The following is a 57,671-nucleotide window of genomic DNA, read 5'->3' as shown; positions in this document are numbered from 1 at the left end:
CCGCCCGCCGCTGCAGCCGCCGTGCAGAAGGCCGCCGCGCCCGCGGGGAAAGCCTCGACGTCGGCGAAGAAGGCCGCCGCACCCGTCAAGAGCGCCGCAGCCCCGATCCAGAAGGCCGCCGCGGCGCAGAAGGCCACCGCCCCGGTGCAGAAGGATGCCGCACCGGACAAGAAGGCCGCCCCGGTGCAGAAGGCAGCCGCCAAGGTCGCGAAGGCAGCGCCTGTCAAGAACGCCGCAGCCAAGGTCGACAAGGCAGCGCCCGTCAAGAACGCCGCAGCCGCGGTCGAGAAGGCGGCCGCACCCGACAAGAAGGCCGCGGCGGCTGCGAAGAAGGCCGCCAGCAGCAGCGCGCTCGGTTCCGCCGTGGCCGCCCTGCCCGGCATCCCTCGAGGCGCTGTCGAGGCTGAGAAGAACCGTCACGCGCTCCCCGCGCAGAAGATCGACCGTGCCGCCTCCCTGCAGGCAGCCGCCCCCGGCGAGCGACAGAATCACGCACAAGAAGCAGCGCTCGCCCCGCGCGGTCACGCGACGACCCACGCGGTCAGCGTCAGCACCCACCGCGCCCCGAAGGCCTACAGCGCCTCATCCACGTCGGCTGCTGCCCCGGCAGCCGCGGCGACCGTCGCTCCGGCGATCGCCGCCGAGCCGGCGCCCGTCGACGGCCAGGTGCCCGGCCTGGCATTGAGCGCAGCAGCCTCGAGCGGCTGCGCCGCCGCATCCGGAGCATCCTCGATCCTGTCGCTGGCCGGAGAGGTGACGGGTCTCGCATCCCGCGACGGCCTCATCCGTCTCGCCTCCTTCGCCGATGCGGCAGACCGTCCGCTCGCGGGGCCTGCCGCGACCACCGACTGTCGACCTGACTGATTCTCGAGCCGCATCACCCCCCCCCGCTCGACACTCACTCAGGAGCTCTCATGCGCGCAATCGCGCACCGCGCCCATTCCGGCGCCGGCCGCAGCATCCCGGCCTGACGACTCCCGTCGGCAGAGCGCCCGCCTTCGGGGGAAGGCCTGGCGCCGCCGACGGCGCGGCGTCGAGCTGCGGTGATTCCCCCCAGTCTCACCTGCACTCGGCGCCTCCCGGGCAGTCATGGACCCCCTCTCCATGGCCGCCCACCTGGCGGATCGGCTTTCCTGCCTCCGCCGCGGCGGGTGTCTCGCTCCGACTTCGCGAGGCACCCGCCGCACCTCTTCTGCCCGCCCTCGAAGGGGGGTGGACTCCGTCGGCGACGTGCGGTAACGTCTCGCGCACAAGCCGAAGCATCGGATGTACGGGGATTACAGTCATGGGCGACGAGACGACCGGGCGCCGCATTCCTGCGGTGTACCTCTGGGGTGCTCTCGTCGTGCTCGCCTGGGTCGCGCTGACTGCTCTGGTCGGCGGCGGCGACGCCAAAGCCGATGAGTCGTCCGACGCCCCGCTCTCCGGCCTCACGTCGCTCGTCGGCGACACGGTCGACGACGTCGTCGTTCCCGTCGCCAAGACCGCGACGAAGACCGTCGATCAGGTCGCCGCGCCCGTCACCAAGACCGTCCAGAAGGTCGTCTCGAAGACCACCTCGACGGTGGCCGCCGCTCCGGTGGTCGGCAAGCCCGTCGCCGAGACGGTCACCAAGACCGCCGACACCGTCACCGCGGTCACCAAGACGGTCGAGAAGGTCACGTCGTCGGCGCCGGTCAGCGCCGTCGTGACCCCGGTGACGGATGCCGTGCGCGACGTCCCTGTCGTCGGCGACGTGCTCGAAGAGCTCGGCGCCACTGACCTGGTCGACGAGACCGCGGGCGCCGTCGACGAGGTTCTCGAGGTCGTTCCGCCTGTGGTCGGCAGCACCGTCGACCCCGTCGTCGACGGGCTGCAGCCGGGCATCCCGGATGCTGAGGAACCGCAGCTCCCTGGTGTCGACCAGCCGGGCGTGGATGTGCCCGGCGTGGATGTGCCCGGTGTCGACGAACCGGGCGTCGATGAGCCGACAGTCGCGGTCGACCCGCCCGCTGCTGACTCCTCTGCGCCGTCGTCCGACGCGCGGACGCCGAGCGCCGACCGCGTGCGGTCGAATGCGGCATCCGGCCTCACCGCCCCAGCCGGCGGCGCCTCGACCGCAGATGCGACGCCAAGCGCGCCGATCGATCCGAGCGGTGGCGCGCCCGCTTCTGCTCCTGGCGCAGCGACCTCGACGACGTCCGCCGGCAACGGCGGGCCCGCTCCCGGAGCGAGCTCTGACAGTCCTTCCACCGCGCGTGGCATCGGTGCGATGTCGACGCGTACGGGCATCCCTGCGGATGCCGAGCTGCCGCCGTCTCCGGTGGGCAGCACCGACGTCTCTCCTGACTGACGAGAGGGCGGCCGATCCTCTGATCGGCAAGCCCGGCCGCACGACCGTGCGGTCTCACACTCGTACAGATCAGGAGTTCTCTCATGAACAAGCAAGTCAAGTACGCCCTGTGGGGCGTGCTGCTGGCCGGCGGCGTCTCGCTGCTCGGCGCGTCGGCCGCCAACGCGGCCGAGACCGACGGAGACGATGGTCTCCTCTCGGGCACCCAGATCATCGCTCCGGTCACGGCGCCGGTGAAGGTCGTCGGCAACGCCGTGTCGGTGCTCGGCGAGTCGTCTGCGGAGTCGGGAGCGGATGCTGCGCCTGCGGCACCCGCACCCGCTCCGGCCCCCGCGCCTGCGGCGGAGACCAGTGGGAATGACGGCGTCGCCTCGGGCACGCAGGCCGTGGTCGAGGTCGATGCACCCGTGACGGTGTCGGGCAACGCGGTGAGCGTGCTCGGCGAGTCGTCTGCGGAGTCGGCTCCGGCGCCAGCGCCGGCACCCGCCCCGGCGCCCGCCCCGGCCGCGACCACCTCGGGTTCCGACGGCCTGCTGTCGGGCACGCAGGGTCTCGTGTCGGTGAACGTGCCCATCACGGTCACCGACAACGCGGTCTCGGTGCTCGGCGAGTCGGCTGCATCCGGTGGCACCGGCAGCGCGGCGCCCACGGGGGCGACCGGCGCTGACGCCACCACGGGCGGCAGCGACAGCGCCCTCGGTGGCACCCAGGTGCTCGCACCCATCACCACACCGGTGAACGTCGGCGGCAACGCCATCTCCGTCCTCGGAGAATCCGCTGTCACCGGCGGCACCGGCGGCACCACCACACCCACAGGTGCAACCGGCACTGACGCCACGACGGGCGGCAGCGACAGCACCCTCGGAGGCACCCAGGTGCTCGCACCCATCACCGCACCGGTGAACGTCGGCGGCAACGCGATCTCCGTCCTCGGAGAATCCGCCGTCACCGGTGGCACCGGCGGCACCACCGCACCCACAGGTGCAACCGGCACTGACGCCACCACGGGCGGCAGCGACAGCGCCCTCGGTGGCACCCAGGTGCTCGCACCCATCACCGCACCGGTGAACGTCGGCGGCAACGCGATCTCCGTCCTCGGAGAATCCGCCGTCACCGGCGGCACCGGCGGCACCACCACACCCACAGGTGCAACCGGCACTGACGCCACGACCGGCGGCAGCGACAGCACCCTCGGAGGCACCCAGGTGCTCGCACCCATCACCGCACCGGTGAACGTCGGCGGCAACGCGATCTCCGTCCTCGGAGAATCCGCCGTCACCGGCGGCACCGGCCGCACCACCGGCACCACGACCCAGCCCGGCACGGGCGGGGTCGTGACCGATGGTGGAGGGTCGCTGCTCGGTGGCACGCAGATCCTGCTGCCGATCACCGCACCGATCACCATCGGCGGAAACGCCATCTCGGTGATCGGCGAGAGCACGGTCGACGTGCCTGGCACCACCCCCGGAACGGACCCCGGTACCGACCCGGGCACGGACCCGGGCACCGACCCCGGAACGGACCCGGGCACCGACCCCGGAACCGACCCCGGAACGGACCCCGGCACCGACCCCGGAACGGACCCGGGCACCGACCCCGGAACGGACCCCGGTACCGACCCCGGAACGGACCCCGGCACTGACACCGACGGCATGAACTCGCCGCGTCACTCGGCCGTGGCCTCGTCCATGGCTGGTGCGCCGGCGCTGGCGATGACCGGCGGCGGCGACATGGCTCCGGCGCTGGCTCTGCTGGCCGGGCTCATGCTGCTGATCGGAGGATCGCTGATCCGTCGCGCTCGCGCGGCCTGATGCACGGCCCTTGCGGTGGATGCGGCCGACGACGTCGCATCCGCCGCATCGGCATGCCCGCCCGCAGCCGCTCATGGGCCGTCGAGAAGTCAAGAAGGCACCGGAAACGACATCCTCCGGTGCTTTTGTGACCTCTCAGCGGCGAACGCCGACGGGGGCAGCCCGGTCGGCCGGCGAGGGCGGCGCGGCACGCCGCGGCGGAGCGACCGGACGGCCCCGCCCTAGCCGAGAGGTCGAAAAGGCACCGGATGCAGCATCCGCCCCGGCCGAAAGGTCGAAAACGCACCGGAACCCGCGTCTACCGGTGCCTTATTGACCTCTCGGCCGCGAACGCCGACTGGCGCGCAGCCCGGCACGACGGGCCGACCGGACGGCCCCGCCCCGGCCGAAAGGTCGAGAAGGCACCGGAAGCGGCGTCTACCGGTGCTTTATTGACCTCTCGGCCGCGAACGCCGACGGGCGAGCGGCGCGGCCCGGCGGGCCGACCGGACGGCCCCGCCCCGGCCGAGAGGCCAGAAAGGCACCGGAAACGAGCTCCACCGGTGCTTTATTGACCTCTCGGCAACTGGACGGGCGCGACGGCCCGACCCGACGAAGGGGATGCAGAAGGCCCCCGGCATCCGGAGACGTCGGGGGCCTGCTGGTGAAGCGGGATTACTTCGCTGCGATGACCTGAAGGGTGATCACGGCGGTGACGTCGTCGTGCAGACGAACCGTCGCCTCGTGCTCGCCCGTCGTCTTGATCGGAGCGGTGAAGTGCACCTTGCGCTTGTCGATCGAACCGAGACCCTCGGCGGCGACAGCGTCGGCCACGTCGGCGGTCTTGACCGAGCCGAAGAGACGACCCTCGGCGCCGGCCTTGACGGTCAGGCGCACCTTGGTGCCCTCGAGCTTGTTCTTGAGTGCGGTCGCCTCGTCGAGGTCGTGGATCTGGCGGGCCTTGCGGGCTGCCTGGATCGACTCGACCTGCTTCTGGCCACCACGGGTCCACGCCACTGCGAAGCCCTTGGGAACGAGGTAGTTGCGGGCGTACCCGTTCTTGACCTCGATGACGTCACCGGCGCTACCCAGCCCGGCGACCTCGTTCGTGAGAATCAGCTTTGCCATGTCGGTACCCCTCAGCGGCCAGCGCCAGCGTAGGGCAGGAGAGCCATCTCGCGAGCGTTCTTGATCGCCTTGGCGATCAGACGCTGCTCCTGCACCGAGACACCGGTGATACGACGGGCGCGGATCTTGCCGCGCTCCGAGATGAACTTGCGAAGCGTTGCGACGTCCTTGTAGTCAATGACGCCAACGCGGATGGACTTCGCGGGAGCGGTGGGCTTGCCACCCTTCCGCGGCTTGCGGCGGTCGCCGCTCGACTTTCCAGCCATGTTTCTTCCTTAAGAGATGAGATCGGATGCCGGTGGCATCCGGAATTCAGAACGGGGTGTCGTCGCCGAAGCTGCCCGGAGCACTCCAGGCGTCAGCGCTCGAGGAACCGGGGGTCGACCACGGCTCGTCCGAGACCTGCTGCTGCTGCTGCGGACGTGACTGCCCACCGCCGTTGGATGCGGCCCGCGTGACCTGTGCCGTCGCATAACGCAGCGACGGACCGATCTCGTCAACCTCCAGCTCGATGGCCGTGCGGTTGTTGCCGTCGCGGTCCTGGTAGGAGCGCTGACGCAGACGGCCCTGCGCGATGACGCGCATGCCCTTCGTCAGCGAACCTGCCACGTGCTCGGCGAACTCGCGCCACACCGACGCGCGGAGGAACAGCGCTTCGCCGTCCTTCCACTCGTTGGCCTGACGGTCGAACGTGCGCGGGGTCGAGGCGATGGTGAAGTTCGCCACCGGCAGGCCGTTCTGCGTGTAGCGCAGCTCGGGGTCTGCGGTGAGGTTTCCCACCACGGTGATGACGGTTTCGCCGGCCATGAGCCTTAGGCCTTCGCGACCTTGGGCTTGCGGGCTGCCTTCTCGGCGGCGCGCTTGGCCTCGGCGGCGACCATGGCCTGTGCCTCTTCGGCACGGAGGACCTTGGTGCGGAACACGAGCTCGCTCAGACCGAGCTGACGGTCGAGCTCCTGCGTGGCCTCGCTGGTGGCGGTGAAGTTGACGACGGCGTAGATGCCCTCGTTCTTCTTGTTGATCTCGTAGGCGAAACGTCGCTTGCCCCAGATGTCGACCTTGTCAATCGAGCCACCATCGTTGGTGATGACCTTCAGGAACTTGTCGAGGTTGGGGGCAACCTGGCGCTCGTCCAGCTCGGGGGTCAGAATGACCATGAGCTCGTACTGGTGCGTCACTTACCCACCTCCTTCGGACTAGAACGGCTCCCGGGACTTTCCCGGAAGCAGGAGGGTGTGTAGCACGTCGTCTGCCGCGGCGTCCCGAATGGATTCCGGCGGGCAGACAACCACAACAGTCTACCGGATGGGAGCGGATGCCGCCGACCGGCGTCGAACAGGGTCCGCGAGCGGGCTTGGGGCGAGCGTGTAGTCGGCTGCCAGGGCATCCGGGATCGCGGCCTGCCGGCGGCGGCGCTTCAGCACCGTCAGGGCCGTGATCACCGGCGTCACCAGCACCCCGGCGATCCGCCCCGACAGCGTGCGGTCGGCGTCACCCAGAACCAGGCGTCGGTGCCACGCGGCGTGGAGTGCGCCGCCGCGCGGCGCGGGCACCGTGCGGGCGGGCAGCGCGCCGCGGCGCCGCTGCGCGACCAGCCGGCGCACCTCGTCCCACCATCGCGAGTCCCGCGAGTCGTGGAAGTAGTTGGTCGCCGCCCACCGGGCATCCGGATGCCGGAAGCGCCGCGCCACGACGTCGTCGGCCGACCCCAGCAGCCCGCTGTGCTCGAAGACGTGATTGAGCAGATCGGGCCTGATGCCGAACTCGTCGAGCGCGATGACCGGCACGCCGGCGGCCATGGCCTCGATCGCCGCGGTCGAGCTGACCGTGACGAGCCCCTCGGCGGAGGTCAGCGCCTCGGCCATCGGGGCGAACGAGAAGACGAGGTTGTCCGGCGCGTTCTCGAGCAGGTCGGTGTAGCCGTCGCGCTCCTGGTGCGCCTCGACCTCGCCGGGCCGCGAGCGCAGCTTGACCACCACGCGACGCGTCGGATCGGCCACGGCCGCGAGGCGCAGGATCTCGGCGATGCGCCTGCGCTCGGCACGGTCGGCCGGCACGAGCGCCTGAGCGGCGAAGACGAGGTCGGTGCCGGTGCGGGCGGGGCGTGCCGACGTGGCGAAGGGCAGCGTCGCGAGCGCGACGGGAATCGTCACCCCCAGGGCGCGTGCCAGGCGTGAGTAGGCGGTGACCTCGCGGTGCGAGTGCACGACCATCAGGTCGCAGTGCCGCCGGTACTCGAGTGCACCGCGCAGGGCGGGGATCGACATGCCGGGCACACCGCTGACGACGATCGGCCGGCGGGCGAGCCGGTCGATCTCGCGGCCGAGCAGGCGCACGAACGGCGCGCGTCCGGCGAGCACGACGACGTCGGGGGCGTCCTTCGCGAGCCATCCGGCGATGTCGCCGAACGCGATGCGGGTGACCGACCCGGGATGCTGAGCGAACCGGGTGCCGGCGACCGCGGCGTCCCGCTGGGCGTCGCTCACCACCAGGGGCGTGTGCACCAGCAGCAGGTGCTGGCTGATGTCGTCGACCTGGTCGAGAAGGTGCGCCGCCCATTTGACGAACGAGTCGGCGTCGCCGATCGCGACGACCCTCAGCCGGGGCGACCGGCTGCCGGGAAAGGTCATGCGCCGACGCGGCGCAGCTTGGCCATGGGCGCGAGCTCGCCGGGGTAGACGCGCTTCACGCCGTCGCCGAGCGCCTCTTCGATGACGCGGATGTCGCGCACCAGCCGCTCGAGTCCTGCGGGCTCGAGCGATGCGGCATGGTCGGAGCCCCACATCGCGCGGTCGAGCGTGATGTGGCGTTCGACGGCCACGGCGCCCAGGGCGACCGCGGCGAGCGAGATCTGCAGCCCTCGTTCGTGGCCCGAGTAGCCGACGGGCACGCCGGCGTAGCGGTCACGCAGTGTCGCGATCATCTTCAGGTTCGCCTCGCCCGACTCCATCGGGTACGTCGAGGTGGCGTGCATGAGGATCGTGCGGTCGGTGCCGAGGGTCTCGAGCGCCTGATCGATCTGCTCGATCGTCGACATGCCCGTGGAGAGGATGACCGGCTTGCCGGTCTCTCGCAGCGCCTGCAGCAGCTCGGTGTCGGTGAGGCTGGCGGACGCCACCTTGTGCGCGACCACGCCCAGCTCTTCGAGGAACTCGATGCTCGGCACGTCCCACGGCGAGGCGAACCAGTCGAGCCCTGCCATGGTGGCGTAGTCGCCGATCTCGATGTACTGCTCGCGGTCGAACTCGACGCGGCGCCGGTAGTCGAGGTAGCTCATGGTGCCCCAGGGCGTCTCACGCGGCACGTCGCGCATGTGCTCGGGGGTCGCGATCTCGGGCGTGCGCTTCTGGAACTTCACCGCGTCGGCGCCGGCGGCACGGGCCACGTCGATGAGCTGCTTGGCGATCTCGACGTCGCCGTTGTGGTTCAGGCCGATCTCGGCGATGACGTACGTGGGTCGGCCCCCGCCGATCACGCGGTCTGCGATGCTGACGGTCATGAGGACCTCCGTTTCCGGTCGTGTCCTCTGTGTCTACGGGCGCGAGGTGAACCTGCGGGGTCGCGGTGGTGACCGTCTGCCTACGCCCGTGCGACGAACCGGGGCTCGCCGAGCGCGCGGCTCAGGCACCAGCCGGCTCCCCCGTGTCAGCGCGAGGCGAGCATCCGCTCGACGACCTCGCGCACGGCGCCGTCGCCGCCGCGCCGCGTGAGCACGATGCGCGCGGCGGCCTTCACGGCCGGGTGCGCATCGGCCACCGCGATCGGCCAGCCGACGACGCCGAAGGCCCCGAGGTCGTTCACGTCGTTGCCGACGTAGGCGATGTCGGCGAGCGCGACCCCGTTCTCTGCGGCCCAGGCGGTGAGCGCCGCCGCCTTGTCGTCTATGCCGTGCAGAACCGGCAGCTGCAGCTTCTCGGCCCTGCGCGCGACGACCGGGTTGAGCTCGGTCGAGAGGATGAGCATCGGGATGCCCGCCCGCCGCAGCAGTGAGACGCCCATGCCGTCCTCGCGGCTCACCCGCACGGACTCGCGGCCGTCGGTGTCGACGGTGGCCGTGTCGTCGGTGTGCACCCCGTCGAAGTCGGTCACGAGCACGGATGCCGGGATCGGGGCATCCGCCGGTGCGCCGAGCGCGGCGAGCGCGCCGGCGACGGCGAGCTGGTGCTCGTCGTCGATCTCGATGGCCGACGCCTCCGGCACCTCGACGATGCCGATGCGTCCGAAGAACCGATGGCCGGCCGCGCGGAAGCCGTCGGCGGTGAAGGCGTAGAAGGCTCCGGTCTCGAGGTAGTGCGGCTCACGATCCTGCCGGCGAGGGCGGTGCGAGGAGTCGTGGTTGATGGCGGCGGCGTGCTGATCGGCATCCCGTCGCCAGAGGAAGCCGTAGGTCTCGAAGGCCGAGAAGACGCTGTCGAATCGGTCGGCGGCGATGTGCGCGACGGCCTCGGCGATGCCCTCGCTCGGGATGAACGGCGAGGTGGCCTGCACGAACACCACGGTGCCGACGTCGACTCCGTCTGCGGCGAGAACGTCGAGCGAGTGCAGCAGCGCGCTCTCGGAGGTGGCGGTGTCGCCCGACAGCTCGGCGGGGCGGGCGACGACGCGGGCACCGGCGGCCTCGGCGATGCGGGTGATCTCGGCGTCGTCGGTGCTGACGACCACGAGGTCGACTCCGTCGGCTGCCGCGCAGGCTCGCACGGCCCTCTCCACAAGCGGAATGCCGCCGACGCGGCGCAGGTTCTTGCCCGGCACGCCCTTCGACCCGCCTCGTGCGGGGATGATCGCGACGGTGAGCGCGTTCTCGGTCATCGGCCGGTCGCCGCCTTCCAGACTCTGCGTGCACGGCGCTTCGCGCCGGCTGCGGTGAGCCGCAGCTCTTCCCAGCGTCCCACTCCCCCGGCCGATCCGCCCGCGCGCTGCAGCGGCGTCGGCGCCGGCGCACCCGGCAGGTCCAGTCTCCTCAGCCGCGAGGAGGGCACGAGGCGCTCACGCTCATCGGGGGTCAGGCGTTCGAGCACGGTGACCGCCTCGGCGCGAAGATGCGTGACGATCTCGGGCTGCATCGCGTAGCCGACGGCATCGACCAGCCCCTGCAGATCGGCCGGGTCGACGCCCCTCTCGAGGGCGTCGACGATGACCGCCGGCACCCGGTTGCTGTTCTCGAACGGCGCCAGTCGCGCGAGCACGGTGCCGGTTCCGACGGCGTGCATCGGGATGCCGAACACCTCCCGCACCGTCGGCAGCGCGGTAGAGAAGCCGGCGATCGCGGCCATGGCCCCGAGGCGGTGCGCGACGAACTCGGCCGGCTGGTCGCCGGCGTAGGTGGCGAAGTCGAGACCGCGAGCGGATGCCCGTCCCGCCAGCGCCTCAGACAGCGCGGGCGGTGCGGAGGGGTGCGGTTTGAACACGATGCGCCGCGCGCCGGCATCCGCCGCTCTCTCCACCATCTGCACCTGCAGCGCGCTCTCCTCCTCGGCGCTGACGAGCCCGAGCGCGGAGAGATACTGTCCGAGCACGAGCGCCGTCGGCATTCCGGGGTCGACGAGGGCGTCGAGCAGGGCATCCGGTTGCGCCTCGCCCACTTCGCGCAGCACCCGGCCGAAGTCGGCGACCGCGACCGGCACCCGAGCCGCCCCCGTCTCGGCGAAGACGAGCGGCGCGACGCCGGGCACGACATCGGGGTACACGACTCGCGAGACGCGCTCGGTGAGCTGCCGGGGCAGCTGGTCGCGGATCGGCGAGTACGTCATGAGCCCATCGCCGATCACACCCAGCCCGGCCTGTGAGAACAGCGCCATCAGGGTGCGCGCGGGGGCGACCTGCGGCGACTGCACGAACAGCTCGAGACGCGCGTCGCCGAGGCTCCACGCCCGCCGGAAGAGCCGCTCGAGCATCGGCAGATCCTGATCGTCGGGCTGCCAGGCGGTCGGATGCAGCGGATCGAGCACCGGGTTCAGCGGCTCGATGCGGTCGAACCGCGCCCGCAGCGACGCGAACCGGGGCACCGCCTCGAGATCCTGCGCGGTCTCGGGCACCTTCGCGGTGTTCATGGGAACGAGGATGCGCTCGTGCGCCTCTCCCAGCAGCCCCGCATCGATCGCCGCCGCGGCCGTCATGAGTCCATAGGCGCTGTGCAGGGCCAAGAGCTGGATCGTGCGGGTCATGCGTGAGATGCCTCTCGCAGCACCCGCGCGAGAACCCGGCGGCGCGGGCCGCCGATCCGGTCGATCGCCGCCCGCGCCTGATCGCGCGGCAGGCGCGCCAGCAGGTTCCGGATGCCCGCGCGCATCTCTCTGCGCACCGCAGGCTGCATGCGACGCGAGCGCACGAGGTGGTGCGCGCTCAGCGCCAGCACGCTGAAGACCGCCTTGGGCAGCATCCGCTCGGCCTCGCGATCGGCTTCGACGAGATCGATCACCTCGCCGAGTGCCCGGCAGAAGTGCAGCTGACGCCGGTCGAGGGTCTTCGACAGCGAGTCCGACAGTCCGCGCCGGTACAGCAGGTGCGGGGCGTCGACGACCGCGAACGACCGGGCCTGCAGATGCAGCCGCCAGATCCACGGGCGGTCCTCGGCCGTGAACAGTCCATCGCTGAAACCGGCGAGGCCGCGATCGAGCATCCGGCGATGCAGCAGCCCTGCCCACGCGAACGGATAGTCGACCATGCTGCGGTCGTCGGCGGGCAGGATCGCCTCGCGCGGATCGGCGACGACACCGCGGTGCGTGAAGGGGGCGCGCACGAGCCGTCGCTCGGGGCCCTTCACCGTGACGTGGTCGGTGCGCACGACATCGCAGCCGAGCTCGCGCATCGCCCGCTGCAGCACCGGCAGCCGGCCCGGCTGCATCCAGTCGTCGCCGTCGAGAAAGCAGAAGGCGTCGCCCTCGACGTGTGCGAGGCCCTGGTTGCGCGCCGTCGCGAGTCCCCGCGGCGTCTCGTTGCGGATCACCTCGGCATGCGCGAAGCGCTCGGCATGCCTCCGCATGATCGCGCCCGTCTCGTCGCTCGACCCGTCGTCGATCGCGACGAGCTTCAGCGAGCGGTCGTCGCCGAACTGCCGGCTGAGGGTCTCGAGCGTCGTGCCGATGAACTCGCCGGCGTCCTTCGCGGGAACGATCACGGTCATCGAGGGCGCGGGCACCGGGTCATCGTGCCGGGTGATGCTTACGCGCCCGCGTCCGGCGGGTGAACGAGGGGTGACGTCGTCAGCGCTGGACGGCGGGGATGTCGGCCCAGATCGCCCGCTCGGCAGCCGACGGGGCCGACGGGATGCGACCGGCGCCGTCTGGTTCGGGGATCGCGGCCAGCAGCGCCTGCGTGTACGGGTGCTGCGGGTCGGCCCAGAGCTGGGCGGTCGGCCCCGACTCGAGCACGCGCCCGCCGAACATCACGAACGTGCGGTCGGCGATGCGCTGCACGACGGCGAGGTCGTGCGAGATGAACAGCATCCCGGCACCCGCCTCTTTCACGAGATCGCGCATGAGGGCGGCCACGCTGGTCTGGGTCGACGCGTCGAGTGCCGAGATCGGCTCGTCGGCGACGAGCAGCTGGGGGCGGGCGGCGAGCGCACGAGCGATCGCGATGCGCTGCTTCTGGCCGCCCGAGAACTGGTGCGGGAACTTCGAGACGGATGCCGTGGGCAGGCCGACCTTCTCGAGCCATTCCTCGACCTTCGAGCCCTCGGCCCCGCGGGCGCGGGCGGTGGCGATGCCGTCGGCGATCTGCTCGCCGATGCGGCGGCGCGGGTTGAGCGAGGTCGACGGATCCTGGAAGACCATCTGGATGCCGGTGAGGTGCTTCGGGCGGCGGCGCACGCGCAGCGGGGTCACCTCGCCGTCGAGGAAGCGGGCGGTGCCGCCGGCGAGCTTCTCGATGCCGACCGCGGCACGGGCGAGGCTGGACTTGCCGCTGCCCGATTCGCCGACGAGGGCGACGGTCTCACCGGCGTGGACCTGCAGCGACACGTCGTTCACGGCGACCACGGGCGGGTTGCCCGGGTAGCGGACGACGATGCCCTGAGCGTCGAGGACGGTCTCATGCGTCATGGTCGTCGCCTCCTTCGATGCGCGAGCCCGGCAGGGCGGCGAGCAGCTGCCTCGTGTACTCGTGCTGCGGGTCGCGGAACAGCGTCTCGCGGTCGGCGTGCTCGACGACCCTTCCGTCCTTCATGACGGTGACGACGTCGGCGATCGCGCTCATCACGCCGAGATCGTGCGTCACCAGCAGAACGGCGATCTGACGCTCGTCGGCCAGCTCGCGCAGCAGGGTGAGGATGCCGGCCTGCACGGTCACGTCGAGCGCCGTGGTCGGCTCGTCGGCGAGCAGCACCTCTGGATCGCAGGCGAGGGCGCAGGCGATCGCGATGCGCTGCCGCTGGCCGCCCGAGAACTGGTGCGGGTAGCGGCGCAGCGCCTCTTCGGGATTCGGCACCTGCACGCGCTCGAGCAGCTCGACGGCGCGCCGGCGGGCGGCCGCCCCGCGCAGCCCGAGGTGCACGCGCATGTGGTCGGTGAGCTGGCGCCCGACGGGGATCTGCGGATGCAGCGACGCCGACGGATCCTGGAAGACCATCGCGATGCGCTTGCCGCGGATGCGGTTGAGCGCACGCCTGCCGAGGCCGAGCAGCTCGGTGTCGCCGAGCCGGATCGAACCGCCGGTGCGCGCATGACGCGGCAGCAGGCCGAGGACCGACATGGCGGTCAGGGTCTTGCCGGATCCGGATTCGCCGGCGAGGCCGTGGATGCGCCCGGCGTCGAGCCGCACCGAGAGCCCCTTGACGAGGGGGCGGCCGATGTCGACCGTGAGGTCGCGGATGTCGAGCACGCTCATGCGCCGCCTCCGCTCGATGCGACGAGTTCGGTCTGCTTCTCGTGCGTCACCTCGGCCGTCGGGTCGAGGATGTCGCGCAGCGCGTCGCCGAGGAAGTTGAAGGCGAGCACGACCGTGAGGATCGCCAGACCGGGGAACACGCCGAGCCACCACGCGTCGAAGTTCTGCATCGCCGCGGAGATCATCGAACCCCATTCGGGTGTGGGCGGCTGCGCGCCCAGGCCGAGGAACGACAGGCCGGACAGCAGCAGGATGGCCGCGCCGATGTCGAGCGTCGCGAGAACCAGCAGAGGACCCGCCACGTTGGGGAGGATGTCGACCAGCAGCGTCCGCGCGGGCGAATGACCCAGCAGGCGGCCGGCGATCACGTAGTTCTGGTTGCGCAGCGACAGCACGATGCTGCGGGTGACGCGCGAGTACTGCGGCCACGAGACGACGACGGCCGCGATCACGGCGTTGAACAAGGAGGGGCCGAGCGAGGCGGCGACGACCATCGCGAGGATGACGGTCGGGAACGCCATGAACAGGTCGGTGATGCGCATGAGAGTCTCGTCGACCCAGCCGCCGAAGTAGCCGGCGAGCGCGCCGATCACGGCGCCGATGACGAGGGCGGCGACGACGAGGGTGAGGGCGAGCGGGATCGTGACGGTCGCACCGGTCATGAGGCGCGAGAAGATGTCACGGCCGTTGCCGTCGGTGCCGAGCAGGGTGTCGATCCCCGGCGCCTGAAGGCGCGGCAGCGCCTGGGCGTTCGGCTCGAACGGCACCCACCACTGCGCGGTGAAGGCGACGATGATCCAGGCGGCGGCGATGACGGTGCCGATGATGCCGAGCGGGGTGCGCCAGGCGCGGGGCCAGCGCAGCCTGAGCCGCCCCGGCATGCGGGGTTCGCGAGGGCTCATGCGATCCTCACTCTCGGGTCGAGTACGCCGTACAGCAGGTCGACGACGAAGTTGATGACCAGGTAGATGATGCCGACGATGAGGCCGACGCCCATGATGCCCGGCAGGTCGAGGTTGGCCGCCGAGTTGTAGGCGTATGTGCCGAGGCCGGGCCAGGCGAACACCGACTCGACGAGCACCGTGCCCGAGAGCAGCGAGCCGAAGGCGACGCCGACGACGGTCAGCACCGGCAGCGCGGCTCCGCGGAGCACGTAGTCGAGGATCACCCGCATGGCCGGCAGACCCTTCGCGCGGGCCGCCCGCACGTAGTCGCTGGCGAGCACCTCGAGAACCGAGGTGCGGATGAAGCGGGTCAGCAGGCCGATGGTGACCAGCGACAGCACGATCACCGGCAGCGCCAGGTGCGCCATGGCGTCGGCCCAGCCCACGCCGTCGCCGTTCAGCAGGTAGTCGATCGTGTACAGCCCCGTCACCCGCGGCGGCGGGATGATCGACGGCGAGATGCGGCCGGAGCCAGGAGCGATGCGCAGGTTGAGGAAGAACACGTAGAAGCTCACGAGCGCCAGCCAGAAGGTCGGGACGCTGAGCCCGATCAGGGTGACCACCCGCACGATCTGGTCGGTGACCAGGCCGCGCCGGTAGGCCGCCAGGGTGCCGAGCACCAGGCTGACCGCGAGGCTGAGGATGATCGCGCACAGCGCGATCTCGATGGTGGCCGGCACCGCCGTGGCGAGATCTGCGGTGACCGGCTGCCCGGTCACGAGCGAGGTGCCGAGGTCGCCGCGCAGCAGCTTGCCCATGTAGATGAAGTACTGCACGAAGAGGGGCTGGTCGAGCCCCTGCGCCTTGATGAAGGCCTCGCGCGTCTCGGGGTTCTGCGACGCCCCCTCACCCAGTGCCGCGGAGACGGGGTCTCCGGGCACCAGGTTGGTGAGGAGGAACGTCACGACCGTGACGCCGATCAGCAGCAGCACCGAGGTGCCGGCCCTGCGCAGCAGGTACCCCGCCAGGGGCGACTTCTTGCGCTGCGCCTGTGTCTGCACAGCCACTGTCGTCATCACGGTCGGTCCGTTCAGCCGGCGGGCGTGATCTCGGCGATGTCCATCTCCCAGACGGAGTTGTAGACGGCGCCGTCGACCTTGTCAGACGTGGCGATGTTGCGGCCGGGGACGATCAGCGGCACGAAGGGGCCGCTCTGCTGCATCTCCTCGGCGAACTTCGTGAACGCGGCGGTGCGCTCATCGGGGTCGGTCGCGCTGGCGGCATCCGCGGCGATCTCGGCGATCTCGGGGTTGGCCGACTGCTCCCAGCCCGAGCGGAGGCCGACCTTCAGGCCGGGGCCGAAGGGCAGGAAGTTCGCGGAGTCCGCGTAGTCGGGACCCCAGAACCAGAGGCCGAAGCCCTCGGTGCCGTTCACGTAGGCGTCGAGCTCGGTCGCGAACGGAGCCGGGGCGAGCTCGACGGCGACGCCTGCGTCCTTCAGCTGCGCCTGGATGCGCTCGGCGAGCGGGGTGAACTCCACGCCGCCGACCGGGTAGTCGTTCGGGAACTGCAGCTTGAGGGTCTGACCGGTGTAGCCGGCCTCGTCGAAGGCGGCCTTGGCCTTGTCGAGGTCCTGCGTGACGCCCTTGTCGAGCGCGCCCTCGAAACCGGGCGGGATCACGCCGGTGGCCTGCTCGGCGCCGGCGCCGGCGAGCTCGAGCAGAGCCGGGTAGTCGAGGGCGTACCGGATGCCCTCGGCGAGCTTCACGTTGGCCAGGTCACCGGCGACGCCGGTGGACTGGTTCAGCAGCAGGAAGATGGTCTGGCCGGAGGGGACCGAGTCGACCTCGAGGCCGTCGCCCAGGCCGCTGACCTGGTCGCCGTTGAGGTCCATGGCCACCATCGAGTCGCCGCCCTTGAGGTTGGCGAGCTGGGTCGCGCTCTCGGAGACGTTGCGGATGACGACGCGGTCGTAGGCCGGCTTCTCGTCGCCGTTGTACTCGTCGTTCTTCTTCAGCACGATCTGCGAGCTGAGGTCGAGCGTGTCGAGCACGAAGGGGCCGGATCCGGCGGATGCGCCGTCGAAGTACTTCTGCGCGGAGTCGGCGCCGTCGGTGCTGCCGCCGTTCTTCATCACGACGTCGGCGTTGACGATGCCGAGCGCCGGGTTGGCGAGGATGGCGGGCAGCTGCAGCAGGGGCGTCTCGGTGGTGAAGACGATCGTCTTGGCGTCGACCTCCTTGATGGTGACGCCCGCGAGGAGGAAGTTGGGCTTGGCGTCGGCCATGCCCTGGATGCGCTGCAGCGAGAAGACGACGTCCTTCGCCTCGACCGGAGTGCCGTCGGAGAAGACGCGGCCCTCTTCGAGGGTGAACGTGAACTCGGTCGCGGTGTCGTTGGCCTCCCACGACGCCAGGCCGGGGATCGGGGTCGAGACGTCGGAGCCCTTGAAGTCGACGAGCGTCTCGTACATCGCCTTGGCGAGCATGTTGCCGGTCGGGTCGTAGGTGTGACCGGGGTCGGCGGTCTCGACCGAGAAGGCGGTGTCGATGACCAGGGAGCCACCGGACTTCGCTCCGCCGTCGCTGCTGTTGTTCGCGGAGTTCCCTCCCGAGCATCCGGTCAGGGCGATGAGCGCGACCGCTCCGAAGACGATCGCCGGCGTGCGCAGCGTCGACAGCATGGGTACCTCCATTGGCAGGGTGGATCGGGAGTCCTGGCCATCCAACGGTGGACGACCGTGATCAGATTCCCATGATGTGCGACGATCTGTCCAATGACATCGCGTCATGAAGACAAAGTCTGTCCGAACAATGAGGATTGGGATACAGAATGTCCAGCACTGATGCTGAAGACACCCGGGATTCTGGACGAAGTGCCGCCACCCTCGATCCGGTCTCGTACCGGATCCTCGATCTGCTCCGCGAGAACGGACGGATCTCGATCGCCGCGCTGGCCGAGAAGGTCGGCATCTCTCGAGCCAACGCGTACACCAGGGTCGAGGCGCTGATGGCCGACGGGGTCATCACCGGTTTCAGCGCCCGGGTCGATCCGGCGAAGGCCGGTCTGTCGATCGGAGCCATGATCTTCGTGACGGTCTATCCGCAGGCATGGGCGTCGTTCCGGGCGCAGATCGCCGAGATGCCCGACATCGAGTACTGCGCCGTGACGACCGGCGAGCACGACGCGATGCTGCTGATCCGGGCGACGGACGTCAGCGGAGTGCACGAGTTCTCGACCGGAGTGATCGCGCAGCTTCCCGAGGTGCGCACGGTGGTCAGCGTCGTCGTTCTCGACGAGGTGATCCGCCGGCCGTTCGTGCTTCCTCCCGACCTGCCCGAGCGCAGCCTCGACGTGCCCCTGGGCATGACCCAGTGGACGCCGGCGACGGCCGGGCGCGGGGCCCTGCCGCCGCGGTGACGGCGAAAGCCTGTGTCAGGCCGCCGCGGTCTCGACGCAGACGCTGAGCTGCGCAGCGCCGTGCATCTCGTAGTGCTCGACCAGGCGCAGCATCCCGTCGTCGTCGACCTCGATGTCGCTCTCGCCGTCGCCGGTCACGACCTCGCCCGTGGCGGCGAGCACGTGCACGAACGACACCCAGATGGTGTCGCCCGTACGGGTGCCGACGAAACGGCCGATCGTGACGGTGTCACCGGTGTAGTCGCCCCAGATCGCCCCGTCCTGCTCGAAGTAGTGGAAGACGCTCGGGGCGTCATGGTCGACGACGGAGGTCGTCGACGACACCATCTTGAACGTGCGGCCGTCGAGACTGGGGAGGGTGCGGGTCTGAGTCACCCATCGATCATGGCAGGTACCGTGGACGCATGAATCCGGCGCCGCCCCCGCAGCACCCGTTCGAGACGCGCCCGCTCACCGAGCCGGTCGACCCTCGTGCCGTGAAGGAGTTCTGGCGCGCGGTCAAGGCGCAGAACCCGACGTCGGGCGCGCAGGTGGCGATCATGATCGTCGTCGGAGTCATCTTCGCCCTCGTGTTCCTGCCCGCGATCGGCATGACGCTGTTCGGGCTGATCGCGGTCGCCGGATCGGGCGAATCCGGCTTCGGGGCGCTGTTCTCGCTTCCGGCGCTGATCCCCTTCGTGATCGCCGGCGTCGGCATCCCGCTGTTCGTGATCTCGCAGCGGAAGAACCGCGAGAGCACCTACCGGATCGCGCGGTTCGCCGAGGCGAACGGCATGACCTTCCGTCCGTTCGTCAGCGATCCGCCGCTGCCGGGCATGATCTTCCACCTCGGTCACTCCCGCATGGCGTCGCAGCTCGTCCGCGGCCAGCACCCGCGATTCGTCGAGTTCGGCAACTACCGGTACACGACCGGATCGGGCAAGAACAAGACGACGCACAACTGGGGATACGTCGCCGTCAAGCTCGACGTTCCGCTGCCGAACATCGTGCTCGATGCGCTGGGCAACAACTCGCTCGGCTCGAACCTGCCCTCGACGTTCTCGAAGGATCAGCGGCTCTCGCTCGAAGGCGACTTCGACCAGCACTTCACCCTGTACTGCCCGAGCGGCTACGAGGCCGACGCGCTCTACCTGTTCACGCCCGACATCATGGCGCGCTTCATCGACCACGCAGCGCAGCTCGACGTCGAGATCGTCGACGACTGGCTGTTCCTCTACATGCGCCGGCCGGCCTCGACCACCGACGTGAGCACGTGGGCGTGGCTGTTCGGCACGGTCGGCGCCCTCATGACGAAGTTCGATCAGTGGGCGCGCTGGCGCGACGACCGGCTGAGGCTCGCGCAGGAGGCGGCGCAGCATCCGGTCGCGCAGCCGGGAACGGCGACGGCCGCGCCGCTGCCCTTCGCCCCGCCCGTCGGCATGCTCACTCCCCCGGCACCGGGCGTCGCCCCGCAGGGCCGGCGCCTGCGCAAGGGCTTCTCATGGGTCACTCTCGTGATCATCGTCGTGGTGTTCGGCGTCACGCTTCTGCCGCAGCTCTTCGGCATGCTCTCGTTCTTCTTCTTCCGCTGACGCGGATCCGGATGCCTAGGCCGGGGCGAGGCCGAAGTACTCGAGCTCGGCGTCGTTCAGCATCCGGGACCGAGTGAGGAACCGCATGCCGGTCGGGCCCTCGACGCTGAACCCGGCGCCGCGGCCGGGCACCGCGTCGATCGTGAGGTGGGTGTACTTCCAGTACTCGAACTGCGACTCCGACATGAACACCTCGATCGGGTCGAGCCCCTCGATGTCGAGCCGGCCGAGGAGCACGTCGCTCGGGCCGGTGAGGAACATGCCGATCGGGTAGCACATGGGCGACGACCCGTCGCAGCATCCGCCCGACTGATGGAACATCAGCGGCCCGTGCTGCGCCGTCAGCTCACGCAGCAGCTCGGCGGCGGCATCCGACACATCCACCCGCTCGTACTTCCCGATGCTGACCATCTCGACTCCTTGTCTCGTGGACGACTGCCGGGCGGGCGTCGCACGACACCCGCCCGGCAGCTCGCAGACCGATCAGAAGAAGCCCATCGGGCCTTCGGCGTACGACACCAGCAGGTTCTTCGTCTGCTGGTAGTGATCGAGCATCATCTTGTGGTTCTCGCGGCCGACGCCCGACTGCTTGTACCCGCCGAACGCGGCGTGCGCCGGATACTGGTGGTAGGTGTTCGTCCACACGCGTCCGGCCTGGATCGCACGACCGGCTCGATACGCGGTGTCGCCGCTGCGGCTCCACACACCCGCGCCCAGCCCGTAGAGGGTGTCGTTGGCGATCGAGATGGCGTCGTCGAAGTCGCTGAAGCTCGTGACCGAGAGCACAGGGCCGAAGATCTCCTCCTGGAAGATGCGCATGCTGTTGCTGCCCTCGAACACGGTCGGCTCGACGTAGAACCCGTCGCTGAGGTCGCCGCCCAGGTCTGCCCGCCCGCCTCCGGCGAGCAGCTTCGCGCCCTCCTTCGTGCCGATGTCGATGTAGCTGAGGATCTTCTCGAGCTGATCGTTCGACGCCTGTGCGCCGATCATCGTGGCGGGGTCGAGCGGGTTGCCCTGGATGACCTTGCCCACGCGCTCGAGGCCGTCGGCGAGGAAGCCGTCGTAGATCGAGCGCTGGATGAGCGCGCGCGACGGGCAGGTGCAGACCTCGCCCTGGTTGAGCGCGAACATCGTGAAGCCCTCGAGCGCCTTGTCGTAGAACGGGTCGTCGGCGCGGGCGACGTCTTCGAAGAAGACGTTCGGCGACTTGCCTCCCAGCTCGAGCGTGACCGGGATGAGGTTCTGCGAGGCGTACTGCATGATCAGCCGGCCCGTCGTGGTCTCGCCCGTGAACGCGACCTTGCGGATGCGCTTGTGCTGCGCGAGCGGTGCACCCGCCTCGATGCCGAAGCCGTTGACGATGTTCACGACGCCGGCGGGCAGCAGGTCGCCGATGATCTCGAAGAGGAACAGGATCGACGCCGGGGTCTGCTCGGCCGGCTTGATCACGACGCAGTTGCCTGCGGCGAGCGCGGGGGCCAGCTTCCAGGTCGCCATCAGGATCGGGAAGTTCCACGGGATGATCTGGCCGACCACGCCCAGAGGCTCCTGGAAGTGGTACGCGACGGTGTTCTCGTCGAGCTGGCTGATGCCGCCCTCCTGCCCGCGCAGGACGCCGGCGAAGTAGCGGAAGTGGTCGACCGCGAGCGGGATGTCTGCGGCGAGCGTCTCGCGCACCGGCTTGCCGTTCTCCCACGTCTCGGCGACGGCGATCATCTCGAGGTTCTCTTCGATGCGGTCGGCGATCCTGTTGAGGATGACGGCGCGCTCGGCGGGCGAGGTGCGCTTCCACGACTCGAACGCCTTCCAGGCGACGTCGACAGCGCGGTCGATGTCTTCTGCGGTGCCGCGGGCGACCTCGGTGAACGGCTTGCCGTTGACGGGGCTGATGTTCTCGAAGTACTGCCCCTTGGCCGGTTCGACGAACTCGCCGCCGATGTAGTGCCCGTAGCGGGCGCGGTAGTTCGCGACGGCTCCCGGCTGACCGGGAGCGGCGTATGCGGTGGACACGTCTTCTTCGACGATGGTCATCGTTGACTCCTTCGACGGGCCGCGGCCTCGATGCTGCGCGGCTGTTGGGTTCGAAGGTAGGTCGCGCCACGTTGCGCCCCCGTGCGCAACGTTGCAGTCGGTTGCGGGGGTCTCCCCGTGCTTCGAATCGCTCGAATGGCGGGCGAACGCCGCCCAAAGCGACCAGTTGAGCGATTCGAACGGGGAGAGGGTCAGCCCAGACGCTCGATCCGGGCGACCAGACCCGCGCGTCTCGGCGAGCGCGCGGGCAGCATCTCGAGCGCGAGGCGCAGCGCCTCGGCGTCGTTCTGCCCCTCGGGGATCTCGGCGTACGCGAGCAGCACGTCGAGGCTCGCCTCGCTGACCATCACCTCGTGCAGCGCCGCGCGCACCGTCTCGCGGAACTCCTCGACCCCGGGCGACGCCGACTCGGGCAGCACCGCACCGGGATAGGCGCTGAGCGCGACGCGGTGCGCCCCGCGGTCGAGCAGCGACAGCACGTTCTGCGCGTCGGTCTCGAGCGGCGCGGTCAGCCGGTACGGCCGCGACTGCGGTGCGAGGTCGGGTGAGACGCGCTCGAGCACCTTGCGCAGCCGCACCATCTCGGGCCGAAGGGTGTCGGGCGACGCGCCCTCGCCGTACACGAGCTCGGTGAGCCGCTCTGCCGACAGCCCCTGCCGGTGAACGGCGAGCATGAGCAGGATCTCGGCGTGCCTGGCGCTGAGCTCGATGATCGTCTCGCCATCGGCCGCGTCGACCTCGAGGCGGGCGCGATCGCGTGCCAGCACCTGCAGGCGCGCGTGCCTGGTGTCACGCGGCGAGCGACGCGGCGATCGCTCCGTGCCCCGGGGCGTCTCGCTGCGCGCCCGCAGGCGGGCGACGAGCAGCTCGGACTCGACGGCTCGCGCTGTGGCATCCACCAGCATCCGGGCCTGCGGGGTGACCGCCTCGGCTCCGCCGGTCACGTCGATCACGCCGAGGATGCGGCGGGTCTCGGGGTCGAAGACAGGGGCTGCGGTGCACGACCACGGCTGCACGAGGCGGTTGTAGTGCTCGGCATGGTGGATCTGCACCGACTCTCCGAGCGCGAGCGCTGTGCCCGGAGCCGAGGTGCCGACCATCTGCTCCGACCAGTTCGCTCCCGCGACGAATCCCATCTCGCCCGACAGCACGCGCTGACGAAGATCGCCCTCGACCCAGAGCAGCCGGCCGGCGTGGTCGCCGACCGCCACCACGACGCCCGAATCCTCGGCACTGCCGGGCAGCAGCAGCGACCGGATGAGATCCATCACCCCGGCGAGCGGATGCCCGGTGCGGTACGCCTCGAGGGCGTCGTCGCCGAAGTCGAGCGGAGGCAGCCCCTCGGCACCGACGCGGCCCTGCCAGGCTCGTTCCCACGACGCCCGCACGAGCGGGCGCACCTGCTGCAGACGCCGGTCGTCGAGGTTGCCTGCCACGAGCTCTTCGTGCGCGCGCTCGATGAGTAGGCGCGAGACCTCGGGTGAGGCGTCACGCGATGACGACCAGGGGGACGGCACGCTGGCTCCGATCGGCGCTGATGGGTGTGCCCAGTGTAGATCGGATGCGGGGCGCGGCGCCCTCACGGTTCAGGCGCGGGCGGCCCACCACTCGCGGAGACGCTGCTCGGCGGCGTCCGCTCCGATCACGCCCTCGTCGAGACGCACCTCGAGCAGGAACCGGTACGCCTCGCCCACCTCGCGTCCGGGCGGGATGCCGAGGATCTGCTGGATCTGGTTGCCGTCGAGCTCGGGGCGGATGCTGTCGAGCTCTTCCTGCTCGCGCAGCTCGACGATGCGTCGCTCGATGTCGTCGTAGGCAGACGCGAGGCGGGCGGCCTTGCGCTTGTTGCGGGTGGTGACGTCGGCGCGCACGAGGATGTGCAGGCGCTCGACGAGGTCGCCGGCGTCGCGCACGTAGCGTCGGACGGCGCTGTCGGTCCAGGCTCCCTCGGCATACCCGAAGAAGCGCAGGTGCAGCTCGATCAGCTTCGCGACAGCATCGATGGTGTCGCCGTCGAAGCGCAGGGCCTGCAGGCGCTTGCGCGCCATGCGCGAGCCGACCACGTCGTGGTGGTGGAAGGTCACCCCTCCCCCCGACTCGAGCTTGCGGGTGCGCGGCTTGCCGATGTCGTGCAGCAGCGCGGCGAGACGCAGCGGAACGTCGGGGGCGGCGCCCGGATTGCGCTTCTTCTCGAGGTCGATCGCCTGACGCAGCACGGTGAGCGAGTGCTCGTAGACGTCTTTGTGGTGATGGTGCTCGTCGACCTCGAGGCGCAGGGCGCTGACCTCGGGCAGGAACTCGTCGATCAGCCCGGTCTCGACCAGCACCCGGATGCCGCGGATCGGGTCGTCAGTCTGCATGAGCCGCACGAGCTCGCCCTGCACGCGCTCCGGGCTGACGATCTTCAGGGTCTCCCTGAGCTTCTCGATGGCTGCGAAGGTGCCGTCTTCGAGGGCGAAGCCGAGCTGGGCGCTGAACCGCGCCGCTCTCAGCATCCGGAGCGGGTCGTCGCCGAAGCTGATCTCGGGATCGATCGGGGTGCGCAGCACGCCGGCGACGAGGTCTTCGACGCCGCTCGTCGGGTCGATGAGCTTCACCGCAGGCACCTGCAGGGCCATGGCGTTGACGGTGAAGTCGCGCCGCAGCAGGTCGCCGTCGATCGCGTCGCCGAACTCGACGACCGGCTTGCGGGTGACGCCGTCGTAGCTGTCGGCGCGGTACGTGGTGATCTCGACCTGCTCGCCGCGGATCCTCGCGCCGATCGTGCCGAAGGCGCGCCCGATGTCCCACTGCGTGCTCGAGATGGGCTTGACGATGCGCAGGATGTCGTCGGGCCTGGCGTTCGTCGTGAAGTCGAGGTCGTGCGTCTCGCGGCCGAGCAGCGCGTCGCGCACAGGGCCGCCGACGACGGCGAGGTCGAAGCCCGCGTCGGCGAAGGCGGTCGCCAGGGTGGCGACGACGGGATTCGCGGCGAGCGCGCCGAGTCGGGACAGACCCTCGGCCATATTGAGCATGGATTCAAGGGTACCGGCGCAGCCCGGTCATCCCTGATCGCCGCATCCGCACGGTCGATCGTCCGGGGCGCGTACGGTGAGGGGATGCAGACCGACCCAGCCATCGACGAGTTCTGGCGCGAGTGCCGCACCGCGCTGCCGCACCTGCCCGAAAGGATGCCCGAGGTGTGGGCGTTCGGCGCGACCCCCGAGCACGCCGACGGCCTTCTCGCCCTCGTGCTGGCGGGGACCAAGACGGCCACGGCCTCGTCGCTGTGGGACTACGAGCACACCGGCGACCCGCTGCCCGCCGTGGGCGAGCTGAGCATCATCCTCGACGGGCGCGGCGCACCCCGCGCGCTGCTCGAGACCACGGCCATCGCGGTCGTGCCCTTCGATCAGGTCCCGGCATCCCACGCCTTCGCCGAGGGTGAGGGCGACCGCACTCTCGAGCACTGGCGCGAGGTGCACGAGCGCTACTGGCGCCAGCACTCCGAGAACCCGCGCGGGTACGAGCCCACCATGCCGGTGGTCTGCGAGGAGTTCCGCCTGCTGCGGTCGAGCGGTGAACGAGAAGACCCCGCCGGCGAGTGCCGGCGGGGTCTTCCCGCGCGGGGCTAGGCCCGGCGGCGGCGGTTCAGGAACAGGATGCCGCCCGCCACGAGCGCGAGGAGCCCGACGATGCCGAGGCCGAGCGTCCACGTTGCGGATGAGCCGGTCGTCGCCAGCGCGTCACCGGGACGGTCGACGCTGGGGCTCTTCGGCCCGCCGTCGGACGCACCGGCGTCGGGTTCCTCGGAACCCCCGTCTCCGTCACCAGGGCCGCCGTCTCCGTCACCGGGACCACCGTCCCCGTCACCAGGACCGCCGTCCCCGTCACCAGGACCGCCATCGCCGTCACCAGGACCACCGTCCCCGTCACCAGGACCGCCATCGCCGTCCCCGTCATCAGGACCGCCATCTCCGTCTCCGGGACCAGTGCCACCGTCACCAGGGCCGCCGTCCCCATCACCAGGACCACCGTCACCGTCACCAGGGCCGCCCTCACCGGGGTCGGTCGTCGGCTTCCCATCGGTCGTGAACGAGCGCACCTCGGTGCTCTCCACTCCGCCGAACGGGCCCGTGGTGCGCACGTACCAGCCGTGCTCACCGGCATCCAGACCCTTCCAGGTGACCGTCGTCTGCTCGCCGCTCACGACGTCCTGCACGCAGTCGATCTCGTTCGTGGTCAGGATGTCGACACGGAACGCGTCGGTCGACAGCACCTTGGTCACCGGGGCGATGCCGCCGGCGGCGTAGGGGATCTCGAACTCCTGCATGCCTGCCGGGCTGTTCAGCGACGCGTCGTCGGAGTCGAAGTCGTCGAGCGACGGCGAGTACGTGCGCACGATGATCCGGCCCTGCTCGTTGTCGAAGTGCAGCAGGCGCAGGTAGCCCTGCCCGCCCTCCGGCAGACCCTGGTAGTCGAACAGCATCGAGTAGACCGTGCGGTCGGCGACGCCGTCGCCGTCGTCGTCGAACTCATCCAGACGCGTGTACGCGTCGTGGTAGTGCCCCGAGCCGACAGAGACGACGTTCGCGTTCGGAGCCACGACCTCGTCGTAGATCCGCTGCGGGAAGGGCCCGAGTCCACCCGTGGTGAGCATGTACTCGTGCAGGTTGATCATGACCTTGCGCTCGGGATACTGCCGGATGATCGAGTTCATCCAGGCGATGTCCTCGCTGTTCGACGCCTCGTCGTTGGGGTCGGGCCAGCCCATGTACATCATGAGCATGTCGATCCCGCCGGCGGTGACCAGGTCGTAGTGACCCCGGTTGTCCTTGTACGAGCCGCCGTACCAGGGGTTGCCTGCGAACCGGGCCTCGCCGAAGTTCCGGCTGTACTCGGTGTAGTCGCCGTCCCAGTGGCCGACGTCGTGGTTGCCGGCGAGAACGCCGTAGGGGATGCCGGCGTCGTCGAGCAGGCGGTACGCCGCATCCGCGTTCTTCCACTGATGCGGCTGGTCGTAGTTGTCGACGATGTCGCCGGTGTGCGTGACGTACTGCAGGTTCAGCGCGTCGCGCTGCGCCACGAGGAACCGGTTCATGTTCTGCTGGTGCTGGTACCAGACGTCCGAACCGCCGTCGCCGGCGAGGCCGCCCTCGTTGCGGTTGTAGTACTGCGTGTCAGACAGCCATCCGAGCGTGAAGTCGTACTGGTCGCGGGGCGTGGCGCCGGCGTTGAACGGCGTCACCTGCGAGTCGCGCGAGCTGGTGTCGGTGCCCGCCCAGCCCTCGGAGTGCTGCACGAGCAGGGTCAGCTCGCCGTCCTTCGCGTGACCGTCGACCGCGACCTCGGCCTCCAGGGCGAAGCTGGTCGGCGAACCGCCGGTGGTGACGTGCCGGTCGACCTCATGCCACGAGCCGTCGGTCTTCTGCACGTAGAGCAGCACCTTGGCATCCGCGTTGGCAGACCCCTCCCACGCGACGCGCATCCGGGCGTCGGAACCTGCTCGCTCGGGCACCTGCACCGTGAACAGCTGGTACGGCATGGCGGTGTCGGAGCTCGCGGCGACCTCGATGCCGTCCAGACGAGCGATGCGCGCCAGCTCATCCTCGGTCAGCGGCTTCGCGTCGCCGCGCTCGGTCGAGCGCGAGCTCGAGGTGGCACCGGCGGCAACGCGCACCTCGTCATCCATCGAGGTGTACGTGTACCCCTCGGCGAAGCAGAGTTCGAGGCGGTCGTCGACCTGCGACCCGGGCCGGGCGACGAGATCGACCTGGTCGCCGGTCAGCTCGGCGCCGTCATCGGGGCTGATCAGCTGCGTGCTCGGCTTCTCATCCGCGGTCGAGAAGGCGATCGTCGTCGTCGAGACGTTGCCGACGGCGTCCTTCGCGGTGATGACCGCGGTGTGATCGCCCGGCGCGAGCGTGAGCGATGAGGTCGCCAGCGGCAGCGTGATCTCCTTCTCGTCGAGCGTCGCCGTGACCGACTCGAAGCCGGAGCCGGCGTCGGTGACGGTCGCGTCGATCGTGAACGCACCCCGGTACTGGCGGCCGTCGACGATCGTGCTCTCGATCACGGGAGCGGTGTTGTCGACGATCACGGTGCGGGTGGCCGACATCGCGTCGGCTGCCGCGACGGCGGCCTCCGCCTCCGGCGATGCGGATGCCGTGATCACGTGCTCCCCGTCGTCGACGGTCGTGGTGTCCCATAGCGTCGATACCGAGTCGAAGGCGTCGTCGGGGATGGTGAACGTCGCGAGGAAGTAGACCAGGTTGGCGTCGGTGAAGTTGATGCGCTCGGCCGACGTGGCGGGGCAGGCGCGCTCGGTCGGCTCCTGGCCCTCGCCGGCACCGGCGCACGAGGTCGGGCGCAGCACCCGGCCGTCGGGCAGCACGAGACGCGGGTTCATGGCTGTGTAGTCGTCGTTGTTCTCGTTGGGGTCCGGCTGCGGCCAGGCCTTCGTTCCGGCGTACACGCCGAGCGTCAGCTTCTCTCCGCGGACGACCTCCTGCACGGGAACCTCGGCATCGACCGTCACGATGCGGTCGTAGTAGCCCTCGTCGAAGATCTTCAGCACCGTGTCGCCGAGCTTGAGCCCGTTGCGGAAGAACGCGTCGGTGCTGGTCGCCTCGATCGCGAATCGCGGCGCGCGCTCGAGCGACGGCGTCGTCTCACCGGCCTTCTCACCGTCGATCTCGAGCGAGAGCGACGCCGGATCTCCGTCGGTGGTCGCGACGACCGGCGTCTGCCCGCCGACGAACTGCCCCTCGGCGACGTTGAGCCGAACGGGGTCGTCGGGGGTGTCGTCGAGCGTGAGGCGCACCGGTCCGAGCGTCGTGGTCTGGCTGCCGTCGCCCGCGGTGACCGAGTACTCGAGCCAGCGCTTTCCGTAGACGTCGACCGACGGGATGCTGTACCCGTAGCGACCCGCGGTGCTGAACGTCAGGTCGCGGGTCTCGGATGCGCCCAGGTCGTCGGTGAGCGTGAGGGTCACGCGACGCACGAGCACGTCATCGGCGATGTCGAAGCCGAGCTCGATGCCCTCGCCGCTCGGCAGTTCGCTGCCTCCGGTGAGGTCGACGATCGTCGGGGCCGAGCCCGCCGCGGGATGCGGCACGTACGATCCTGCGACCTGGCTGTCGCTGACCGCACCCGGGGTAGGGGCGGCCAGACCCTGCATGGTCTGGATGCTGCCGGCGGGATCGGCGGGCACCCACAGGGCGCCGCTGACGTCGGCCGGGTTCCAGCCGTACTGGATGGCGGTCGACGCCGTGGTCTGCGCATCGTCGAAGTAGTAGGCGCGCGAGATGTCGTGGCCGCTCTTCGTGCTCAGCTGCAGGCCGCGGGATCCGCCGTTCGCCATGCCACCCGACTGGATGGTCAGGATGCTCTCGCCGAGCACCAGATCGGTGCCGAAGGCGGCGTTGAAGTCGGCGACCGTGTACCCGGCGGTGAGGACGGCCGGGTTCTGGATCCACAGCACGAGCGTCTCGCCTGCGCCGATGGTCGGCTCGCCGGGTCCGGCCGGCCACAGCGTCGACGCGTTCGTGGTCGGACCGGTGAGCGCGTTGTCGGTGGTGAGGTAGCTGAGCGCGTAGTCGCCGAAGCCGACGGGTGCATCGGAGGCGTTGTAGACCTCGATGAACTCGAACGCGTCGGAGCCCGAGACGTTCGCCGTATCGGGTGCGACCTCGGTGATCTGCAGGATCGGGCCCTTGGCGTCAGGGTCGGTCGGCTTGGGCGCGGGGATCAGCTCGCTCGTGACCTGGTCGACCGTGATCGTGCCGGGCGTGGGCGCCGCGGTCGCTCCTGTCGGGTCGAAGTCGAGCAGACGGGCGTCTGCCGATCCGATCTGGTCCGGCACCGCGAACTGGGCGTTCCACGGGGTCGAGCTGACCCCGTCGTCCGACGGCACCCAGGCGCGTGCGAGGGTCGCACCCTCGGCATCCGTCAGGCTGAAGCCGCGTGAGCCGCTGTTCGCGAATCCGCCCTGCGGTCCGAAGCGCAGCACCTGCACGGTCTCCGGCACGTCGTAGAACGCGCGGAACTGCTCTTTCGTGAGGCTGCGGCGCGCGTCGCCGTCGGCGTAGTTCATCCAGAGCACGGCGGTGCCGCCGGCGGGGATGACCGCCGGGCTGTCGCCCTCGCCGTCGAGGTGGATCAGCGGCTGCACGGTGCCGGTGTTCCACTGGCTCGTGTGGTACCTGATCTGCAGACCCTGTGCGGTGAGATCGATCGGCTCGGCGGTGGTGTTCGTGACCTCGACGAACTCGTAGGTGTCGGCTCCGGCGTTGTCGCCGTTGATCTCGGTGATCACGAGCGGCCAGTGCTCGGCGGCGTTGCCGCTCTCGCCGGTGATCGGCGCGACGTCGGATGCCTCGGGCGCGACCTCATCGGGAGCCGGGGCCGGTTCTGCCGGTGCGCGGTCGGCCGGCGCCGGCTCGGTCGGACTCGGCTCTGCGGGCTGCTCCGACGGCGCCGGCTCCGTCGGCTCCGGCTCCGCCGGCTGCGCCGTGGGTGCGGGCTGCGTGGCATCCGGAGTCGGCTCGGCCGTCTCGTCGGGGGTGGGAGCGGTGGGCGAAGGCTCCGGGGTCGCCGCCTGCTCAGTGGCAGGGGGCGCCGTGGGCGTCGGTGTCGTCTCGTCCGCGAAGGCGGCGGGCGCGGCACCGGAGACCAGCGCGGTGGCCACGACCACGGCGGCGAGCGCTCCGGCTCCGGCACGACGAAGGGATGGATGGGGCATGGAAAGAGGACCTCTTCACGAAGGGGGAGTCGGCGAATGCCGCTCCTCTTCGTAGTCCCCTCGGATGACCGCTCGGTAACCGTCTTCCGTCTTCTTCGACCGTCTCGTGAACCCTCGGTGAACCCCGGCGCGTCCCTTGCGCGCCGGGGTCGAGGCGGGTCAGGCTACGGGGTCGCCCTGCACGGGTCCTTCGGTGTTGGGCTTCCAGCCCAGCGCGGGAGCGACGTGCTCGGCGAAGGCCTGCAGCACGTGCAGGTTGTACTCCGGACCCAGCTGGTTCGGGATGGTCAGCATGAGCGTGTCGGCGGCCATGACGGCCTCGTCGGCGCGGAGCTGCTCGATCAGCTCGTCTGGTTCGGCCGCGTAGGTCTTGCCGAACGTCGAGCGGTATCCGTCGATGATGCCGACCTGGTCATTGTTCTCGCGCGAGCGCATGCCGAAGTACGCGCGGTCGCGGTCGCTGACCAGCGGGAACACGCTGCGGCTCACCGACACCCGGGGCGCTCCCGTGTGGCCGGCCTGCGTGTACGCGGCGCGGAACAGATCGATCTGCTCGCGCTGCAGCTCGTGGAACGGCTGGCCCGTGGCCTCGGTGAGCAGGGTCGAGCTCATCATGTTCAGGCCCATGCGCCCCGTGGCCTCGGCGGTCGCGCGCGACCCCGCTCCCCACCAGATGTGGTCGCGGAGCGTAGGCGACTGCGGCTCGATGGCCAGGTACTGCCCAGGGCCGACCATTCGCGGGTCGCCGGGTGCGATGCGCTCACCGTCGATCACCTTGAGGAACAGGTCGAACTTCTCACGGGCCAGCACGCTGCCGCGCTCGGTGTCCTCCTCGTCGCGGAAGCCGAAGGTCTCGTAGCCCCGCAGCGCTGTCTCGGGTGACCCGCGGCTCACACCCAGGGCGATGCGTCCGTCGGCGATCAGGTCGAGCGCCGCGGCCTCCTCGGCGAACTGGAACGGGTTCTCGTACCGCATGTCGATCACGCCCGTGCCGACCTCGATGCGCTTGGTGCGGGCGGCCATCGCCGACAGCAGCGGCATGGGCGACGCGGCCTGGCGGGCCCAGTGGTGCACCCGCACGTATGCGCCGTTGACGCCGATCTCGTCGGCGCCCTCGGCGAGCTCGATGGTCTGGCGCAGCATGTCGCCGGCGGTGCGGGTGACAGAGCCGGGCACGTCCTGGTAGTGCCCGAAGGAGAGGAAGCCGAATGCCTTCATGTCGTATGCGAACGCATGTAAGCCGGATGCTATTCCGCGGCGGGCAGAAGAACGCCGTCGAGCACCAGCTGACGGATGCGCGGCTCGAGGTCGGCCCACAGATCGGCGAGCGGCACGTCGAAGAGGTCGGCGAGCGCGGCGGCGATCTGCGCGACCGTGAGCTCGCCGTCGCACGCGCCGACGAACCCGGCCAGTGCGCTGTCGACGCCGATCGTGCGGCCGAAGCCCCCGCCCTGGCGCAGCTCGATGGCGCTCGGGTCGTCTTCTCCCGGCATGAGATGGCGGGCCTCGGTCACGTCGGGTGCGACCGTGAGCCGGGCGGGGATGCCCTCGGCGAGAGCGTCGTGTGCGGCGAGACCGGCCCCGAGTGCCCGCCCGAGGTTCGACACCGGCTGCGAGACCGTCTCGAAGCGACGCAGCACGTGGTGGTTCGCCGGCGGGCGGCGCAGCAGGATGTACCCGAATCCGACAGCGGTCACGTCACGCTCGGCGAAGTCGTCGAGCCACGCGGTGAGCAGGCGGGTGAACTCGGCATCCCGCGGGAGCGTCCCCCCGTCGCGGATCCAGAGCTCGGCGTACCCGAGCGGGGTGAGCTCTTCGCGCTGGATCACCCAGGCGTCGAGCTCGTCGCCGATCCACGATCGCACGCGGTCGAGGCCGCGAGCACCGCCGCGCGACTCCCAGTTGCCGAGCAGCTGCGCGATGCCGCCGGGGGCGAGATGCGCGGGAGCGCTGCGCAGGAACTCCTCGACCAGGGCATCGCCCACGAGCCCGCCATCGCGGTACTCGTACTCGGGCACACCCGACGCGCGCGGGGTGATGACGAAGGGCGGGTTCGAGACGATGAGATCGAACGACTCCCCCGCGACGGGCTCGAAGAGGCTGCCCAGACGGAACTCGATGTTGTGCACGCCGTTCAGCAGCGCGTTCAGCTCTGCATAGGCCAGCGCGCGAGCCGAGATGTCGGTCGCCACGACACCGGCAGCGTGCCGCGAGACCAGCAGCGCCTGGATCCCGCATCCGGTGCCGAGGTCGAGCGCCCGCCCGATCGGCACGGGGATGACCAGCTCGGCGAGCGTGCGCGATGCGCCGCCGACGCCCAGCACGTGATCGGCGGGCAGCGAGGCGCCGAGGGCGATCTCGTCGAGGTCGCTCGCGATCCACCATTCGCCGACGCCGTCGGCATCCACGAACGACTGCGGCCGGATCAGCGCTTCAGGATGCACGTCGCCGCCGTCGACCCGGGCAAGGCCGAGCGCCTCGGCGCCCTCGACGCCGAGCTGCGGCAGGGCCCGCTCGACCGCGTCGCGCGGCTGCGGCATCCCGAGCACCCACAGCCGGCCCAGCGTCGGCAGGACGTCGTCTCGCCCGCCCAGTGCGCGCAGGATCGGCTCCCGCAGGCCGCGACCGACGGCGTCGTCCGCCTCTTCACCCCACAGCCGCCTCAGCGGCTGCGAGCGGAAGTCGGCTGCGTCGAGATCGGCGGCGAGCGCCCGCGCGAGAGGGGCGTCTGGGAAGGGCTGAGCGCGGTGCGGCACGGCCGTCACTCTACGCGCCTTCAGGGTTCGCGAGGTGTCGCCACCTAGAATCGGGGGCGTCGTCGGTGCCGGATTCCCGAAGCCGCCGACCCGCACACATGAACTCGACGATCCCTCGCGAAGGCCCCCGCCCGCGCGCGCGACGGCTGCTGAGCCGCCTCGCCGCGGTGGTCGTGGTCGGCTCGCTCGGGTTCGGCGTCTCGCCCGCCGCTCTCGCGGACGACGCGGATGCCGAGCAGCCGGCCGACCCGGCCGTCGAGCTGTTCCTCTCTGTCGGAGCGGGTGGCGAGATCGCCCCGGGCACGCCGATGCTCGGAACCGTCACGATCGACAACCCCACCGACAGCGACCTCACCGCGGGAAGCGTCAGCGTCGAGCTGAACACGACTCCCCTGGCCGACGGCGCCGCCCTCGACGCGTGGCTCGACGGGGGCACGGCCGGCGGCGGGTTCCGCACCGTCGTCACCGAGAGCAGCCCCGTTGTGGCCGACGGCGCAGACGACTCGGTGAGCGTGAGCGTCGACGCCGCCGACCTCGGCACCCTCGCACCAGGCGTGTACCCGCTCAAGGCGCGCCTCAACGGGGCCACCACCACCGATGCCGACGGCGAGACCGTGCCGTGGAACGTCACCGCAGAGTCGGTCGTCGTCGTCACGGCGCCGACAGACAGTCGCACCGCGGTGATCGTGCCCGTCACCGCGACGCCCGAGAGCGGCGGACTGCTCACCGCCGACGAGCTGAGCGCGCTCACCGCCGACGACGGCGCTCTCACCGATCTCGTCGAGGCGGTCTCGGGAACCAGCGCCATCCTCGCCATCGACCCCTCGATCCCTGCGGCGATCCGGGTTCTCGGCGAGTCGGCCCCGGTGAGCGCGACGCAGTGGCTCGAGAGCTTCGAGGCCCTGCCGAACGACATGTTCACCCTGCAGTTCGGCGACGCCGATGCCACGGTGCAGGCGCAGTCGGGTCGGGCGCAGCTGCTCGCCGAGCCCGACCTCGCTCCGCTCCTCGATCCCGCCGACTTCCCCGCCGTCGAGCCCGAGCCCGAAGCGACATCGGAGCCGACCCCCACACCGCTTCCGAGCGCCGAGCCCGAGCTGCCTGACAACAGCGAGCTCACGGCCGTCCGCGGCTCGCAGGCCGGCATCCTCTGGCCGCGAGCCGGCATCACCGAGAAAGACCTCGCGGCGTTCGGCGGATACCTCGGCGACCGGGTGACGACGATCCTGCCCTCCACGGCCGTGCAGGGCGCATCGGCCGTGCACAGCGCCGTGGGCGCCCGCGACCTGCTGGTCACCGATGCCTCGGCGTCGGCCCGCCTGTCTGCGGCCGTCGAGCGCTCCGATCCCGCGGCGGCCGAAGCACAGCTGGCGGGGACCGCCGGCCACCTCTTCTTCGCAGGTCGCAGCAGCGAGCTGACCGCCGTCGCGCTCGACCGCTCCGAGACCCGCTCCCCCGAGGCGCTGCGCGAGGCGCTCGTGGCCTTCGCCTCCCCCGGTGCGACGCTGAGCGCGCTGCGCACCGGAGCACCGGCATCCGTCACCCTCACCGAGACGACCGCGGGTGCACGCGTCGCCGAGCTCAACAGCATGCTCGCGGGTGAAGACCGGCTCGCCGCCTTCGCGACGATCCTCGATGAGCCTGACGTGCTGATGGCCCCCGAGCGCATCCGCGTGCTGCGCACGATCGGCGTCGGCCTCGACGACGAGCAGTTCACCGAGCGCACCGCGGCGCACGCCGACCGCGTGAACACCACGCTCACGTCGGTGACCGTCCAGAAGCCCAAGCCGGTGCAGCTGTTCACCTCGGCAGCGCCCCTGCCGGTGTGGGTGCGCAACGACCTGCCGTGGCCGGTCACCGTCAACCTGTTCAGCACCCCGTCCGACAACCGTCTCGACATCCAGCCCGTCACCCCGGTGACGGCCCTCGCCTCGAGCGCCACCCGCGTCGACGTGCCGATCGAGGCGCGGGTCGCGAGTGGCGAGGTCGATGTCCGCTTCCGCCTCGAGAGCGACGCGGGCGTGCCCATCGGCCAGCCCGAGGTCGCCGATGTCACGCTGCGCGCCGACTGGGAGGGCATCGGCCTCGGCATCCTCGGCGGAGTGATCGGGCTGCTGCTGATCGTCGGCATCGTGCGCATGGTTCGGCGACGCCGGGCGGATGCCGCAGACGACACCCCTGAGGAGAGCAAGTGACGAGTCTCGGCCGCGCCAGCGCACTGATCGGCGCGGGCACGATGATCTCGCGCGTCACCGGACTGCTGCGCACGATCGTGCTCGTGCTCGTCCTCGGCGCTGTCGGCTCTCAGGCGGCTGATGCGTTCGACGTCGCCAACAAGCTGCCCAACAGCATCTTCAACCTCATCTCGGTGGGTCTGCTCACCGCGGTGATCGTGCCGCAGATCGTCGCCGCGGCCCGGCACGACGACAGAGGCAGCGCGTTCATCTCGAAGCTGTTCACCCTCGGCACCGTCGTGCTCATCGTCGCCACCGGCGTCGCCGCGATCCTCACCCCATGGCTCGTCTCGGTGCAGCTGCCGAAGGGCGGTGAGCAGGCGGCCCTTGCCATCGCGTTCGCCTACTGGTGCCTGCCGCAGATCGTGTTCTACGGCCTGTACGCCATCGTCGGCGAGACGCTGAACGCCCGCAACATCTTCGGGCCGTTCACGTGGGCGCCCGTCGTCAACAACATCCTGTCGATCATCGGCTTCCTCGTGATCGGGGCCGTCTTCGGCACCGAGCTGGTCGACGTCGATCAGTGGACGCCGATGATGATCGCCGCACTCGGCGGCACGGCCACCCTCGGCATCCTGGTGCAGGCGGCGGTGCTGATGCTGTTCTGGCGGCGCACCGGCATCCACATCCGTCCCGACTTCCACTGGCGCGGCGTCGGGCTCGGCGACGTCGGCAAGCTCGCCAGCTGGACCCTGCTGATGGCTCTGGTGAGCCTCGCCACCGGATTCCTGCAGACCAACGTCGCCAACCTGGCCTCGGGCTCGGGCGCGGGCAGCACGGTGATGTCGAACGCCTGGCTGGTGTTCATGCTCCCCTACTCGATCATCGTGCTGTCGATCGGCACCCCCTACTTCACGCGCATCAGCGAGCACGCCGTCGCCGGGCGCGACGACGAGGTGATCGCCGATATCTCGCGCGCCGTGCGCACCCTGGGCTTCTTCATCGTCGGCGCGCTGGCTGCTGTGGTCGCTGCGGCCGTGCCCGCGTCGCGGGTGTTCACGAGGTCGGCTCCGGATGCCGAGGCCGCCGCCCTCGTGCTGCTCGCCTACCTCGTGAGCCTGGTGCCCCTGACCGTGATCTTCATGGTGCAGCGCGCGTTCTACGCCTACAGCGACACCAGGACTCCGCTGCTGTTCACCCTCGTGCAGTGCGTGGTCGTGGTCGCGACCGCGCTCGGCGCCCGGCTGATGGTCGATGCCGGGATGCTCGACATCACGCACCTCGCCGCCGCCGTCGCTCTCGGGCAGTCCATCGCGAGCACCGTGCAGACGCTGCTCGCGATCTGGCTGCTGCACCGGCGACTGGGCCCCCTCGGCGCACGCCGATGGATGGGCGCACTGGGGTGGTTCTCGATCGCCGCGGTGCCGGCGGGCTTCGCCGGATGGGGCGTGTATCTGCTGTGCGGCGGGTCCGACGGGTGGATGACCCAGTCGCAGCTTCTCGGCGCCCTCGGGGCCGCGCTCGTGGGCGGTGTGGTGGTCGCCGTGTACGCCGGCCTGCTCGCCCTCATGCGCACTCCCGAGCTCGGCGCTGCCGGCTCGCTGCTGCGCCGGTTCCTGCCCGGTCGCTGAGCCGCCGCTCGCGAGGCGCCGCACAGCGCCCGGGAATGCCGCGCGGTTACCATGGGTTTACGCAGATGACGCGGATCACCGCGCCTGCTGAACATCAGCCGCCTTAGGAGAGCACATGCGTCAGGTCATCATCATCGGCTCCGGCCCCGCCGGATTCACCGCCGCGATCTACGCGGCGCGTGCCAACCTCAAGCCGCTGCTGGTCGCGAGCACCGTCGAGGTCGGCGGCGAGCTGATGAACACGACCGATGTCGAGAACTTCCCGGGTTTCCCCGAGGGCATCCAGGGTCCTGATCTGATGGCCAAGCTGCAGGCGCAGGCCGAGAAGTTCGGCACCGAGGTGCTCTACGACGATGTCACCGAGCTCGAGCTCGACGGCCCGGTCAAGAAGGTCATCCTCGGCAGCGGCGCCGTGCACGAGGCGTCCACCATCATCTACGCGACCGGATCCGCATACCGCAAGCTGGGCATCGAGGGCGAAGAGCGCCTCTCGGGCTATGGCGTCTCGTGGTGCGCGACGTGCGACGGCTTCTTCTTCCGCGAGAAGGAGATCGCGGTCGTCGGCGGCGGCGACTCGGCCATGGAAGAGGCCACCTTCCTCACCCGCTTCGCGTCGAAGGTGTACGTCATCCACCGCAAAGACTCGCTGCGCGCCTCGAAGATCATGCAGGAGCGCGCGTTCGCGAACGAGAAGATCGAGTTCGTGTGGAACAGCACCGTCGACGAGATCCTCGGCGGCGACTCGGTCAACGGCGTCCGCCTGCGCTCGACCGTCGACGACACGACCCGTGAGCTCGCCGTCGACGGCGTGTTCGTCGCCATCGGCAACGACCCGCGCACGCACCTCGTGCACGACAAGCTGCAGCTCACCGACGCCGGCACCATCTGGGTCGACGGCCGTTCGTCGCGCACCTCGGTCCCCGGCGTCTTCGCCGCGGGCGACGTGATCGACCCGACCTACCGCCAGGCCGCCACCGCGGCCGGGTCGGGCGTCGTCGCAGCGCTCGACGCCGAGCACTTCATCGCAGACCTCGAAGACGCCTCGGTCGAAGAGCCCGCCGCCCTCGCCGCCGAGATCATCGCGAGCTGATCGGGAACACATTCCTCCCTCCTGACGTTTGATCAGGTGGACACCGAACAAGGAGACAATCCATGACTGCCAAGGCAACCACTCAGGCAACCTGGGAGCAGGACGTTCTGCAGGCCGAAGGACCCGTGCTGGTCGACTTCTGGGCCGCGTGGTGCGGTCCGTGTCGCATGGTCGCGCCCGTTCTCGATGAGATCCAGGCCGAGAACCCCGACAAGATCACGATCCTCAAGCTCAACGTCGACGAGAACCCCGACCTGGCGATGAAGTACCAGATCACCTCGATCCCGGCGATGAAGGTGTTCCAGGGCGGTGAGGTCAAGACGACCATCATCGGCGCCAAGCCGAAGTTCGCCCTCGAGCAGGATCTCGCGCCGTTCATCGGCTGATCCCCACGTACAGCGAAAGCGCGTCACCTCTTCGAGGTGGCGCGCTTTCTGCATCCGGATGCCGGGTTCGCGGCGCTGGCGGATTCGCGGCGCTCGTGGATGCGCCGGCTATGCGGCCAGCATCCGCCAGACGGTCGGGCTCAGCTCGGGATACTCGTGGGCGATGCTGCGCAGCACCACGTCGTTCCAGCGGGGATCCCGCGGGTTGCCGCCGCGGTCCTCGTAGACGTCGGTGCGCAGCAGCAGAACCACCAGCTCGTCGACCGACGGCAGCTCAGACATGAAATCCCAGGGATCCTCGCCGCTGCGCAGGCGCTCGTGCACCAGCACCGAGCGCTCGTCACCCGCTTCGGCGCGCAGCACTTCGAGGCTGGCACGACGCGGGAACGAGGGGATCACCACACAATTCTACGAGCGCTGAACCCGTCTGCGGCGCTCGACCGTGACATCCTCGGTCATCGACTCGAGCTCCTTGCCCTTCGTCTCGGCCACCTTGAAGTAGACGAAGAAGAACGACAGCAGCGCGAAGAACGCGTAGAAGCCGTATGCGAACGTGAGCCCGATCTCGGCGAACGCGGGGAACGTCGTCGAGATGAAGAAGTTCGCCGCCCACTGCGCCGCGGCGGCGACAGCGAGCGCTCCGGCGCGGATGGAGTTGGGGAACATCTCCCCCAGCAGAACCCACACCAGCGGGCCCCAGGTCGCTCCGAAGAACACCACGAACGCGTTGGCGCTGATCAGCGCGATCGTCGCCCACGGGTCGGGAAGGGCGACCGCGCCCTCGGCATCCAGCGTTCCGAACGAGAACGCGACGGCCATCAGACCCAATGTGAGAGCCATGCCGATCGAGCCGACCATGAGCATCAGGCGGCGTCCCACGCGATCGACCAGCAGGATCGCGATGATCGTGACGACGATGTTCGTCACCGAGGTGATGACGGTGATCGTCAGGGCATCCGACTCGTCGAAGCCGACCGACCGCCACAGCGTCGTCGAGTAGTAGAAGATCACGTTGATGCCGACGAACTGCTGGAAGATGCTCAGCAGGATGCCGACCCAGACGATCGGCTTCAGCCCGAAGCGGTGTCCGCGAAGGTCACTGAGCGACTCGCTGCGCTCGGTGTTGATCGTGCCGGTGATCTCGGTGATCTTGGCCTTCACGTCGATGGTTCCGGTGACGAGGGTGAGCACCTCCGCGGCCTTCTCGACGTCACCGCGCGCGACGAGGTAGCGCGGCGACTCCGGCAGGCGCATCGCCATGAGCCCGTAGACGACGGCGGGGATCGCCTCGGCGATGAACATCCAGCGCCAGGCCTCCAGCCCCCAGAGGGGCTCCGCCGCTCCCCCAGCGACGTTCGCGAGCAGGGCATCCGAGAGCAGCGCGACGAAGATGCCCATCACGATCGCGAGCTGCTGCAGCGAGCCGAGCCGCCCGCGTACGTGCGCCGGCGAGACCTCGGCGATGTACGCCGGCGCGATCACCGACGCCGCACCGACGCCGAAGCCGCCGACGACGCGCCAGATGATGAGGTCGATCACGCCGAACGCGAGACCGGATCCGACTGCCGAGACGAGGAAGAGCACGGCGGCCACGATCATCGTCGGGATGCGGCCGAAGCGGTTCGCCACAGGGCCGGCGAACCAGGCGCCGATAGCGCAGCCGATGAGCGCCGATGAGACAGCGAAGCCCTTGAGGCCCACGCCGAGGTCGAAGGCGCCCGCGAGGGCATCCACCGCCCCGTTGATCACCGCGGTGTCGAAGCCGAAGAGGAAGCCTCCCAACGCGGCTGCGATGCTCACGCCGATCACTCTTCCGCGGATCCCGCTCGCGGGTCTCCTGCTGGCTGAATCGGTCATGATTCCCCTCCTCCGGTCGGTGCTCCGGATGCTAGCGGAGCGCGGGTGCCGTCTGAAAGGGGTGGTGCCGAGCAGACGGCGGCGATACATCGCGGAAAGCAGCTGAGCACCGGGGATTCCGGTGCTCAGCTGCTGTGGCTGCGTGGGTCAGCGCGAGCCGAACTCCTCTTCGCCGAGCTCGGCGAGGATGCGATTGAGGTCCTGGATCGAGGCGAATTCGATCTTGAGCTGGCCTTTTCGTGCACCGAGCGTGATCTGCACCCGCGTGTTGAGGCGGTCACCGAGTTTGTGCGAGACCTCGTCGAGGTAGGCGCGGCGCGCACCGGCGGTGGGCTTGCTCGTCGTTCCAGGAGAGCTCGGCAGCGTCTTGGCCGCAGCCTCGGTGGCGCGCACCGAGAGGTCTTCGTTCACGACCTTGTCTGCGAGGCGCTGCATCTGCTCAGGGGTCTCGACCGACAGGATCGCGCGGGCGTGGCCTGCCGACAGCACGCCGGCCGCGACGCGCTGCTGCACAGGAACGGGCAGACGGAGCAGGCGGATCGTGTTGCTGATCTGGGGGCGAGAGCGGCCGATGCGGGCGGCCAACTCCTCCTGGGTGATCCCGAAGTCCTCGAGCAGCTGCTGGTAGGCGGATGCCTCTTCCAGGGGGTTGAGCTGCGAGCGGTGCAGGTTCTCGAGCAGTGCGTCGCGGAGGAGGTCTTCGTCGGCGGTCTCGCGGACGATCGCGGGGATCGCGTTCAGGCCGGCTTCCCGTGCCGCACGCGTGCGGCGCTCTCCCATGATGAGCTCGTACTCGCCGTCCGCGTTCTCGCGGACGATGACCGGCTGGAGCACGCCGAATTCGCGGACGCTGTGCACGAGCTCGGCGAGGTGATCCTCGTCGAAGTGCGTACGCGGCTGGCGCGGGTTGGGGACGATGCTGTTCGGATCGACCTGGATCAGACGCACACCGGGGACCTGCGACAGCTCTGCGTCGGCCTTCTCGGGCTCGTTCGTCGTGGCGGTGCTCGTGTCGGAGGTGGAGGGGCTGGCATCCGTCTTCACCTTCGTCGCGCCGGGGAAGAAGACGTCGACGGGACGCTCCGCCTGATCCGTCGTCGGAATGAGTGCGCCGATCCCCCGACCGAGTCCAGTGCGCTTGGCCATCATGCTCCCTTGTTCTGCGCGGCGGATTCCTTGCGCTGCGCGATCTCGACTGCTGCTTCCCGGTAGGCGACGGCGCCGGCCGAGGTGCCGTCATACGAGATGACGGTCTGTCCGAAGCTGGGCGCTTCGGATACCCGCACCGAGCGCGGGATCACGGCGTTGAGCACCTGCTGCGGGAAGTGGGTTCGCACCTCGTCGGCGACCTGCTGGGCGAGGCGCGTGCGCGCGTCGTACATCGTCAGCAGGATCGTCGAGAGGTGAAGTTCGGGATTGAGGTGCTTCTGGATCATCTGGATGCTGCCGAGCAGCTGGCTCAGGCCCTCGAGCGCGTAGTACTCGCACTGAATGGGGATGAGCACCTCGGATGCGGCGGTGAACGCGTTGATCGTGAGCAGCCCCAGCGACGGCGGGCAGTCGATGATGACGAAGTCCACCGGATTGTCGCTCAGGTACTCTTCGAGCGCGCGGCGAAGGCGGAACTCCCGCGCAACCTGCGAGACGAGCTCGATCTCAGCGCCGGCGAGGTGGATGGTGCTGGGTGCACAGCGCAGATTCGGGGATTCCGGGCTGTCCTGCACGATCTCACCGAAGGGAAGATCGTTGATCAGCACGTCATAGATGCTCTTGGTGTCTGCGGAATGGGCGACCCCGAGTGCCGTCGAGGCGTTCCCCTGTGGATCGAGGTCGATCACGAGCACCTTCGCGCCGAGATCGGCGAGGGCGGATGCCAGATTGACCGCGGTCGTGGTCTTGCCCACGCCGCCCTTCTGGTTCGAGACCGTGAAGACGCGAGTGTCTCCGCTGAACTGCACCTCGACCGCCTTGAGCGCTTTGCGTCGTGACGAGAGGTCTGCCAGTTCCCGAGCGAGCGGGGTATCCATCCCGAAATCGTTGTTCGGCGATGCGTTGTCGGATGGTTTCACGTGAAACATCGACTCCTTTCGGGACCGCCTACCACTCTACGTGATCCCTCCCCCACGCCCCTCCCGTCATTGAGCGAGGAGCGCAGCATCGAAAGGTCATTGAGCGAGGAGCGCAGCGACGAGTGGAAATGCATCGCATGAGATCCCGTTTCGACTCGCTCCGCTCGCTCAACGTCCGGGATCTTCCGCTTCCTGAGGTGCTGCGCGACGTCTCGTTCGCATGTTTCACGTGAAACACGCTTCTCCGGTCATTGAGCGAGGAGCGCAGCGACGAGACGAAATGCCACCATGCTCGCACACGTCGGGCGTTTCGACTCGCTACGCTCGCTCAACGTCCGGTCATTGAGCGAGGAGCGCAGCGAGTCGAAATGCATCGCATGACGTCGCGTTTCGACTCGCTACGCTCGCTCAACGTCCGAGTCGCTCCCCGTCCCTGAGGTACGGGGCAAGATCCCGTGAGCAAGTTTCACGTGAAACACCTTTCCCCGGTCATTGAGCGAGGAGCGCAGCGACGAGTCGAAATGCTCGTCCTCCCCGGTCATTGAGCGAGGAGCGCAGCGACGAGACGAAATGCCACCCTGCTCGTGCACGTCGGGCGTTTCGACTCGCTCCGCTCGCTCCGCTCGCTCAACGTCCGGACCCTTTCCTCCCTGGGGTGCGACGCAACGTCGCGTGAGACTGTTTCACGTGAAACACCCCCGGTCGTTGAGCGAGGAGCGCAGCGACGAGACGAAATGCTCGTCCTCCCCGGTCATTGAGCGAGGAGCGTAGCGACCAGTCGAAATGCCACCATGCCCGAGCACACCGGGGGTTCGCCCCGCTTCGATCGCTCAACCTCCGAGACCTCCCCTTCCCTGAGGCGCGTCTACGCCTCGTGAGGGTGTTTCGCGTGAAACACCCTTCTCGATCATTGAGCGAGGAGCGCAGCGACGAGACGAAATGCCGCCACGCTCGTGCACGTCGGGCGTTTCGACTCGCTCCGCTCGCTCAACGTCCGGAACCTACCCTTCCCTGAGGTTCGGGGCGTCGTCTCGCGCATGTTTCACGTGAAACACGCTTCCCCGGTCATTGAGCGAGGAACGCAGCGACGAGACGAAATGCATCGCCTTAGCCCCGCTTCGACTCGCTCCGCGCGCTCGACGTCCGACACCTACCCCTTCCCTGAGGTTCGGGGCGTCGTCTCGCGCATGTTTCACGTGAACCACGCTTCCCCGGTCATTGAGCGAGGAACGCAGCGACGAGACGAAATGCATCGCCTTAGCCCCGTTTCGACTCGCTCCGCGCGCTCGACGTCCGACACCTACCCCTTCCCTGAGGTTCGGGGCGTCGTCTCGCGCATGTTTCACGTGAAACACCGTTCCCCGGTCATTGAGCGAGGAACGCAGCGACGAGACGAAATGTCACCATGCCCGTGCACGTCGGGCGTTTCGGCTCGCTCCGCTCGCTCAACGTCCGGGACCTTCTCCTTCCCTGGAGTACCGGGCGAGCTCTCGTGAGCATGTTTCACGTGAAACACCTCTCCCCGGTCATTGAGCGAGGAGCGCAGCGACGAGTCGAAATGCCACCACGCCCGAACACACCGGGGCGTCTCGACTCGCTCCGCTCGCTCAATGCCCTGACCTTCCATCTTCCCAAGGTGCGGCGAAACGCCTCGTGCGCGCGTTTTATGTGAACCACGACCGCCGGTCATTGAGCGAGGAGCGCGGGGACGAGACGACTCCCGATCTTCGAGCACGTTTCACGTGAAACATGCGTCTGTTACGAGGCTCCGGGCCCCATGCACACAGGCAACTCAGCGCTACCGCTCGCCGCGGAGCGCTCTTTCCCGCGCACTCCACCCCTTGATCGCGTCCCAGCCGCCTTCGATGAAAGTGAGGCGCTTGGCGTGACTCCAGCCTTGAATCTGCTTCTCAAGCGCGAAAGCCTCGTCAATACGAGCGAACTCGGCCGACCAGACCAGCTCGAGTGGACACCTATTCGTCGTGTAGTCACTACCCAACCCCTGACGATGCGCTTCGATCCGGTCCGCGAGGTACTTCGTGCTTCCCGCGTAGAACGTGCCATCTGAGCATCGCAGGATGTAGGTGTATCCGGTCATCACGCGAATGTAGCTCGCCGAGAGAGTCAGCATCGGCGGCATATTGCAGATCTGGACAAGACGATCGAGCGAGCTCGATGTGCAGAAGGAGTCACAGCATTGAGTTCGGCCCGTGTCGTTCAGGCATCCGCTCACGAACCGCGGTCGGGAGGGGCAACCGGGGCGTTTCACGTGAAACGTCGCGCGACGTGATCATTGACCGAGAAGGGCGGCGCCGAAAGAACTCGGGCTGAAGCGGCGTTTCGACTCGCTCCGCTCGCTCAACGACCGGTTGTTGAGGTCCGGTCGCGCTCATCGAGCCGGGTGCCGCGTTTCGACTCGCTTCGCTCGCTCAACGACCGAGTCATTCAGGGAGTGCACTCTGACGCTGCGTGTCGACTCGCTTCGCTCGGTCAACGACCGGGTTCAGGCGCGAACGCGAGCGCGGACGACACGGGTCGTCTCGGAGAGAAGATCCTCCCCCAGCACCTGAACCGTGACATCGGTCACCTTGTGCTTCTTGAGCACCTTCTGCGCAGAGTCGATCTCGGCCGGCACGTTGTGCCCCTTGAGCAGGATGAGCTCCCCGCCGTCTTTCACCAGCGGCGCGGTGATCGGCACCAGCGTGCGCATCGCGCTGACCGCGCGTGCGGTCACGACGTCGAACTCGAGCCCGACGTCTTCAGCGCGGGCGCGCATGACCTTGACGTTGTCGAGGCCCAGGGCATCAACCTGCTCGTTCAGCCAGGTGACGCGGCGGTCCATCGGCTCGATGAGGGTCCACTGCACGTCAGGCCGGCTGATCGCGAGGACGAGTCCGGGAAGACCTGCGCCCGAACCGACATCAGCGACAGAGCCGTAGAAGAGCGGTGCAGCAATTGCCGAGTTGAGAATGTGCCGCGTCCAGATGCGCGGCAGCTCGAGCGGACCGATCAGTCCGCGCAGCTCACCCTCCGCGACGAGCGCAGCGGTGAACCGACGGGCCAGGTCGATGCGGTCACCGAACAACTCCGCTGCAACAGAGGGCTCGGGTTCGACAGCAGGATTCGTCATCTCAGCATCCTCCAGTCGCAACTGCCGCGAAGCTCGGTTCGTTTCACGTGAAACATCGCGCTCAGCCGCGCGAGATCACCGTGTGCCGATCGGCACCCTCACCGTAGGACTCCGACGTCAGCCCGCGCTCCGACACGATGTCGTGCACGAGCTTGCGCTCGTAGCTCGACATCGAGGGCAGGGATGCCTGCGTCGCACCCTCGTCGAGCTTCGCGACGGCAGCATCCACCAACTGCTCCAGCTGACGGCGGCGCGTGTCGCGGGATCCGCCGATGTCGAGGATCATGCGAGAGAACGTGCCGGTCTGATTCTGCACGGCCAGACGCGTCAGCTCCTGCAGGGCCTGCACGGTGTCGGGGGCAGACAGCAGGGCGAGTCCGTTGCCCTCTGCTTCGACAGAGACATAGGCGCGACCCTGGCGCACGTCGAGGTTCAGGTCGCCGTCGATGTCGGCGATGTCGAGCAGCTCTTCGATGAAGTCAGCGGCGACGTCGCCCTCGTGCTCCAGCTCTTCGACCGACGGCGCGGCCTTCACGTCATCGGTCATCAGTTGGCGCCCTTCTTCTTCGCACGCTTCTTGCTCATCGGCTGCTCACGCTTGGGAGCCTCGGCCTTCGCCTTCTCGACCTCTTCGAGCTTGCGCTGCTCTTCGGCCTCGTAGACGGCGATCGGAACGACCTTGCCCTGAGCGTTGACGGCCTTGCCCTTGCGAGCCAGGCGCTCTTCACGCGCCTTCGCCGCCTCGGAGCCGGGGGTCGGCATCTCGCGGATCACGAGGAACTGCTGCGCCATGGTCCACAGGTTCGACACGAACCAGTACATGACAACGCCGAGCGGGAAGAAGACGCCCGAGAAGATGAAGCCCAGCGGCAGCACGTAGAGCATGATCTTCTGCATCTGGTACGCCTGGCCGGTCTTGGCCTCGGGCGACAGGTTCTTCGAGATGATCTGCAGCTGAGTGAAGAACTGCGACACGATCATCAGCACGACGAGGACCGCGAGCAGTGCGATCGCCGGAGTGTTGCCCGCCTCCCAGGCGGCGCCGAGGTTCTCGTGCAGCGACACAGCGCCGAACACCTTGGCGTCATAGAACTGCTCGGTGAGCTCGGCGTTGAGCAGACCCACACCGCCCGTGCTGGCGTTATGGTGCTTGGTCACGTCGTTCAGCACGCTGAACAGGGCGAAGAAGATCGGCATCTGCACCAGCAGCGGCAGGCAGCTCGACATCGGCGTCGTGCCGTGCTTCTTGTACAGCGCCATCGTCTCGCGGCTCATGGCCTCACGAGACAGCTGATCCTTCTTGCCGCGGTACTTCTCCTGAACTTTTCGCAGCTCAGGAGCGATTTCCATCATCTTGCGCTGGCTCTTGATCTGCTTGACGAACAGCGGGAAGACCGCCGCGCGCACCACGATCACCAGACCGACGATCGACAGCACCCAGGTCATGCCCTCAGCCGGCGCCATGCCCATGGTCGTGAACAGCCAGTGCCATGCGACGAGAATGAGCTCAACAGCCCACTTCAGCGGCCACAGGATGATTCCCAGGAAGTCCACTGTTCAGTCCTTTCGAGCAGGTACGACGAACCCGCGGGGGGTCAGTTCGTATCGGAAATGAGCGTGGGGCTTGACGTCGTCGACGCCGCCCGCGCTCCACGGATTGCAACGCAGAATGCGCCAGACGGAGAGCACTGCTCCCCACACGGCGCCGTTCTGCTGAACCGCCCCTACAGCGTACGCGGAACAGGACGGGTAATACCTGCACACGTCCCCGTAGAGCGGTGAGATCAGAGCCCGGTAGAGGGTGAGAAATCCCAGGGCGAGGTTGCGCGGCAGCAGCGTGATCCCCCGCAGCAGATCGGATGCCCGGAACCGCGCCGTTCCGAAGGCATATGACGGCAGCGCGCTCATGCGCGGGCCGTTCCGGACAGCACGCGGCGCAGACAGCGCTCGACGTCTGTCCGAAGGGCGGCGAAGTCCGCGGTCGCGGACGCAGGAAGGGCACGGATGACGACATCCGTGCCCTCGGGAACCATGTCGATGAACTCCGCGCACACGGCCTTGAGGCGTCGGCGAACGGTGTTGCGAACCACGGCGGTTCCTACCTGCTTGCTGATGATGAAGCCGAACCGGGGAGCCCGCTGATCCGCGCCACGAAGCACCGAGGTGATCAGACGCGGACCGCCGCATCGGATGCCACGACGGACCACCTGCCGGTAGTCGACGCCGCGGGTCAGCCGATTCGGCCGGGCGAGCACAGGGCTTTACGCCGAGAGCTCGGTGCGGCCCTTCGCGCGGCGTGCCGACAGGATGGCGCGGCCGGCGCGGGTGCGCATGCGGGCGCGGAAGCCGTGCTTCTTGGCGCGACGACGGTTGTTGGGCTGGAAAGTGCGCTTGCTCATGGAATCACTCCGGGAATGGTGTCACCGGGTCTAAGCATCCGGAGACAGGGGGTACTGCCTAAATGGCATAAGTCAACCGATTAAGGGTACGACCTGCCGCCGCGCAGGGCAAATCCGCCCGGGGATTCCGTGGATCTCCGCACCGGGTGCCGCGCTGCAGCCGTGGAGTTGCGCACACCCATTATCCACAACTGTGGAGATCTCGCTGACCCACGACACACCCGCGTGTTTCCGGGGACGGGTTGCTGTTAACAGCGGCGATGACTACCGTGGCATCCGACGTTATCCACAGGGGGAGATCACGCTTCACGCGCCCTTTCCACAACTTCGCCCGGAGCACCATGACCTCTGCCGCCCATCCCGATGTGCCCATCTGGTCGTCTCTGCTCGAGCGACTGGCGGAGGATGAGCGCGTCAGTCCGCAGCTGCGGGGCTTCCTCAGCCTGGTCGTGCCGGCGGGTGTCATGGGCGGCGTGCTCTACCTGGATGTGCCGAACGACCTCACCGCGGCGCAGATCAACAAGCGTCTGCGCGTGCCGATGATGGAGGCTCTCTCCGACATCGGCGACGAGGTCACCTCGTACCGCACGGTCGTGAACCACGAGCTGATCGACCAGCCGACTGCGCCCATCTCGGTGCCCGACTTCGCCGCCGCGGAGCCGGCGCGCGTCGAGTCGCCCATGGAGCAGCAGCAGCCCACTCCCCTGCGCCATGAATCGCGACTGAACCCGAAGTACACCTTCGACAACTTCGTGATCGGTCAGTCGAACCGCTTCGCGCATGCCGCGGCCGTCGCCGTGGCCGAGGCGCCGGCGAAGGCGTACAACCCGCTGTTCATCTACGGCGACTCGGGTCTGGGCAAGACCCATCTCCTGCATGCGATCGGCGACTACGCCCAGTCGCTGTACGCCGGAGTGAAGGTCCGGTACGTCTCGAGCGAGGAGTTCACGAACGACTTCATCAACTCGATCGCGAACAACCGCGGAGCAGCGTTCCAGAGCCGCTATCGCGAGGTCGACATCCTGCTCATCGACGACATCCAGTTCCTGCAGGGTCGTGCCGAGACGCAGGAGGCGTTCTTCCACACGTTCAACCAGCTGCACGATCACAACAAGCAGGTCGTGATCACCAGTGACGTGGCGCCCAAGCTGCTGACCGGCTTCGAAGACCGCATGCGCAGCCGCTTCGAGTGGGGCCTGATCACCGACGTGCAGGCGCCCGACCTCGAGACGCGCATCGCGATCCTCCGCAAGAAGGCGCAGAGCGAGTCGCTGCACATCCCGGATGAGGTGCTCGAGTACATCGCGACCGTGGTGTCGTCGAACATCCGCGAGCTCGAGGGCGCGCTGATCCGGGTCTCGGCGTTCGCCAGCCTGAACCGCTCGATGCTCGACATCTCGCTGGCGCAGACGGTGCTGCGCGACATCGTCGACACGACGGAAGACAACATCATCTCGCCGACCGACATCATCACGGCGACCGCTGCCTACTTCAAGCTCACGGTCGATGACCTGTACGGATCGAGCCGCTCGCAGCAGATCGCCACCGCCCGTCAGATCGCGATGTACCTGTGCCGTGAGCGCACGAGCCTGTCGCTGCCGAAGATCGGCCAGCTGTTCGGCAATCGCGATCACACGACGGTCATGTACGCGGTCAAGAAGATCAGCGAGCTCATGAAAGAGCGTCGTTCGCTCTACAACCAGGTCACCGAGATCACCACCCAGATCAGCCGTCGCTGACCGCCCGGCACGCCTGCTCTGGCGCGGAATCGGACCGGTTCTCCGCAGGGCTTGTGGATAACTTGTGGAAACTTCGGCTTCCGGATGCCTCCGCACGGGGTCCCCTGTGGATAAGCACCACCACGGAGAAAAGAGCCCACACCCCCGAAACCCGCGGATTCCTCAGGGATTCCACATGTCACACGTGTGTAGTTACCTACTCCCTGCTGATATCCACCGACTTATCCACAGAATCCACAGTTGTTAACACCGTTAAGAGATCTCCATCAGGTCAGGGGTCATTCGATGACCAGACGGATGTGGACGAACCCCGAATCACAAGACCTTCGAGGTGGTGGACGGCTCGTCACCTGCGACTAGCATGGGATCGCCTGCAGTGCGCCCACTGCAGTGAGCAGGTACAACGAGGGAGCGCCCGTGAGGTTCCAGGTCAACCGCGATGTGTTCAGCGAGGCTGTGTCCTTCGTCGTCAAGCTGCTTCCGCAGCGCAATCCGCAGCCGATCCTCGCGGGAGTGCTCATCGAGGCATCCGGTGAGGGCCTGACCCTCTCCGCGTTCGACTACGAGGCCTCCGCTCGCACGACCATCGAGGCGACCGTCGACGACCCGGGAACGATCCTCGTGCACGGCCGACTGCTCTCCGACATCGCGAGCCGGCTGCCCAACGCGCCGATCGAGATCGCGGTCGAAGAAGACGGCGGCGTCGCCGTGACCTGCGGCTCCGCGCGCTTCACCCTCGCGGCCATGCCCGTCGAGGAGTACCCGTCGATCCCCGAGGTCACCGGATCCACCGGCGTCGTGCCGGCCGAGGACTTCGCGACCGCGATCGCCCAGGTCGCCTTCGCGGCATCGCGCGACGACGTGACCCCTGTGCTCACCGGTGTTCAGCTCGAGGTCGCCGATCACAATCTGAGCCTCGTCGCGACCGACCGCTATCGCGTCTCGCTGCGCGACGTGCCGTGGGACGGCCAGGTCGCCGAGCAGTCGGCGCTGGTCCCGGCCCGCACTCTGACCGAGGTCGGCAAGACCTTCGCCCACGCGGGCAACATCGAGGTAGCGTTCTCGGGCGCGGGCGACCGCGAGATCATCGCCTTCACCGCGGGCAACAAGACCGTGACATCTCTGCTGATCAAGGGCAATTTCCCGCCCGTGCGCCGGCTCTTCCCCGAGCAGACAGACCACTACGCGGTGGTCAACACGGGCGAGCTCATCGAGGCGGTGCGTCGTGTCGCCCTGGTGCTCGACCGGTCTGCTCCGCTGCGCTTCACCTTCGGCGCCGACGGTGTGACGATGGATGCCTCCGGCAGCGAGCAGGCACGAGCATCCGAGTCGGTCGACGCCCACCTCAACGGCGGCGACGAGGTCACGCTCGGTCTCAACCCGCAGTACCTGCTCGAGGCTCTCGGCGCAGTCAAGAGCGAGTTCACCCGCGTGACGTTCACGTCGAGCGACAACGCCAATAAGCTCAGCCCCGTGCTCATCACGAGCCAGACGTCGGTCGACCAGGCGGGCCTCGACTCGTTCAAGTACCTGCTGCAGCCGAACCTGCTGCTGCGCTGATCGCGAGCATCCGGCTCCCCGGGGCCGATGTCGGGGGCCGAAGGTAGGCTGAAGCGGTGATTGTGGAGCACCTGAACCTGGTCGATTTCCGCAATTACGCGACCGCCGATCTCACTCTCCATCGCGGCCCGAACGTGCTCGTCGGCAGCAACGGTCAAGGCAAGACGAACCTCGCCGAGGCGATCGTCTTCCTCGCCACCCTCGGATCGCATCGGGTCTCGTCCGATGCTCCGATGGTGAAAGACGCCCAGGAGTTCGCGGTCATCCGGGCGCGGCTGGCGCACGGAGAGCGCAAGGTGCTCGTCGAGGTGCAGCTGAACCGCCAGGGATCGAACAAGGCGAGGATCAACGGCTCACCGTCGAAGACCAACGAGCTGCCGCGCTATGCGCATGTCGTCCTGTTCGCCCCTGAAGACCTCCAGATCGTGCGCGGCGACCCGTCTTCGCGCAGAAGATTCGCAGATCAGATGCTGATTCAGCGCACTCCTCGCATGGCGGGTGTCATCGCCGACTACGAGCGGGTGCTCCGGCAGCGCACCGCTCTGCTGAAGTCGGCGCGCGCCCGCGGCGTTCGCGGCGAGGGCCTGTCGACACTGGATGTGTGGGACGACAAGCTCATCGCCCTCGGCTCCGAGATCATCCACGCGCGACTGCGTCTCGCGGCCGATCTGCAGGGTCCGGTCGCCGAGGCTTACGCCGCCATCGCGGGAGCCGATCACCGTCCGCAGCTCGAGTGGGCGCTCTCGGCGCGCGGTGCCGATCCCGAGGAAGACGACGATGAGCCCGACGCCGAGTCGGATGCCAGGGGCGAGATCGCCGATCAGTTCCGAGCCGCGCTGCAGGCCAAGCGGTCGAAGGAGATCGAACGAGGTCTCACCCTCGTCGGTCCCCATCGCGACGATCTGATCCTGCGGGTCAGAGACCTTCCCGTGAAGGGCTACGCCTCGCACGGCGAGTCGTGGTCGGTGGCGCTCGCGCTGCGCCTCGCGTCCGCCGAGCTGCTGCGCGCCGAGTCGCCCGCGGGCGATCCCGTGCTGATCCTCGACGACGTGTTCGCCGAGCTCGACGCCGATCGCCGGCAGCGCCTCGCGGCGCTGACCGCCGGCTACGAGCAGGTCATCGTCACCGCCGCCGTCGAGGCCGACATCCCCGAGCCGCTGCACCGCCACGTGGTGCGGATCAGCGCCGGCACGATCAGCGACGACCGCGAGTCGGAGGGTGATCCGGATGCCTGATCCGCAGCCTCCCGAGACCGTCGCCACGTACCTGCGACTGCGCGGACTCAAGCCGAGCGCGAAGAACTGGAAGCGCAAGAAGCGCATCGAGGTGGACGACGACAACGCGCCGTTCACCAAGGGGCGAGACCCCGGCACCCTCGGCGACGTGCTCGCCAAGCTCACCAAGGACTCGGGCTGGGAGAAGACCCTGGCAGCGGAAGACCTCGTGCGTCAGTGGGCCGAGCTCGCCGGCGCCGATACGGCGAAGCACTCCGAGCCGGTGTCGCTGGAGCGCGGCGTGCTGACGGTGAAGTGCGACTCGACGGCGTGGGCGAAGAACCTGCAGTTCATGCGCGCCGTCATCATGACCGAGATCGGCAACCGCTATCCGGATGCCGGGGTGCAGAACCTCCGCTTCATCGGACCGGATGTGCCGTCGTGGAAGTGGGGTCCGCGCGTCGTGCCCGGACGGGGCCCGCGGGACACCTACGGGTAGGGCATCACGACCGCACCCTCAAGCGCTCAGAATCGACCACACGGCGTTTGAGGCGCATGTCGACCCTCGAAACCCGATAGAATGAGTGGGTACTTTCGATGTGGAGAACCATTCCTGATGACGCCTGAAGAACCTTCGACCAGCTCTGAGCAGGATCCGACGAACAGCTCAGCGACCGAGAACAGCTCCTCGAAGGTCTCCGGTGACTACGGCGCCGATCAGATCCAGATCCTCGAGGGTCTCGAGGCGGTGCGCAAGCGCCCCGGCATGTACATCGGTTCGACCGGACCGCGCGGTCTGCACCATCTCGTGTACGAGATCGTCGACAACTCGGTCGATGAGGCCCTCGCCGGCCACGCCGACAACATCGAGGTCACCATCCTCGAAGACGGCGCCGTCCGCGTGGTCGACAACGGCCGCGGCATCCCGGTCGACCCGCACTCCTCCGACCCGAACAAGTCGACGGTCGAGGTGGTGCTGACGATCCTGCACGCCGGCGGCAAGTTCGGCGGCGGCGCCTACGCCGTCTCGGGCGGTCTGCACGGCGTCGGCTCGTCCGTGGTCAACGCGCTCTCGACCCGGTTCGAGGTCGAGGTCAAGCAGAAGGGCTTCGTCTGGCGGCACAGCTTCGCCGAAGGCGGCACCCCGCAGCAGAAGCTCGAGAAGGGCGAGGCGACCGACGAGACCGGAACCGCCATCACGTTCTGGCCCGACCCCGAGATCTTCACCGAGACGATCGAGTTCGACTACGACACGCTGCGCACGCGCTTCCAGCAGATGGCGTTCCTGAACAAGGGCCTGCGCATCGCCCTGCGCGACGAGCGTCCGGCATCCGCCATCGAGGACGAGGTCGACGGCACCGTCGTCTCCCGCCAGCCGGCCGAGGTCTTCCTCTACGAGCGCGGTCTCGTCGACTACGTCGAGTACCTCAACAAGGTGCGCAAGGCCGAGGTCGTCAACGACGAGATCATCGCGTTCGAGTCCGAAGACACCGAGCGCAAGATCTCGCTCGAGCTCGCGATGCAGTGGACCACCTCGTACACCGAGAACGTGTTCACCTACGCCAACACGATCAACACCCATGAGGGCGGAACGCACGAAGAGGGCTTCCGCGCCGCTCTCACCAGCCTGGTCAACCGCTACGCCCGCGCGAACAACCTCCTCAAGGAGAAGGACGAGAACCTCTCCGGCGACGACGTGCGCGAGGGACTCACCGCGGTCATCTCGATCAAGCTCGGCGAGCCGCAGTTCGAGGGGCAGACCAAGACCAAGCTCGGCAACACCGAGGCGAAGGCGTTCACGCAGAAGATCGTGAACGACCAGCTCGGCGACTGGTTCGACCGCAACCCGCAGCAGGCGAAGAACGTGATCCGCAAGGCGATCGACGCCGCGACCGCGCGTCTCGCCGCCCGGAAGGCGCGAGAGACCGCCCGCCGCAAGAGCGTCTTCGAGTCGGCCGCGATGCCCGACAAGCTCAAGGACTGCACCAGCAAGGACCCGTCGATCAGCGAGATCTTCCTCGTCGAGGGTGACTCGGCAGGCGGCTCGGCCGTGCAGGGTCGCGACCCGCACACCCAGGCGATCCTCGCGCTGCGCGGCAAGATCCTCAACGTCGAGCGCGCGCGTCTCGACAAGGCGCTGGGCAACAAGGAAGTCCAGGCGATGATCCAGGCCTTCGGCACGGGCATCGGCGAGGACTTCGACATCGAGAAGGCCCGCTATCACAAGATCGTCCTGATGGCGGATGCCGATGTCGACGGCCAGCACATCACGACGCTGCTGCTCACGCTGCTGTTCCGCTACATGCGCGGACTCATCGAGGCCGGCTTCGTGTACCTGGCGATGCCCCCGCTGTACCGCCTGAAGTGGTCGAACTCGCCGCACGAGTACGTGTACTCCGACGCCGAGCGCGACGCGCTGCTCAAGCACGGCGCCGAGAACGGCAAGCGTCTGCCGAAGGATGCCGGCGTGCAGCGCTACAAGGGTCTGGGCGAGATGAACGCGAAGGAGCTGTGGGAGACCACGATGGATCACACCACGCGCACCCTTCGCCAGATCACCATCGACGACGCCGCAGCGGCGGACGAGATCTTCAGCGTGCTGATGGGTGAGGACGTCGAGTCGCGACGCACGTTCATCCAGCGCAACGCCAAGGACGTCCGCTTCCTCGACATCTGACTCCACCCACACATACACACACACGCTGCTGCTCGTGGTGGCAGCAGCACACAGAAACTCAGGACGGAGGACTCTTCTCGGAGTGAGCATCGCGAGGGACCCGCGCAGCGGGAGGGCCCCGCTCTGCGTACGACGAGAAGAGTCCGTAGTCCGGCACTAATCCGGCAGCATCACGCGGGACAGAGAAGACGACATGACTGACGAAGAACGCCCCGACATCAACGAGGGCCACGAGCACGGCCGCATCAACCAGGTCGACCTGCAGTCCGAGATGCAGCGGTCGTACCTCGACTACGCCATGGCCGTCATCGTCGGGCGTGCGCTGCCCGACGTGCGCGACGGGCTCAAGCCCGTGCACCGCCGCGTGCTCTACGGCATGTACGACGGCGGCTTCCGCCCCGACAAGTCGTTCTCGAAATGCGCCCGCGTCGTCGGCGAGGTCATGGGTCAGTACCACCCCCACGGCGACACCGCGATCTACGACACCCTCGTGCGTCTCGTGCAGCCGTGGTCGCTGCGCTACCCGCTCGCACTCGGTCAGGGAAACTTCGGCTCCCCCGGCAACATGGGCGCCGCCGCCCCTCGGTACACCGAGACGAAGATGGCCCCGCTCGCGCTCGAGATGGTGCGCGACATCGAAGAGGACACGGTCGACTTCTCGCCGAACTACGACGGGCAGACGCAGGAGCCCGACGTTCTGCCGGCGCGGTTCCCGAACCTGCTCGTCAACGGCTCGATCGGCATCGCGGTCGGCATGGCGACCAACATCCCGCCTCACAACCTGCGCGAGGTCTCGGCCGCCGCTCTGTGGGCGCTCGACAACCCGCAGCTTCCGCGTGAGGAGCTGCTCGAGGGTCTCATCCAGCGCGTTCCCGGCCCCGACTTCCCGACCGGAGCGCAGATCCTCGGCACCAAGGGCATCCACGAGGCGTACCGCACCGGCCGCGGCTCGATCACGATGCGCGCGATCGTCGAGGTCGAGGAGATCCAGGGCCGCACCTGCCTCGTGATCACCGAGCTGCCGTACCAGGTCAACCCCGACAACCTCGCGGTGAAGATCGGCGACCTGGCGCGCGACGGCAAGATCACCGGCATCGCCGACATCCGCGACGAGTCGTCCGACCGCACCGGTCAGCGCCTCGTCGTCGTGCTCAAGCGCGACGCGGTCGCCAAGGTCGTGCTGAACAACCTGTACAAGCACACCCAGCTGCAGGAGAACTTCGGCGCGAACATGCTGGCGATCGTCGACGGCGTGCCGCGCACGCTCGGCCTCGACGGCTTCATCACGCACTGGCTCGACCACCAGCTCGACGTCATCGTGCGCCGCACCGGCTTCCGGCTGCGCAAGGCGCAGGCGCGCATGCACATCCTGCAGGGATACCTGAAGGCACTGGATGCCCTCGACGAGGTCATCGCACTGATCCGCCGCTCGCCTACGGTCGACGAGGCGCGCGAGGGCCTGAAGACGCTGCTCGACATCGACGACGACCAGGCCCAGGCGATCCTCGACATGCAGCTGCGCCGCCTCGCGGCCCTCGAGCGGCAGAAGATCATCGACGAGGCCACCGAGCTCGAGCTGAAGATCGCCGACTACAAGGAGATCATCGCCACCGAGTCGCGCCAGCGCGACATCGTGCGCCACGAGCTCACCGAGATCGTCGACCGCTTCGGCGACGAGCGCCGCACGCACATCCTGCACGGATACGACGGCGACATGTCGATGGAAGACCTCATCCCCGTCGAGGAGATGGTCGTCACCGTCACCCGCGAGGGCTACATCAAGCGCACGCGCAGCGACAACTACCGCTCGCAGCACCGTGGCGGCAAGGGAGTGAAGGGTGCGCAGCTGCGCGCCGACGATCTCGTCGAGCACTTCTTCGTCACCACCACGCACCACTGGCTGCTCTTCTTCACCGACAAGGGTCGCGTCTACCGCACCAAGACCTACGAGGTGCCGGAGGCGGGCCGCGATGCCAAGGGTCAGCACGTCGCGAACCTGCTCGCGCTGCAGCCCGACGAGAAGATCGCCCAGGTGCTCGCCATCAGCGACTACCAGGCGAAGGACTACCTGGTGCTGGCCACCCGCAGCGGCCTGGTGAAGAAGACCCGCCTCGGCGACTACGACACCAACCGTCAGGGCGGCGTCATCGCGATCCGCCTGCGTGAGACCGACGAGCTGGTGAGCGCGAAGCTCGTCAACTCCGATGAAGACATCCTGCTCATCAGCGCCAAGGGCATGTCGGTGCGCTTCCACGCGACCGACGACGCGCTGCGGCCGATGGGCC

General features: G+C 68.7%; 49 protein-coding genes (2 of these 49 cut by a window edge). 16 read left to right on the top strand and 33 right to left on the bottom strand.

The features are described from left to right. The 3 genes from AB0N59_RS04235 to AB0N59_RS04225 all read left to right on the top strand — a co-directional run. On the top strand, positions 1 to 864 hold the 3' portion of the coding sequence (locus AB0N59_RS04235; RefSeq protein WP_363479172.1) for a hypothetical protein. The gene continues 225 nt to the left of window position 1, outside the view; 864 of the gene's 1,089 nt are visible here — the last part of the coding sequence; the start codon falls outside the window, past its left edge; the stop codon is at positions 862 to 864. Positions 865 to 1,285: 421 nt separating this feature from the next. After that, on the top strand, positions 1,286 to 2,332 hold the full coding sequence (locus AB0N59_RS04230) for a hypothetical protein (RefSeq protein WP_363479169.1): 1,047 nt from the start codon (positions 1,286 to 1,288) through the stop codon (positions 2,330 to 2,332). 83 nt (positions 2,333 to 2,415) lie between these two features. After that, on the top strand, positions 2,416 to 4,143 hold the full coding sequence (locus tag AB0N59_RS04225; protein ID WP_363479166.1) for a chaplin family protein: 1,728 nt from the start codon (positions 2,416 to 2,418) through the stop codon (positions 4,141 to 4,143). Between the two features lie 654 nt (positions 4,144 to 4,797). On the opposite strand, the gene rplI is transcribed toward AB0N59_RS04225, so the two are convergent. The 14 genes from rplI to AB0N59_RS04155 all read right to left on the bottom strand — a co-directional run bounded on the left by rplI (position 4,798) and on the right by AB0N59_RS04155 (position 17,643). Next, complete coding sequence (rplI, locus tag AB0N59_RS04220; protein ID WP_204974969.1) at positions 4,798 to 5,250, bottom strand: 50S ribosomal protein L9; 453 nt, start codon at positions 5,248 to 5,250, stop codon at positions 4,798 to 4,800. An 11-nt stretch (positions 5,251 to 5,261) separates the two neighbouring features. Continuing rightward, positions 5,262 to 5,516, bottom strand: coding sequence for a 30S ribosomal protein S18 (gene rpsR, locus AB0N59_RS04215; protein ID WP_071641238.1), 255 nt, complete (start codon positions 5,514 to 5,516; stop codon positions 5,262 to 5,264). Positions 5,517 to 5,562: 46 nt separating this feature from the next. Next, positions 5,563 to 6,057, bottom strand: a complete 495-nt coding sequence (locus tag AB0N59_RS04210) for a single-stranded DNA-binding protein (protein ID WP_363479163.1) — start codon at positions 6,055 to 6,057, stop codon at positions 5,563 to 5,565. A 5-nt stretch (positions 6,058 to 6,062) separates the two neighbouring features. Further along, positions 6,063 to 6,428, bottom strand: coding sequence for a 30S ribosomal protein S6 (rpsF, locus tag AB0N59_RS04205; protein ID WP_363479161.1), 366 nt, complete (start codon positions 6,426 to 6,428; stop codon positions 6,063 to 6,065). 120 nt (positions 6,429 to 6,548) lie between these two features. Next, a complete protein-coding gene (locus AB0N59_RS04200) occupies positions 6,549 to 7,880 on the bottom strand; it encodes a DUF6716 putative glycosyltransferase (protein ID WP_363479158.1) in 1,332 nt (443 codons plus the stop codon). After that, positions 7,877 to 8,749 (bottom strand): N-acetylneuraminate synthase family protein, encoded by an 873-nt coding sequence (locus AB0N59_RS04195; RefSeq protein WP_363479155.1) that lies wholly within the window; start codon positions 8,747 to 8,749, stop codon positions 7,877 to 7,879. Before AB0N59_RS04195 ends, AB0N59_RS04200 begins: the two co-directional genes overlap by 4 nt. Positions 8,750 to 8,895: 146 nt before the next feature. After that, positions 8,896 to 10,059, bottom strand: coding sequence for an acylneuraminate cytidylyltransferase (locus AB0N59_RS04190; protein ID WP_363479152.1), 1,164 nt, complete (start codon positions 10,057 to 10,059; stop codon positions 8,896 to 8,898). After that, positions 10,056 to 11,414, bottom strand: coding sequence for a polysialyltransferase family glycosyltransferase (locus AB0N59_RS04185; protein ID WP_363479149.1), 1,359 nt, complete (start codon positions 11,412 to 11,414; stop codon positions 10,056 to 10,058). The genes AB0N59_RS04190 and AB0N59_RS04185 overlap by 4 nt, the downstream gene beginning before the upstream one ends. Further along, positions 11,411 to 12,388: a glycosyltransferase family 2 protein gene (locus tag AB0N59_RS04180; RefSeq protein ID WP_363479146.1), complete on the bottom strand. Its 978-nt coding sequence runs from the start codon at positions 12,386 to 12,388 to the stop codon at positions 11,411 to 11,413. Before AB0N59_RS04180 ends, AB0N59_RS04185 begins: the two co-directional genes overlap by 4 nt. Positions 12,389 to 12,452: 64 nt before the next feature. Next, on the bottom strand, positions 12,453 to 13,292 hold the full coding sequence (locus tag AB0N59_RS04175) for an ABC transporter ATP-binding protein (RefSeq protein ID WP_204974977.1): 840 nt from the start codon (positions 13,290 to 13,292) through the stop codon (positions 12,453 to 12,455). Next, complete coding sequence (locus AB0N59_RS04170) at positions 13,282 to 14,076, bottom strand: ABC transporter ATP-binding protein (protein ID WP_363479142.1); 795 nt, start codon at positions 14,074 to 14,076, stop codon at positions 13,282 to 13,284. Before AB0N59_RS04170 ends, AB0N59_RS04175 begins: the two co-directional genes overlap by 11 nt. Then, the gene (locus tag AB0N59_RS04165; RefSeq protein WP_363479139.1) at positions 14,073 to 14,978 is read right to left on the bottom strand and encodes an ABC transporter permease; all 906 of its coding nucleotides are present in this window, start codon (positions 14,976 to 14,978) and stop codon (positions 14,073 to 14,075) included. The genes AB0N59_RS04170 and AB0N59_RS04165 overlap by 4 nt, the downstream gene beginning before the upstream one ends. Further along, positions 14,975 to 16,036, bottom strand: a complete 1,062-nt coding sequence (locus AB0N59_RS04160; protein WP_363481189.1) for an ABC transporter permease — start codon at positions 16,034 to 16,036, stop codon at positions 14,975 to 14,977. Before AB0N59_RS04160 ends, AB0N59_RS04165 begins: the two co-directional genes overlap by 4 nt. Positions 16,037 to 16,050: 14 nt before the next feature. After that, positions 16,051 to 17,643 (bottom strand): ABC transporter substrate-binding protein, encoded by a 1,593-nt coding sequence (locus AB0N59_RS04155; protein ID WP_363479136.1) that lies wholly within the window; start codon positions 17,641 to 17,643, stop codon positions 16,051 to 16,053. A 149-nt stretch (positions 17,644 to 17,792) separates the two neighbouring features. Here AB0N59_RS04155 and AB0N59_RS04150 point away from each other — a divergent pair, with 149 nt between their 5' ends. Beyond that, complete coding sequence (locus AB0N59_RS04150; RefSeq protein WP_363479133.1) at positions 17,793 to 18,380, top strand: Lrp/AsnC family transcriptional regulator; 588 nt, start codon at positions 17,793 to 17,795, stop codon at positions 18,378 to 18,380. A gap of 15 nt (positions 18,381 to 18,395) precedes the next feature. Here the strand turns inward: AB0N59_RS04150 and AB0N59_RS04145 are convergent, their stop codons facing one another. Then, complete coding sequence (locus tag AB0N59_RS04145) at positions 18,396 to 18,755, bottom strand: hypothetical protein (protein WP_338041538.1); 360 nt, start codon at positions 18,753 to 18,755, stop codon at positions 18,396 to 18,398. 29 nt (positions 18,756 to 18,784) lie between these two features. Here AB0N59_RS04145 and AB0N59_RS04140 point away from each other — a divergent pair, with 29 nt between their 5' ends. After that, the gene (locus tag AB0N59_RS04140; protein WP_363479130.1) at positions 18,785 to 19,951 is read left to right on the top strand and encodes a hypothetical protein; all 1,167 of its coding nucleotides are present in this window, start codon (positions 18,785 to 18,787) and stop codon (positions 19,949 to 19,951) included. A 15-nt stretch (positions 19,952 to 19,966) separates the two neighbouring features. Here AB0N59_RS04140 and AB0N59_RS04135 read toward each other — a convergent pair whose 3' ends face one another. From AB0N59_RS04135 to AB0N59_RS04120, 4 genes are all read right to left on the bottom strand, one after another. After that, a complete protein-coding gene (locus AB0N59_RS04135) occupies positions 19,967 to 20,362 on the bottom strand; it encodes a DUF779 domain-containing protein (RefSeq protein ID WP_363479127.1) in 396 nt (131 codons plus the stop codon). 72 nt (positions 20,363 to 20,434) lie between these two features. Further along, the gene (locus AB0N59_RS04130; RefSeq protein WP_363479124.1) at positions 20,435 to 21,982 is read right to left on the bottom strand and encodes an aldehyde dehydrogenase family protein; all 1,548 of its coding nucleotides are present in this window, start codon (positions 21,980 to 21,982) and stop codon (positions 20,435 to 20,437) included. Positions 21,983 to 22,173: 191 nt separating this feature from the next. Then, complete coding sequence (locus AB0N59_RS04125; protein WP_363479121.1) at positions 22,174 to 23,499, bottom strand: GAF domain-containing protein; 1,326 nt, start codon at positions 23,497 to 23,499, stop codon at positions 22,174 to 22,176. A 69-nt stretch (positions 23,500 to 23,568) separates the two neighbouring features. After that, complete coding sequence (locus tag AB0N59_RS04120) at positions 23,569 to 24,996, bottom strand: CCA tRNA nucleotidyltransferase (RefSeq protein ID WP_363479118.1); 1,428 nt, start codon at positions 24,994 to 24,996, stop codon at positions 23,569 to 23,571. An 84-nt stretch (positions 24,997 to 25,080) separates the two neighbouring features. On the opposite strand from AB0N59_RS04120, the gene AB0N59_RS04115 reads away from it, so the two are divergent. Beyond that, complete coding sequence (locus tag AB0N59_RS04115) at positions 25,081 to 25,596, top strand: ASCH domain-containing protein (protein WP_363479115.1); 516 nt, start codon at positions 25,081 to 25,083, stop codon at positions 25,594 to 25,596. Here the strand turns inward: AB0N59_RS04115 and AB0N59_RS04110 are convergent. The 3 genes from AB0N59_RS04110 to AB0N59_RS04100 all read right to left on the bottom strand — a co-directional run bounded on the left by AB0N59_RS04110 (position 25,593) and on the right by AB0N59_RS04100 (position 33,460). After that, positions 25,593 to 30,704, bottom strand: coding sequence for a cell wall protein (locus AB0N59_RS04110; RefSeq protein ID WP_363479112.1), 5,112 nt, complete (start codon positions 30,702 to 30,704; stop codon positions 25,593 to 25,595). The two genes, AB0N59_RS04115 and AB0N59_RS04110, sit on opposite strands and share 4 nt — an antisense overlap. A gap of 159 nt (positions 30,705 to 30,863) precedes the next feature. Beyond that, positions 30,864 to 31,922, bottom strand: a complete 1,059-nt coding sequence (locus AB0N59_RS04105) for an LLM class flavin-dependent oxidoreductase (RefSeq protein ID WP_363479109.1) — start codon at positions 31,920 to 31,922, stop codon at positions 30,864 to 30,866. A 29-nt stretch (positions 31,923 to 31,951) separates the two neighbouring features. After that, a complete protein-coding gene (locus AB0N59_RS04100; RefSeq protein ID WP_363479106.1) occupies positions 31,952 to 33,460 on the bottom strand; it encodes a methyltransferase in 1,509 nt (502 codons plus the stop codon). Positions 33,461 to 33,558: 98 nt separating this feature from the next. On the opposite strand from AB0N59_RS04100, the gene AB0N59_RS04095 reads away from it, so the two are divergent. The 4 genes from AB0N59_RS04095 (at position 33,559) to trxA (ending at position 38,741) form a co-directional block, all read left to right on the top strand. After that, positions 33,559 to 35,655 (top strand): DUF6049 family protein, encoded by a 2,097-nt coding sequence (locus AB0N59_RS04095; protein ID WP_363479103.1) that lies wholly within the window; start codon positions 33,559 to 33,561, stop codon positions 35,653 to 35,655. After that, positions 35,652 to 37,265 (top strand): murein biosynthesis integral membrane protein MurJ, encoded by a 1,614-nt coding sequence (gene murJ, locus AB0N59_RS04090; RefSeq protein WP_363479101.1) that lies wholly within the window; start codon positions 35,652 to 35,654, stop codon positions 37,263 to 37,265. The genes AB0N59_RS04095 and murJ overlap by 4 nt, the downstream gene beginning before the upstream one ends. 115 nt (positions 37,266 to 37,380) lie before the next feature. Then, on the top strand, positions 37,381 to 38,355 hold the full coding sequence (gene trxB, locus AB0N59_RS04085) for a thioredoxin-disulfide reductase (protein WP_363479098.1): 975 nt from the start codon (positions 37,381 to 37,383) through the stop codon (positions 38,353 to 38,355). A gap of 62 nt (positions 38,356 to 38,417) precedes the next feature. Beyond that, positions 38,418 to 38,741 (top strand): thioredoxin, encoded by a 324-nt coding sequence (gene trxA, locus AB0N59_RS04080; RefSeq protein WP_204974995.1) that lies wholly within the window; start codon positions 38,418 to 38,420, stop codon positions 38,739 to 38,741. Positions 38,742 to 38,849: 108 nt separating this feature from the next. Here trxA and AB0N59_RS04075 read toward each other — a convergent pair whose 3' ends face one another. The 11 genes from AB0N59_RS04075 to rpmH all read right to left on the bottom strand — a co-directional run bounded on the left by AB0N59_RS04075 (position 38,850) and on the right by rpmH (position 48,196). Further along, on the bottom strand, positions 38,850 to 39,140 hold the full coding sequence (locus AB0N59_RS04075) for a tryptophan synthase subunit alpha (protein WP_363479095.1): 291 nt from the start codon (positions 39,138 to 39,140) through the stop codon (positions 38,850 to 38,852). A 9-nt stretch (positions 39,141 to 39,149) separates the two neighbouring features. Beyond that, a complete protein-coding gene (locus AB0N59_RS04070) occupies positions 39,150 to 40,598 on the bottom strand; it encodes a sugar porter family MFS transporter (RefSeq protein ID WP_363479092.1) in 1,449 nt (482 codons plus the stop codon). A 147-nt stretch (positions 40,599 to 40,745) separates the two neighbouring features. Further along, positions 40,746 to 41,744 (bottom strand): ParB/RepB/Spo0J family partition protein, encoded by a 999-nt coding sequence (locus AB0N59_RS04065; RefSeq protein ID WP_363479089.1) that lies wholly within the window; start codon positions 41,742 to 41,744, stop codon positions 40,746 to 40,748. Beyond that, entirely contained in the window at positions 41,744 to 42,625 is an 882-nt protein-coding gene (locus tag AB0N59_RS04060) for an AAA family ATPase (RefSeq protein WP_363479086.1), read from the bottom strand. Before AB0N59_RS04060 ends, AB0N59_RS04065 begins: the two co-directional genes overlap by 1 nt. Positions 42,626 to 44,465: 1,840 nt before the next feature. Beyond that, entirely contained in the window at positions 44,466 to 44,765 is a 300-nt protein-coding gene (locus tag AB0N59_RS04055) for a GIY-YIG nuclease family protein (protein ID WP_363479083.1), read from the bottom strand. 405 nt (positions 44,766 to 45,170) lie between these two features. Beyond that, the gene (rsmG, locus tag AB0N59_RS04050; RefSeq protein WP_363479080.1) at positions 45,171 to 45,797 is read right to left on the bottom strand and encodes a 16S rRNA (guanine(527)-N(7))-methyltransferase RsmG; all 627 of its coding nucleotides are present in this window, start codon (positions 45,795 to 45,797) and stop codon (positions 45,171 to 45,173) included. 61 nt (positions 45,798 to 45,858) lie between these two features. Next, positions 45,859 to 46,344: a R3H domain-containing nucleic acid-binding protein gene (locus tag AB0N59_RS04045; RefSeq protein ID WP_363479077.1), complete on the bottom strand. Its 486-nt coding sequence runs from the start codon at positions 46,342 to 46,344 to the stop codon at positions 45,859 to 45,861. Then, positions 46,344 to 47,351 (bottom strand): membrane protein insertase YidC, encoded by a 1,008-nt coding sequence (gene yidC, locus AB0N59_RS04040; protein ID WP_363479074.1) that lies wholly within the window; start codon positions 47,349 to 47,351, stop codon positions 46,344 to 46,346. The genes AB0N59_RS04045 and yidC overlap by 1 nt, the downstream gene beginning before the upstream one ends. 3 nt (positions 47,352 to 47,354) lie before the next feature. Beyond that, a complete protein-coding gene (gene yidD / locus AB0N59_RS04035) occupies positions 47,355 to 47,705 on the bottom strand; it encodes a membrane protein insertion efficiency factor YidD (RefSeq protein ID WP_363479071.1) in 351 nt (116 codons plus the stop codon). Then, on the bottom strand, positions 47,702 to 48,052 hold the full coding sequence (gene rnpA, locus AB0N59_RS04030) for a ribonuclease P protein component (RefSeq protein ID WP_363479068.1): 351 nt from the start codon (positions 48,050 to 48,052) through the stop codon (positions 47,702 to 47,704). The genes yidD and rnpA overlap by 4 nt, the downstream gene beginning before the upstream one ends. 6 nt (positions 48,053 to 48,058) lie before the next feature. Beyond that, on the bottom strand, positions 48,059 to 48,196 hold the full coding sequence (rpmH, locus tag AB0N59_RS04025; protein WP_022879826.1) for a 50S ribosomal protein L34: 138 nt from the start codon (positions 48,194 to 48,196) through the stop codon (positions 48,059 to 48,061). A gap of 341 nt (positions 48,197 to 48,537) precedes the next feature. Here rpmH and dnaA point away from each other — a divergent pair, with 341 nt between their 5' ends. From dnaA to gyrA, 6 genes are all read left to right on the top strand, one after another. Beyond that, positions 48,538 to 49,935, top strand: coding sequence for a chromosomal replication initiator protein DnaA (dnaA, locus tag AB0N59_RS04020; protein WP_363479064.1), 1,398 nt, complete (start codon positions 48,538 to 48,540; stop codon positions 49,933 to 49,935). 417 nt (positions 49,936 to 50,352) lie between these two features. Next, positions 50,353 to 51,495 carry a DNA polymerase III subunit beta gene (gene dnaN / locus AB0N59_RS04015; RefSeq protein WP_363479061.1) on the top strand — a complete coding sequence of 381 codons (1,143 nt, stop codon included), beginning with the start codon at positions 50,353 to 50,355 and terminating at the stop codon, positions 51,493 to 51,495. A gap of 56 nt (positions 51,496 to 51,551) precedes the next feature. After that, the gene (gene recF, locus AB0N59_RS04010; protein ID WP_363479058.1) at positions 51,552 to 52,730 is read left to right on the top strand and encodes a DNA replication/repair protein RecF; all 1,179 of its coding nucleotides are present in this window, start codon (positions 51,552 to 51,554) and stop codon (positions 52,728 to 52,730) included. Continuing rightward, complete coding sequence (locus AB0N59_RS04005; protein ID WP_363479055.1) at positions 52,723 to 53,208, top strand: DciA family protein; 486 nt, start codon at positions 52,723 to 52,725, stop codon at positions 53,206 to 53,208. The genes recF and AB0N59_RS04005 overlap by 8 nt, the downstream gene beginning before the upstream one ends. Positions 53,209 to 53,325: 117 nt before the next feature. Further along, positions 53,326 to 55,386: a DNA topoisomerase (ATP-hydrolyzing) subunit B gene (gene gyrB / locus AB0N59_RS04000; RefSeq protein ID WP_363479052.1), complete on the top strand. Its 2,061-nt coding sequence runs from the start codon at positions 53,326 to 53,328 to the stop codon at positions 55,384 to 55,386. A 193-nt stretch (positions 55,387 to 55,579) separates the two neighbouring features. Next, on the top strand, positions 55,580 to 57,671 hold the 5' portion of the coding sequence (gene gyrA / locus AB0N59_RS03995) for a DNA gyrase subunit A (protein WP_363479049.1). 479 nt of this gene lie beyond the right edge of the window; 2,092 of the gene's 2,571 nt are visible here — the first part of the coding sequence; the start codon lies at positions 55,580 to 55,582; its stop codon lies beyond the right edge, outside the window.

It is taken from the genome of Microbacterium sp. NPDC089321 (genome assembly GCF_040684935.1).
In the GTDB taxonomy this organism is placed as follows: Bacteria; Actinomycetota; Actinomycetes; order Actinomycetales; family Microbacteriaceae; genus Microbacterium.
The sequence above is the reverse complement of the archived record's forward strand: the minus strand, read 5'-3'. Positions and strand labels throughout refer to the sequence as shown.

Coding starts and splice junctions, on each gene's coding strand:
- AB0N59_RS04185 (WP_363479149.1), bottom strand. CDS start 11,414: ATGACCCGCACGATCCAGCTCTTGGCCCTGCACAGCGCCTATGGACTC.
- AB0N59_RS04045 (WP_363479077.1), bottom strand. CDS start 46,344: ATGACCGATGACGTGAAGGCCGCGCCGTCGGTCGAAGAGCTGGAGCAC.
- trxA (WP_204974995.1), top strand. CDS start 38,418: ATGACTGCCAAGGCAACCACTCAGGCAACCTGGGAGCAGGACGTTCTG.
- yidD (WP_363479071.1), bottom strand. CDS start 47,705: ATGAGCGCGCTGCCGTCATATGCCTTCGGAACGGCGCGGTTCCGGGCA.
- trxB (WP_363479098.1), top strand. CDS start 37,381: ATGCGTCAGGTCATCATCATCGGCTCCGGCCCCGCCGGATTCACCGCC.
- AB0N59_RS04225 (WP_363479166.1), top strand. CDS start 2,416: ATGAACAAGCAAGTCAAGTACGCCCTGTGGGGCGTGCTGCTGGCCGGC.
- AB0N59_RS04190 (WP_363479152.1), bottom strand. CDS start 10,059: ATGACCGAGAACGCGCTCACCGTCGCGATCATCCCCGCACGAGGCGGG.
- AB0N59_RS04170 (WP_363479142.1), bottom strand. CDS start 14,076: ATGAGCGTGCTCGACATCCGCGACCTCACGGTCGACATCGGCCGCCCC.
- AB0N59_RS04055 (WP_363479083.1), bottom strand. CDS start 44,765: ATGACCGGATACACCTACATCCTGCGATGCTCAGATGGCACGTTCTAC.
- AB0N59_RS04115 (WP_363479115.1), top strand. CDS start 25,081: ATGCAGACCGACCCAGCCATCGACGAGTTCTGGCGCGAGTGCCGCACC.
- AB0N59_RS04065 (WP_363479089.1), bottom strand. CDS start 41,744: ATGGCCAAGCGCACTGGACTCGGTCGGGGGATCGGCGCACTCATTCCG.
- gyrB (WP_363479052.1), top strand. CDS start 53,326: ATGACGCCTGAAGAACCTTCGACCAGCTCTGAGCAGGATCCGACGAAC.
- AB0N59_RS04060 (WP_363479086.1), bottom strand. CDS start 42,625: ATGGATACCCCGCTCGCTCGGGAACTGGCAGACCTCTCGTCACGACGC.
- rpmH (WP_022879826.1), bottom strand. CDS start 48,196: ATGAGCAAGCGCACTTTCCAGCCCAACAACCGTCGTCGCGCCAAGAAG.
- AB0N59_RS04130 (WP_363479124.1), bottom strand. CDS start 21,982: ATGACCATCGTCGAAGAAGACGTGTCCACCGCATACGCCGCTCCCGGT.
- AB0N59_RS04200 (WP_363479158.1), bottom strand. CDS start 7,880: ATGACCTTTCCCGGCAGCCGGTCGCCCCGGCTGAGGGTCGTCGCGATC.
- AB0N59_RS04095 (WP_363479103.1), top strand. CDS start 33,559: ATGAACTCGACGATCCCTCGCGAAGGCCCCCGCCCGCGCGCGCGACGG.
- AB0N59_RS04110 (WP_363479112.1), bottom strand. CDS start 30,704: ATGCCCCATCCATCCCTTCGTCGTGCCGGAGCCGGAGCGCTCGCCGCC.
- AB0N59_RS04160 (WP_363481189.1), bottom strand. CDS start 16,036: ATGACGACAGTGGCTGTGCAGACACAGGCGCAGCGCAAGAAGTCGCCC.
- AB0N59_RS04120 (WP_363479118.1), bottom strand. CDS start 24,996: ATGCTCAATATGGCCGAGGGTCTGTCCCGACTCGGCGCGCTCGCCGCG.
- AB0N59_RS04105 (WP_363479109.1), bottom strand. CDS start 31,922: ATGAAGGCATTCGGCTTCCTCTCCTTCGGGCACTACCAGGACGTGCCC.
- rsmG (WP_363479080.1), bottom strand. CDS start 45,797: ATGACGAATCCTGCTGTCGAACCCGAGCCCTCTGTTGCAGCGGAGTTG.
- dnaA (WP_363479064.1), top strand. CDS start 48,538: ATGACCTCTGCCGCCCATCCCGATGTGCCCATCTGGTCGTCTCTGCTC.
- AB0N59_RS04195 (WP_363479155.1), bottom strand. CDS start 8,749: ATGACCGTCAGCATCGCAGACCGCGTGATCGGCGGGGGCCGACCCACG.
- AB0N59_RS04165 (WP_363479139.1), bottom strand. CDS start 14,978: ATGAGCCCTCGCGAACCCCGCATGCCGGGGCGGCTCAGGCTGCGCTGG.
- AB0N59_RS04140 (WP_363479130.1), top strand. CDS start 18,785: ATGAATCCGGCGCCGCCCCCGCAGCACCCGTTCGAGACGCGCCCGCTC.
- AB0N59_RS04175 (WP_204974977.1), bottom strand. CDS start 13,292: ATGACGCATGAGACCGTCCTCGACGCTCAGGGCATCGTCGTCCGCTAC.
- AB0N59_RS04230 (WP_363479169.1), top strand. CDS start 1,286: ATGGGCGACGAGACGACCGGGCGCCGCATTCCTGCGGTGTACCTCTGG.
- AB0N59_RS04005 (WP_363479055.1), top strand. CDS start 52,723: ATGCCTGATCCGCAGCCTCCCGAGACCGTCGCCACGTACCTGCGACTG.
- AB0N59_RS04210 (WP_363479163.1), bottom strand. CDS start 6,057: ATGGCCGGCGAAACCGTCATCACCGTGGTGGGAAACCTCACCGCAGAC.
- AB0N59_RS04155 (WP_363479136.1), bottom strand. CDS start 17,643: ATGCTGTCGACGCTGCGCACGCCGGCGATCGTCTTCGGAGCGGTCGCG.
- AB0N59_RS04150 (WP_363479133.1), top strand. CDS start 17,793: ATGTCCAGCACTGATGCTGAAGACACCCGGGATTCTGGACGAAGTGCC.
- rpsR (WP_071641238.1), bottom strand. CDS start 5,516: ATGGCTGGAAAGTCGAGCGGCGACCGCCGCAAGCCGCGGAAGGGTGGC.
- rplI (WP_204974969.1), bottom strand. CDS start 5,250: ATGGCAAAGCTGATTCTCACGAACGAGGTCGCCGGGCTGGGTAGCGCC.
- AB0N59_RS04070 (WP_363479092.1), bottom strand. CDS start 40,598: ATGACCGATTCAGCCAGCAGGAGACCCGCGAGCGGGATCCGCGGAAGA.
- AB0N59_RS04135 (WP_363479127.1), bottom strand. CDS start 20,362: ATGGTCAGCATCGGGAAGTACGAGCGGGTGGATGTGTCGGATGCCGCC.